Source organism: Bradyrhizobium sp. RP6, assembly GCF_003837805.1.
Taxonomy (GTDB): Bacteria; Pseudomonadota; Alphaproteobacteria; order Rhizobiales; family Xanthobacteraceae; genus Bradyrhizobium.
This window is the reverse complement of record NZ_RQIT01000001.1, coordinates 836211-891871: the sequence shown is the minus strand read 5'-3', so window position 1 is coordinate 891871 and position 55661 is coordinate 836211. Positions and strand designations below refer to the sequence as shown.

Sequence of the window (55661 nt, the reverse complement as noted above, 5' to 3'; positions counted from 1 at the left end):
CCGCATGTGGCCGCGCTCGCAAAGAAGATCGCCGACCAATCGCCTTACGTTCCCTTCGTGACGCTGGATGCGGCGGGCACGCTGCCGCACAACGCCCTGCCCTTCTCCTCGCGCGGCGGCAATCCCGAGCGCCTGATCGCGCGGCTCCGTGCGGCGCTACGCGTGCGCACACTGCATGCAACGGTTCTGCGCCGGCTGCCGGAAGCGAAGGTCGCGCTGCCGGACGGCGATCCCGCACGCGATGCCACCGTGCTCCTGATCGGTCGTGGCGCAGCCTATCCCGCGCTCTCCGTCGCGCTCGGCGAGCGCGTCGGCGTGGTCGGCGTGCTCTCGATCGAAGCCGCCGCCAAACATCTCAACACCCGCGACCTCGACGGCGTCGTGCTCGCCGACGGTTTTACCCCGCGCGTGACCGATGCCTTCCTCACGGTGCTCGCGGAGGACACCCGCTTCCGCAGCCTGCCGGTGGTCCTCACCGCGCATCAGCTGACGCAGACCTATGATCTGCCCAATCTCGAGCTGATTGCGGGCGAGCCGGCGAAGGTCGCCGCCAATGCGCTGCCCTTGATCCGCCAGCACGCGATGGAATCACAGCTGAGCCGAACGCTGCGCTCCATCGATGCCGGCGGCTGGCTCGATCCGCGCAGCGGCCTGCTCACGGTCGAGGCCTTTGCCCGCGATTTCGCCAAGGCGGTCGAACAGGCGCTCGCCCGCGGCGGCGGCCTCTCGGTCGCCCGCTTCGCTTTCGATCCCGGCAATTCCCGGGCCCAGCTCGATGCCGCGCGCATCCTCAGCCGCCTGATGCGGCAGATGGATTTTGGCGCGGCGCAGAAGGACGGTTCGGTGATTGTCGTATTCGCGGAGACCGACTTCCGCACGGCGCACATGATCGCCCGCCGTCTGTCGGCGGTGATGCGGCACACCTCGAACGGCAAGCACGAGATGCGCAGCGATCCCGTGGTCAGCGTGGATTCGCTGTCCCCGTCGGATACAGCGCGGTCGCTGCTGGCGCGGCTGTCCGCCGACGCGTCGCGGGCGGCATCCTAGCCGTTTGAAGCATCTCCTGACTTGACGGGGTCGTTGATGCCTGCCGCTACGTCTGCGCCAGACTAAACGCCACCATTCGCCGTCGATTTCGCGTGGACCGGCTGGGCGGGAGTGACCAGGAGAAAGCTAACGGAGTCGCTCAGGAGTTCGTGGGCGCGATCGACAATGTCCTCCAGAGAGATCGTCTTCGCGAACATGCGCTGCGCTTCGGCCAGCAGCTGGTCGCGAGTCGGCACGCTGGGCAAACGCAAGTCGGCTCGCTGCTGCAACAGAAGGAGCGCGTCCCGCAGCGACAATTCGGTTTCATGAATCGATGTCTTGATCGCCGACGCGATGTGTTCGGGATTGAAGCGGCCGGCAAGCTGCTCGGCCGCTTGCCTTATCGCGCGCGATCCCAGCCGATGCTCGTTGCGCAGAACCTGCACGGGTGGCGTCTTCAGATCCCAGACAATTCCGAGCCAGGACATCACCACCAGAACATAATAGGTCAGATCGATTTCATACCAGTAGAAGCCCTGCCGGGCGCTGGCCTGATAGGCGTGGTGGTTGTTGTGCCACCCCTCGCCCATCGTCAGTAATGCGAGCAGCCAGTTGTTTCGAGAGTCATCGCCCGTCACATACCGCTTGTGTCCATGAACATGTGCGAGCGAGTTGATGCAGAACGTAGCGTGATACAGAACCACGGTGCTCCAGAGGAATCCGACCACGAGTCCCGACCACCCGCCGATGAGGAAGCAGAGCCCCGCGAGCACGACCGCCGGCAAAAGCTCCAGTCTGTGCAGCCACATCAACTCGGGATACGACGCCAGATCCGACACTTTCACCAGGTCGGTCCCGTCGTGCTGCCGATAGAATATCCAACCGACATGGCTGTACAAGAAGCCCTTGTGCCGGGGTGAATGCACATCCTGCGCCGTATCCGAGTGCAGGTGGTGATGGCGATGCTTGGCAGCCCACCACAGAACGCTTTTCTGAGCGCTGCTCTGGGCAAGGAAGGCAAGGACGAATTGAAACACCCGGCTCGTCGCGTAGGCCCGATGCGAAAAGTACCGGTGATATCCGGCCGTGATCGCAAACATGCGCAGCCAATACAGAACGATGCAGATTGCGACGGCTTGCCACGAAATGCCGGACCAGACCGCCGCGGCGCATCCTGCGTGGATCAACAGAAATGGCAGCACCTGCGGATACATGACGTCATCATGTTCGCGGCTTTGCTCGATATTCACGGACACGCTCGAACCTCAGCTGTTTCGATGGGCAGACCACCGCGCATGCGGTGCAAAAAACCCGCGGCCGGTAAACCAGTCGCGGGTCGCAAGAACCTGAAGCTCTGCCAATACATCCATGGTCAAAGCGACAAGCGCCGGCTGCGGCAGCTTATGCGGCGCGCAGATTGTCCGCAGCAGACTTGCCGGTCCGGCGGTCTGCAACGACGTCGAAGGAAACCTTCTGACCCTCGTCGAGGGAGCTCATGCCCGCACGTTCAACCGCGCTGATATGAACGAAAACGTCCTGGCCTCCCTGGTCCGGCTGAATGAAACCGAAGCCCTTCTGGCTGTTGAACCACTTCACAGTTCCCGTCGTCATGGGGAGTGTCCTTTAGATAGATAAGTCTTTAGAGCCGCACAGGAGTGCGGTCAGTGAATTCGAGATCTGGAGGGAGGGTCATCAGTCAGGCGCGCAAACAGCGGCGAGGCCAAGTCGTTCGGCCGAAACTCGAAGATCCGAACATGGCTATCTATTAGTCATTCCGCAAGTGACGATATGTCGCCCCCTTCGGGTCCAAGTGCGGTGCGCTGTTCGCGCTGTTCGCACTTGGCTGGACTAGCCGCTTACGCCGCCTTCTTGCTCTCCGCGAGCTGCGCCAGCTGCCGCATGATCTCCGTGGTGCCGGCGAGACGCTCTTCCGGGGTCTCCCAGTCCTGCAGGAACACAACCTTCATGTCGGGCCGCACCTTGGCGGCCTGGCCGTGGCTGCGGATGAAGGTCACGAGGCGGTCGGGATTGGCGAAGGAATTGTCGCGGAAGGCGATGACGGCGCCCTTTGGACCGGCATCGATCTTCTCGACATTGGCTCTGCGGCAGAACGCCTTGATCGCGGCGACCTTGAAGAGATAACGCACCTCGTCCGGCAGCACGCCGAACCGGTCGCGCATCTCCGCGCCGAAATTCTCGATCTCCTCCTCGGTATCGAGATCGGCAAGGCGCCGGTACAGCGACAGCCGCACCGAGAGATCGCTGACATAGTCCTCGGGAATCAGCACGGGCATGCCGATGGTGATCTGCGGCGACCAGCGGTCGGCTGCAGGCTCGGAGACGCCGGCCTTGAGGTTGACGATCGCCTCCTCCAGCATCGATTGATAGAGCTCGAAGCCGACTTCCTTGATATGGCCGGACTGCTCCTCGCCCAGGAGATTGCCTGCGCCGCGAATGTCGAGATCGTGGGAAGCGAGCTGGAAGCCTGCGCCCAGCGTCTCCAGCGATTGCAGCACCGTGAGCCGGCGTTCGGCCTGCGCCGTGATCTTCTGCTGCGCCGGCAGCGTGAACAGCGCATAGGCCCGCAGCTTGGAGCGGCCGACGCGGCCGCGCAGCTGATAGAGCTGGGCCAGGCCGAACATGTCGGCGCGGTGCACGATCAGCGTGTTGGCGTTGGGGATGTCGAGGCCGGACTCGACGATCGTGGTCGACAGCAGAATGTCGAACTTGCCGTCGTAGAACGCGGTCATGATGTCCTCGATCACGGCGGGCGGCATCTGGCCGTGCGCGACCGCGACCTTCATCTCCGGCACGTTCTTGTCGAGGAAGTCCTTGACCTCGGCGAGATCGTCGATGCGCGGCACCACGTAGAACGCCTGACCGCCGCGATAGCGCTCGCGCAAGAGCGCTTCGCGGATCATCAGGGGATCATGCGGGGCGACGAAGGTACGCACTGCCAAGCGATCCACCGGAGGCGAGGCGATGATCGAGAGCTCGCGCACGCCGGTGAGCGCCAGCTGCAGCGTCCGCGGGATCGGCGTCGCCGACAGCGTCAGCACGTGCACCTCGGCACGGAGCGCCTTCAGCCGCTCCTTGTGGCTGACGCCGAAATGCTGCTCCTCGTCGACGATGAGCAGGCCAAGGTCGCGGAACTTGATCGTCTTGCCGAGCAGCGCATGGGTGCCGACGACGATGTCGACGGAGCCGTCGGCGAGGCCCTTCTTGACCTGGTTCAGCTCCTTGGTCGGGATCAGCCGCGAGGCCTGCGCCACGTTGACCGGAAAGCCCTTGAAGCGCTCGGTGAAGGTCCTGTGGTGCTGCCGGGCGAGCAGCGTGGTCGGCACCACCACCGCGACCTGCTTGCCGTCGAGCGCGACCGCAAAGGCGGCGCGCAGCGCGACTTCCGTCTTGCCGAAGCCGACGTCGCCGCAGATCAGCCGGTCCATGGGCCGGCCCTTTTCGAGGTCCTTCAGCGTGGACTCGATGGCGCCGAGCTGGTCCTCGGTCTCGTCATAGGGGAAGCGCGCGCAGAACTCGTCATAGAGGCCCTGCTGCACGGGCAATTTGGGCGCCTCGTGCAGCATGCGCTCGGCGGCGATCTTGATCAGCTCGCCCGCGATCTCGCGGATGCGATTTTTCAGCTTCGCCTTGCGGGTCTGCCATCCCGAGCCACCGAGGCGGTCGAGCTCGACCGTGGTCTGGTCGGAGCCGTAACGGGACAGCAGCTCGATGTTCTCGACCGGGAGAAACAGCTTGGTCTCGGCGGCATAGTGCAGCTCGAGGCAGTCATGCGGCGCGCCGGCGACATCCAGGGTTTGCAGGCCGATGAAGCGGCCGATGCCGTGCTCGACGTGGACGACGATGTCGCCGGCAGCAAGGCTCGTTACCTCCGAGATGAAATTGTCGAGCTTGCGGCTGGCCTTGCGCGGCCGCACCAGGCGGTCGCCGAGAATGTCCTGCTCGCTGATGAGGGCGATCTCGTCGGTCTCGAAACCGCTTTCGAGGCCGAGCACGGCGAGCATGGTCTCGTTGCGCGGCGTCGCCTGCACCGTCCGCCAGCTGTTGACGCTGACGGTGTGGGCGAGCTTGTGATCGCGCAACATCGACGTCATGCGGTCACGCGAGCCTTCGGTCCAGAGCGCGATCACGACCTTCTTGCGCTGGGCTTGCAAGGCCATCACGTGCGCGACGACGGATTCGAACACGTTGATGGCGGTGTCGTTGCGCTCCGGGGCGAAGTCGCGGCCCTTGCGCGCGCCGGCATCGACGACACTCGTTCCGTCAGTCGGCACGGAGAACGGCGTCAGCCGCGCCAACGGGATATCGCCGAGGCGCTTGCCCCATTCCTCGTCGGTCAGGTAGAGCCGATCGGGCGGCAGCGGCTTGTAGATCGCGCCGCCGCCGGGATGCTCCATCGCCTCGCGCCGGGCCTGGTAGTAGTCGAGGATCTGCTTGAAGCGCTCGCGGACGGCATCCTCGGCCTGCGGCTCGATCGCAACAGTCGCGCCCTGCAGATAGTCGAACAGCGTGTCCATCCGGTCCTGGAACAGCGGCAGCCAGTGCTCCATGCCGGGATGGCGGCGGCCTTCGCTGACCGCTTCATACAGCGCATCGTCGCGCTCGGGCGCGCCGAACTCGGCGACATAGCCCATGCGGAAACGGCGGATGGTATCGGTGACGAGCTGGAATTCCGAGACCGGCACGAGGTCGAGCGAGCGCATGTCGAGCAGCGTGCGCTGGGTCTCGGCGTCGAAGCTGCGGATCGATTCCAGGCTGTCGCCGAAGAAGTCGAAACGGACCGGCTGTTCGAGGCCGGCCGGAAACAGATCGAGGATGCCGCCGCGCACGGCGTATTCGCCGGGCTCGCGCACGGTCGAGGAACGGTTGTAGCCGTTGTGCTCGAGCCAGGCGACGACGGTGTCCATCGGCACCACATTGCCCGGCGCGACCGACAGCGCCTGCGCCGCGACGAGTTCGCGCGCGGGCACGCGCTGCACCACCGCGTTCACCGTGGTCAGCACGATCAGCGGCTTGTCGCTGCCGGTGAGCGAGGCGAGTCGCGCCAGCGTGGTCAGGCGCTGCGCCAGGATGCCGCCATGCGGCGAGACGCGGTCATAGGGCTGGCAGTCCCAGGCCGGAAAGGTCAGCGCCGGCAGATCCGGCGCGAAGAATCTCAGCGCGCGTTCGAGCTGCTGCATGCGCCCGCCGTCGCGGCACACGACCGCAAGGCTGACGGCCGGCTTCTTCGGCCGCGCCGCGATGGCGCGGGCGAGATCGGAGACGACGAGACCTTCGGCGCCCTCGGCGACATTGGCAAGCGTCAGCGCGCGGCCGGGCGTGAGCAGCTCAGCCGGCGACTTCATCCCCTGCTTCATAGATTGCCGTCCGTGATCGGAAACGCCTTGATGCGGGCGAACAGCGCACCGGTGACATCGGCCGGCAGCACCTTGTCGCCGGTGATGGCGGCATAGAGATCGGGATCGTTGACCTCGAGCAAGGTCTCGAGCTGGCTCAGCTCGTCATCGGACAAGTTGCCGATCTCGGCATCCGCGAAACGGCCGAGGATCAGGTCCATCTCACGCGTGCCGCGGTGCCAGCAGCGGAACAGAAGCCGCTTGCGGCGGTCGTCCAGCCCGTCGCTCGATCGTGTCGTTCCCGTCATGTCTCAAATCCAGCCAAACGCAGAAAGCCCGGACGTGCCGGGCCGGGGTGATATAGCCACTCGAGGCGGCCGTGTCAGCCCTTTGTTGTTGCAATTGTTTACGGTCGTCATTGCCGGGCTTGCCGTCTTCGCAAAGCTTCGCCGGCCTGCTATCGGGAGCCCGGCGAAGCCCCTTGCGGAGCCGGGACCCGGCAATCCATCCTCGTGAATAGATGGATGCGCGGGTCGAGCCCGCGCATGACGATTGTTGCACGAATGCGCCCCAGCCTGCTCAATCCGCTGTTTGCTCCCGTGACCAGCCTGCCCGGCGTCGGTCCGAAGCAGGACAAGCTGTTGCAGTACCTGCTCAGCCGCAGCGAGACGCCCCGGCTGGTCGACCTGCTGCTGCATCTGCCGAGCCAGGTCATCGACCGCCGGGCCCGGCCGAAGATCCGCGACGCGGTGGTTGGAACCACGGTGACGCTGGAAGTTACCGTCGATCGCCACCGCCCGCCCCCGCCGCGCAACGCGCGCGCGCCGTATCTCGTCTACGCCAGCGACGATACAGGCGATGTCGTGCTCACGTTCTTCCGCGCCAATCCGGGCTATGTCGAAAAACTGCTGCCGGTCGGCGAGAAGCGCTACGTCTCCGGCACGCTGCAGATGTACGACGGCATCCCGCAGATCGTCCATCCGGACCGCGTGCTCGACGAGGAGGCGATCTCGAAACTGTCGGGCATCGATCCGGTCTATCCTCTGACCGAGGGTCTCGCGCTCGGCTCGCTCCGCCGCGCGATCGCGCAGGCGTTGCAGAAGCTTCCTGCCTTGCCGGAATGGATCAGCCCTGAGGTGCTGCGCCGCTGCCACTTCCCGCCGATCGCGGAAGCACTCAACCGCGTGCACCAGCCGGTCGAGCTGACCGACATATTGCCGGACCAGCCGTTCTGGTCGCGCCTCGCCTTCGACGAGCTCCTGGCCGGCCAGCTCGCGCTGGCCCTGATCCGCGCACAGCTGCGCCGCCCCGCCGGCGTCCGCAATGCCGGCGACGGGCACCTGCGCAACAAGATCATCGACGCCCTTCCTTACGCGCTCACCCCATCCCAGCGCAGCGCTGCGGCCGCCATCGCCGAGGATCTGAAGCAGCCCGTCCGCATGCTGCGGCTGCTCCAGGGCGACGTCGGGTCCGGCAAGACCGTGGTGGCGCTGCTCGCAGCCGCCGCCGTCGCCGAAGTCGGCAAGCAGGCCGCGCTGATGGCGCCGACCGAAATTCTGGCGCGTCAGCACATCAAGACCATTGCCCCGCTCGCCGAGCGCGCCGGCATGCGCGTCGCCATCCTCACCGGCCGCGAGAAAGGCAAGGAACGGCGTGAGATCATCGCCCGGCTCGCCGCAGGCGAGATCGATCTCCTCGTCGGCACCCATGCGCTGATCCAGGACGATGTGATCTTCCATGATCTCGCGCTCGCCGTCGTCGACGAGCAGCATCGGTTCGGCGTGCGCGAACGGCTCGCGCTGACGTCCAAGGGCGAGGCGGTCGACGTGCTGGTGCTGAGCGCGACGCCGATTCCGCGTACGCTGGTGCTGACCTATTTCGGCGACATGGACATCTCCGAGCTGCGCGAGAAGCCCGCCGGCCGCCAGCCGATCGACACCCGCGCGGTGCCGATGAGCCGGATCAGCGAGGTCATGGAGGGGGTCGGCCGCGCGCTCGAAGCCGGCAAGCTGGTCTACTGGATCTGCCCGCTGGTGGATGAATCCGAGGCCGAAGGCACCGAGCATCTCACCAATGCGACCAAGCGGTTCGAGAGCCTGCAAAAACGTTTCGGCGGGCGTGTCGGCCTCGTTCACGGCCAGATGAAGGGCACCGAGAAGGATCGCGTCATGGGCCAGTTCGCCGCCCATGAGATCGGGCTCCTTGTCGCGACCACCGTTGTCGAGGTCGGCGTCGACGTGCCCGCCGCGACCATCATGGTGATCGAGAACGCCGAGCGTTTCGGCCTTGCCCAGCTGCACCAGCTCCGCGGCCGCATCGGACGCGGCTCCGAAGCCTCGACCTGCATTCTGCTCTATGGCGAGCCACTCGGCGAGATGTCGAAGGCGCGGCTGAAAGTGATCCGCGAGACCACCGACGGCTTCCGCATCGCCGAGGAGGACCTGAAGCTACGCGGCGAAGGCGACGTGCTGGGCGTGCGCCAGAGCGGCCTGCCCGGCTATCGCATCGCGCGCCCGGAGGTGCACGGCCAGCTGATCGCCCAGGCGAGAGACGAGGCGCTGCGGATCCTTAAAGAGGATCCGAAGCTGAAAGGCGAGCGCGGCGAGGCGCTGCGCTGCCTGCTGTATCTGTACGAGCGGGACGAGGCGATCCCGCTGATCGGGGCGGGTTAGCCGGCCGCTCTTCGTCGCCCAACCTCGTAGGCCGCCACATGCGCGCGGGCGAGATCCAGCAGCGGCGTGTCGATGCCGAGCGCACGGGCGCGATTGGCCATATCGCCCAGGATGTGCTCTGCCTCGGTGATCGAGCCGCGCTCGATGTCGCGCAGCATCGAGGCCTTGAGCGGCGAGTCCAGGGTCGTAAACAGCTTTCGGTCGAACTCGATGAACGGATCGCGCGGCGCAAAACCGGAGGCCGTCGCAATGGCGCAGCATTCGGCGAACAGGCGGAAGATGGACTGCTCCCCGTTGGGGACGGCCAGGATGTCTCCGATGCTCGCGCGCATCAGGCAGGTGATGCCGGCGAGCGTCGAGAGCTGAACGAACTTCTCCCACATGTCCTGCATGATCGCTTCGCTGGCGCGCACGTCGATCCCGGGGATCTGGAGCAGCTTTTCCAGGGCGAGCGCACGTTCGCTCAGTGCGCCCGCGATCTCGCCGAAGACGATGGTCTGATTGGCCATGAAGTGAACGACCCGGCCCTCCGCATCGAGCCCGGCGCTGACATTCGCGAGCCCGCCGAGGACACGAGCCGCGCCGAACCTGGCGGTGAGAGTGTCGAGATGTTTCAACCCGTTCAGGATCGGCAGGATCATCGTGTCAGGACCGACGGCGGGCGCAAACTGGCTCATCGCGTCATCCAGCGAATAGGCCTTCACGCCGACGAGCATGACGTCGAACGGCTCCTTGAGTTCACCGGCCGCAAGAAGCTTCGGTTGCACCGCGAAGTCGCCGTGCGGGCTCACGACCTGCAATCCATTCCGCCGCAATTGCTCGGCCCGCTTCTCGCGCACCAGGAAGGTCACGTCGCGGCCTGCCCGGACGAGGCAAGCGCCGTAATACCCGCCAAGCGCGCCCGCGCCGATCACCAGCACTCTCATTCGAACTCCGATGCGCCTGCTTCCGCAGAATAGTAACAGATGGGGCTCGCGCCGTCTCCTCCCCGTCATTGCGAGCGAAGCGAGCAATCCAGAGTCTCTCCGCGGAAAGATTCTGGATTGCTTCGCTTCGCTCGCAATGGCGATGTGGGTGGAGTTCGGCACACGTTGTACGTTTGAAACGCGACCGGGACGTCCAAGGCTTTCTGGAGTCGTTTTCGGCAGTCCCTGACGACTAGGTCTTCTTCTGCGCGATGCTCGCAGCGAATGCCTTCATCAGCTCCGCATCAACCGCCTCACCTGTCGCATCCGCCGCGAGATGCTCGAACCAGCGCGCAAAGCCCTCGTAGATCTGGCTGGCCGGGTGATCGAGCCCGAGGAAGCCGGAAATCTCCCGCATCTCCGCGACCCAGCGATAGGCTTTCGGGATCATGTCGGGCAGCGCCACTTCGAGCCGCGCCAGGATCGCCGGCTGGCTGAGCGCAAGCTCGTCGCGCAGCGCATCAGCCGCACCCGCTTTCGTGGCCGCGATCACCATGGCCGAGCCGATGCCGGCGAGGCCCTTGACGATGCCGGCATAGGACATTTTCAGAACGGATGCCGCGCCCACCGGGCCTTCGACGATTCGCACCTCGAGGCCGAAGTCCTTCAGCACGGCGACCTCGCTGGCGAACTCGCCGGACATGTAGAAGGCCGGGCCCTTGCCACCCGGCTGCGGAGGGAAGCCGATAATGCCGGCATCGACGAACGGCGCCTGGGCCGAGCCGATGATCTCCTCGATCCTTTGCACGGTATCGACATTGACGGCGTTGCAATCGACCAGGATCGGCTTCTTCTCGCGCCTGACGATCAGCGCGGCCAGCCGCTCAGCCAGCGCGACGGCTTCGCCCGGCGGCACGATCGAGAGGATGATGTCGGCCTCGGCGATCGCCTCGTCCTCGGCGCCGACCATGCCGGCGTCTGCCGCGCGCTTCAGCGTCGCCTCGCTGCGTCCCTTCAAGCAGGTCAGCACGCGCGCGCCATGTTCGTTGAGTCGACGGGCAACGGCGCTGCCCATGGCACCGGGCGCGAGGATCGCAATGGTCTTGGACATCGTGCACTCCAAATCGTTCCGAGCGAGGCGCCCGGTCAATCGGAGAGTAGCAGATGACGAAAACGCCTGCGTGAACGCGGCCATCCCGCGGGGGAATGGCCCTACTCCGCCTTCGCAGGCTCGGGCTGGAGCTTGGAGGCATTGGCGATGCGCGCGGCATTGGCGACGCCGGCAAGCGCCGCCGCCTTCTTCGGATCGGGGGCCGAGCCCGGCTGCACCACGCCGGCCGACATGATCAGCGTCGCGGCATCCTCGGCGGTGAGATCGACCTCGATGATCTTGCTCTTCGGGACATAGAAGAAGAAGCCGGTCGTCGGGTTCGGCGAGCACGGCAGGAACACCGAGACGTGCTCCTCCTGGCCCGGCAGGTTGCGCGCGATGTCCTCGTTCGGCGATTGCGAGATCAGCACGATCGACCACATGCCCGGCGAGGGAAACTCGACCAAGCCCACTTTCCGGAAGCTCGAGCCCTTGCCCGAGAACAGCGTCTCGAACACCTGCTTCAGGCCGCGATAGATGGCACGCACGGCCGGGATCCGGCCGAGGAAGGTCTCGCCGACGTCGACCAGCGTCCGGCCGATCAGATTGGCCGCCAGGAAGCCGACCAGCGTCAGCGTGAAGAATGCGACGACCAGTCCCCAGCCGGGAATGACGTAGGGCAGATAGGTTTCGGGTCGGTAGGCCAGCGGCACAAATGGCCGCACCACGCCGTCGACCCAGGTGACGAACCACCAGACCAGATAGAGGGTGATCGCGATCGGTCCCGTCACTACGAGGCCGGTCAGGAAATAATTGCGGAAACGGCCGATCAGGCCGGTATGCGGTTCCGGAACAGGCTCAAGAGGCGCAGGCGCGTCGTCGCGGGGGGTCATTCGGGTTCCAGGTCGGTCGCTGCAAACAAGCTAGGGTCTTCTAGCAGGTTTTGGAAGACCACGACCGACCGATATCCCGTCCGGCTATTCCACGGTCACCGACTTGGCGAGGTTGCGAGGCTGGTCGACGTCGGTGCCCATGACGACAGCCGTGTGATAGGCGAGCAGTTGCACGGGGACGGCATAGACCATCGGTGTGAAGGCCGCCGCCATGTCGGGCATGACGATGGTGACGAGGGACTCGACGGTCGCCTCCGCGGCGCCCTTGGCATCCGTCATCAGGATGATGTTGCCGCCGCGCGCGGCGACCTCCTGCATATTGGAGACAGTCTTTTCGAACACCCGGTCATGGGGCGCGATGACGACGACCGGCATGGTCTCGTCGATCAGCGCGATCGGCCCGTGCTTCAGTTCGCCGGCGGCATAGCCTTCGGCGTGGATGTAGGAGATCTCCTTCAGCTTCAGCGCGCCTTCGAGCGCCAGCGGGAAGCTGGTGCCGCGGCCGAGATAGAGCACGTCGCGCGACTTGGCGATCCTGTGCGCGAGCTTTTCGATCTGGGGCTCGCTGGTGAGCGCATCCGCCATCAGGCGCGGGACCTCGACGAGGCCATGGACCAGCCTGGTCTCGTCCTCGTCGGACAATTCGCCTCTCGCCTTGCCGGCCGCGATCGCAAGGTTTGCCAGAACCATGAGCTGGCAGGTGAAAGCCTTGGTCGAAGCGACGCCGATCTCCGGTCCCGCGAGCGTTTGCAGCACGGTCTCGCTCTCGCGCGCGATCGTGGAGGTCGGCACGTTGACGACGGCGACCGTGTGCACGCCTTGCGCCTTGGCGTAGCGCAGCGCGGCGAGGGTGTCGGCGGTCTCGCCGGACTGCGAGATGAAGATGGCGAGATCGCCCTTGCGCAAGGGAGCCTCGCGGTAGCGGAATTCGGAGGCGACATCGACCTCGACCGGCACGCGCGCAAAGCGCTCGAACCAGTACTTCGCGACGAAGCCGGCATAGCTCGCGGTACCGCACGCCGTGATGTTGATGCGCTGGATGGTCTTGAAGTCGAACGGGAGCTTGACCGGCAGCGCAACGCGCTCGGTCGCCATGTCGACGTAGCGCGCCAGCGTGTGGCCAACCACTTCCGGCTGCTCGTGGATCTCTTTTGCCATGAAGTGGCGGTAATTGGCCTTGTCGACCATCGAGGTCGAGGCGGCGTGCCTGATCCTGTCGCGCTGGACGGTGTAGCCGTCCTTGTCGAAGATCGTCGCGCTCTTGCGGGTCAGCACGACCCAGTCGCCGTCTTCGAGATAGCTGATCGTGTCGGTGAACGGGCCGAGCGCGATGGCGTCGGAGCCGAGATACATCTCACCGTCGCCGTAGCCGATCGCCAGCGGCGGTCCGTTGCGAGCCCCGATCATGAGGTCGTTGTCGCCGGAGAAGATGAAACCGAGCGCGAAGGCGCCGCGCAGCCGCGCCAGCGTCAGCTTGACGGCTTCGACCGGCTTGTTGCCGCGCGCGAGCAAATCGTCGACGAGATGCAGCACGATCTCGGTGTCGGTCTCGGTGTGGAACACCGTGCCGTTCTTCTCGAGCTCCTCGCGCAGCTCGCGGAAATTCTCGATGATGCCGTTGTGAACGACAGCGACGCGCTCGGTCGCGTGCGGATGAGCATTGTTGACCGTCGGCTTGCCGTGAGTGGCCCAGCGCGTGTGGCCGATCCCGGTCGTGCCCTTCAGAGGCTCGGCCTCGAGCCGCTTCTCCAGATTCTTCAGCTTGCCCTCGGCGCGGCGGCGCTCGAGGTGCGCACCTTCGAGCGTGGCGACGCCCGCGGAATCATAGCCGCGATATTCAAGACGTTTGAGCGAATCCACCAATTGCTCTGCAACCGGCTCGCGCCCGAGAATGCCGACAATCCCGCACATGCGGATCACTATCCCCCAAATCGTCGAAAAATCGCTTAAACGACGCGTTCAGTTTTTAGCGAAATTCCCCGGGAACCACATACTCAATAATTATTGCCGATTGAGACAGCACCGGGCGATCTGCGCTTTGCCTGCGTCGAATTGGCCGGCCTTAAACCGCGCATCTTAACTTGTTGTCAACAGATTTGACCAACGATTGACCCCGGAGACACAAGGTCATGAAGGGCTCGTCCGACCGCGAAGGCCTGCCATCGATGTCCGTCCGCGCCAGCGAGACCACGGGCACGCACCTTGCGCATTGGCCGCCTCCCCAGCGCGGCAAGGAAAGCAAGCCTGTCTTCGTCAAGCATTCACGAGGCGAGCCGGTGAAGCGCGCCAAACCGCGTGGCTGGCGCCTGACCCGCGCCATCTTCTCCGAATTCGCCGACGACGAATAGCCAACGCAAGATCCTCATGGTGAGGAGCGCGGAACGCGCGTCTCGAAGCATGAAGGCCCGAGCATCGTGCGGGGCCATCCTTCGAGACGCCCGCCTCCAGCGGGCTCCTCGTGATGAGGGCGGAGTGCGCCTACGATACGGTGGACTAAGCGCCGCTTACTTCTCCGGCTTCTTGCCGCCCCTCTTCATCTCGCGATATCGCGCCGCGCCGCCTTCCCTGATGACCTGGTGGGTGCGCTCCAGCGCCATCGCATCGTCGGGTACATCCTTCGTGATCACCGAGCCGGAGCCGATATAGGCGCCCTTTCCGATTGTCACCGGGGCGACCAGCGAAGAGTTGGTGCCGACAAACGCGCCCTGCCCGATTACCGTTCTGTGCTTCTTGAAGCCGTCGTAGTTGCAGCTGATGGTGCCGGCGCCGATGTTGGAGTTGGCGCCGACCGTGGCATCGCCGATATAGGAGAGATGATTGACCTTGACGCCGGCCTCGAGCGTCGCCGCCTTGGTCTCGACGAAATTGCCGATGCGCGCGCCGTCGCCGAGCGAGGTGCCGGGACGAAGCCGCGCATAGGGACCGATCGAGACGTTCTTGCCGAGCGTGGTCTCGACGATGTGCGAGAATGAATGGATCACGGTGTCGTCCGCGATCGACACACCGGGGCCGATCACCACGAACGGCTCGATGGTCACGTCCTTGCCGAACACGGTGTCCGCGGAGAGATAAACTGTCTCCGGCGCGATCAGAGTGACGCCGGCCTCCATCGCCGCCTTGCGCAAGCGCGCCTGTATCACGCCTTCCGCTTCGGCGAGCTGCGCCTTGGTGTTGATGCCGCGCACCTCGTCCTCGCTGGTCTCGATCACCACGGACTCCCATCCTTTTTCGCGGACGATCTCGACTGCGTCCGTCAGATAATATTCGCCCTTGGAGTTCGCATTGCCGATTTGCTCAAGGATTTCGAGTGCGCGGCGGCCGTCGATCGCCATCACGCCGGCGTTGCACAGATCGATCTTGCGCTCGTCCGCACTGGCGTCGGCTTGTTCGCGGATCGCGACCAGGCGGTCGCCCTCGACGATGAAGCGGCCGTAGCCGGTCGGATCGGCGGCGCGAAAGCCGAGCGCGGCAATCGCTGCGCCGCTGGCGAGCGGCGCGCGCAGCCGCGCAAAGGTCTCGGCCGAGATCAGCGGCGTGTCGCCGAATGCGATGAGGAGATCATCCGCACCGCGCGCGATCGCCTCGCGCGCCGCCAAGACTGCGTGCGCGGTGCCGAGGCGTTCGCTCTGCACGAAGGTGAGCGTGTCGGGGCGGATGCGCTTCGCCTCATCCGCGACCACCTGGTGATCGGGGCCGATCACCACCGCCAGCGAGGTGCCGGCTCCCTTGGGTGCGGCGGCGAGCACATGCGCGAGCAGCGTCTGGGACGCCACTTGATGCAGCACTTTCGGCAGGCTCGATCGCATGCGCGTACCTTCGCCGGCGGCGAGCACGATCGTGAGGCTGGAACGGGCGGTCATCGAAATCCTGACGGACTTAGCCGAATCAATTGGCGTGACGGGCAGCGAGCCCCCTCGGAAGCTATCGCCTTGCTACCCCCGCAAACGCCCGGAATTCAAGTGCGAGGCGCTTTTCCTGTTAATGTTCCCTGATTGATTCGGGGAAGCCCGGACCGGGGCTGGGCACTTAACGTACATGGCAAAGGATTCCGACCGACTGGCGGATGCCTTCGGCACCAAGGAGACCGGCGGGCTGTTCTCCGGACTTTTGGCGGAGGAAAGCGCGTTCGACCGGCGCATGATGTGGCGGCTGGGCTCGTGGGGCGTAGCTGCCGTGGGCGCAGTGGTCGTCGCGGTGATGGCCAACCAGACCCAGCTCGGCTGGCGGCGCGACCAGGCTGCCGCCGCCGATCTCGCGCGCCAGGCCGACCGGCTCCAGATGCTGACCAAGGAGAGCCAGAACGAGGCCCGCCGGCTCGCCGCCGCCATCGAGACGCTGAACTCGGACCGCGACCGGCTCTATTCGCGCGTCACCGTGCTGGAGCAAGGGCTCGATTCCGTCACCGGTGCCATTGCAAAGCAAACCGCCACGCCGCAGCAGGGCGCGAAGCCGCAGGACCCGGCACCCGCAGCTCCCAGCGTCGCGCCGGTCGCCTCTAGTCCAACTCCGCCAAGCGAGAAGCCGCGCACCGAGGCCGCCAGGGATTCTCAGAAGGATATTCCGAAGGAATCGCTGAAGGAGGCCCCGAGCCCACCGCCGCAGACCGCAGCCGCCGCCTCGCTCGTGCAGCAGACTCCGGCAATGAATTCGGCGCTGCCGGCCATTCCGCTGGTGCCGTCGAAGTCGCTCATGGCGCCGCCGGATTCATCCGCACCGAAACTGGCTCAACCGGAGGCCGCTGAGAAGGCTGCCCAGCAGAAGGCCGAGCCGGCGCCCGCCGCCGCCGAGGTCGTCGCGGCAGCAACCAAGCCCCCCGAAGCAGCCGAGAACGAATCCCCAGCGATCGCGGTTCAGCAGACTCGTTTTGCGATCGATCTCGGCGGCGCCAACTCGATCGACGGCCTGCGCGCGCTCTGGCGCGGCCTGACCAAGTCCCATCCGGAGATCGCGGCGCTGCGGCCGATCATCATGATCAAGGAAGGCACCACCGGCCTCGGCATGCAGCTTCGCTTAGGAGCCGGCCCACTGGTGAACGCCGCCGTCGCCGCAAAATTCTGCGCGAGCCTCGCCGAGAACGACCGTCACTGCGAGACCACCGTATTCGATGGTCAGCGCCTATCGATGCGTGGCGGCCAGGAGAAGGGGCAGGAGAAGGGCCAAGAAAAGAGCCAGGAAAAAGCGCAAGAGAAAACTCAAGACAGGGTTCAAGAGAAGAGCTCGGAGAAGAATCAGGACGCGGCGCCGCAAGCCGAAACTGCGCCGAGCGCAAAGCCCGAGAAGCCGCAGCGCCGCCGCAACTACTCATCGAAACGATCGAAGCGCGAGGAGCCTGCGCCCGCTCCCGCGGCGCAGCCCGCGCCGGCGCCGGCGAAACCGGAGGCAGCATCTACGTCTGCGGGATCGACGCTGTCGTCGTTCTTCAGACGCTAGCGAGCACGATCCGGAAAAGTGCGCAGCGGCTTTCCCTCGCGACAAGCGCGGAACGCGTTTGCGCGGAGATCATGCTGAAACATCAACCTAAAGGGCGATGACGAGTCGTCCTGATCGCATCTCGCCTTAGGGAATGGACTCCGCTTCACCTGAACGCGCGGTGAATGACGGCATCTCATCGCGCACGCAGCCGGACTCATTTTTCAGCCCGTCTTCGAAACCAGCCGCCCGCTGCCAAGTTATCCCGGTCACGAACCGGAGCGGCCGACAGGCAGAAGCACTCGTGCCCGCCTCCATGACCAAGGGAGACACAGGTGAAGACACTCGTCATCGCAACGGCCGCTGTTCTCGCGGCATCCTCGGCGCTTGCGCAAACGACAAAATCGCCGGGCGCTTCGAGCAACGCACCGGGCCAACAGATGCAGAACACGACGAAGAAATCGACAGGTCCCGGCGCCTCCGAATACGCGCCGGGCCATCAGACCAACACCACCGCTGGGCCGGGCCACTCGGAAAGTGCACCCGGGCAGAAGATGCAGAGCACCACGGGTTCGAGCACCAAGAGGAAGTGACGACGTAAGGCAAGTCGTCAACTCCGCCAGACGGCGCCGACCTTCCCGGCCGGCGCCGTCGCGCTGTCAGAGCTCGCCGCACCGCACGATCCCGATGATCGCTCGACCGTGCATGCGACCAACGGACGCTTGGACCTGAGCCGCTCTTTCGCAGCAAGCTTGCAGTCGTTTCCGGCGCAATCCAAATGTCGCTCTTTTTCCGAACTCGTGGGTTTTTATGAACGAGCTGGATGATGTCCTCAGGCTTCTCGTCGCGGCCGGAACGGGGCTGCTGATCGGCGTCGATCGCGACATGAACGACAAACCGGTGGGAATGCGAACCCTGGCGCTGGTGGCTCTCGGCTCCGCGCTGGTTTCGATCTCCGTGATCGAGTTCCAGAACCTGCGCGACCACCCGGATGCGATCTCCCGGGTCATTCAGGGCGTCGTTGCCGGCGTGTTGACCGGCGTCGGCTTCATCGGGGCCGGCGTCATCCTGCACGACGCCAAGGCGAAGACGGTTCACGGCCTCACCACGGCCGCAACGGTCTGGATCGCGGCCGGCCTCGGCATCGCCTGCGCATTGGGAGCCTGGCTGCTCGTCGGAGCAGCCATCGCGGTGACGTTGCTCGTGCTGTTCGTGCTGGGCTGGGTCGAGCGCCGGCTGGGGTTGAAATGACCTTGGCGTCGGGCACCAGGGAGCAGGGTCAGCTCTGATGGCTTCTCGCGCGAACCTACTCCATGCGCGCCTTTTCCTTCAGATCCCGTATGCGCATCTCCGCTTCGTCCTTTGACTGGACGATTTCCGACCAATCGTCGACGCGCGCCTCCTTGCTCAGCCTCTTGAGTTCGCTCAGCTGCTTCTGCGTTGGCTTGTCCATGCTCACTCCTCGACCGCAACATGCGTTGGGTGTCACATTGTTCAGAACCAGCTCAATCCTTGCATGTTCCTGGACGCCGCCCGGGCGAGCCGGATCAGCGGAAACATCGCCTGCCCTGTTGCCTGTCCGCCCCATCCCGACCATATTGCGCCCATGACAAAAAAGCCCTTCCGCCTCACGCCCTACCAGGTGCAGTTCCTGATCGTCGTCGGCTTCCTCTCCGTCGGCTATGCCAGTTACCTGCGCTATCTCGGCATCGAGCTCTCGACAGTCGCACTTGCCTGCGACGCCGGCCTGCAGACTGCGATCTGCAAGGCGCGTTCGGTGGCGACCGTCCTGTTCAAGAATTCGGTGTTCGGCATCGTCGCGCTGGTGGTGGCAACGCTGAACCTGATGCGGCCGTCGATCGTGCTGCTCACCGTCGGCATCGTCGCCGCCGGCCTCGGCATCGTGCTCTACAATGTCGTGCTGTCGGGCCTTGCGATCGGCCTGTTCATTCTCGGATTTGCTCGGCCCGCGCCCGCCACAGCGTGAGGGCGAACAGGAGATAGATCGCGCAGGTCCACAGCGACTGCCAGTTGTCGCGGCCTTCGTTGACCAGCACATAGGCGGCCGACAGCGCCAGCACGCCCGCGAACACCGCTTCCGCGATCGGACGCTGGCCGATCTGCGGCCGGTTCAGCATCAGCAGCGCGAACGGCACCACCGCCATCGTCAGCGCGGCGTAGGGAAAATCCTTGTAGCGCGGGTCGAACACGAAGCCGAGCGCAGTCGCGGCCGCGATCACCGCGGTCACCGCGAGGGTCAGGCCGAGCACGGCGGTCAGCTTCGACCATTTCCGGCCCTCGCGCGGGCCGAGCAGATCGAGGAAGGTCGGCAGGCTGCGGCCGATCACCATCGCCTGCGCGCAGAAGATCGGCGACAGGATGCCGGCGAGCAGCAGCGCGCCCCACAGCAGCCAGCCACCGATGCCGTAGCTCTCATAGTACATCTTGTCGATGCCGATTCCGAGCAGGATACCCGCCGTCGTCGCCGAGATGCCGACGCCGAGCCAGGCCGGGAAACGCGGCGTCCAGGGCCGCCGGCGCAGCGTGATCAGCGCGACCGCGAACACCAGCACGCTGAGGCCCATGCCCGCGCCCATGTACCATTTCCAGTACGGGAAATTGCTGATCGGCTCGCCCGGCGGATATTTCAGGCTCCGGCGCACCGAGTCATACAGGCCCCAATAGCCGCCGACGGTGCCTTCCAGCCTGCGCTTCCAGGGCTGGTCGTAGGACTCGATCAGATTGACGCGGAACTTGTGCGTCTTCGCAAGGCTCAGGATTTCCGAGACGACCCGCGCCTGGTTGGTGCGCGACGGCAGCGCGCCGTCGCGCATGCGGCCCTCGCTCGGCCAGCCGGTTTCGCCGATCAGGATCTCCTTGCCGGGAAACGCCACCGCCATGCGCTCGCGGATCTGTTCGACATGGGCGGAGGCGAATTTCGCCCTCACGGGGAAATCCTCCCAATACGGCAGGATGTGGATCGTGACGAAGTCGACGGCGTCATAGACCTCGCGGTTCTTCAGCCAGTACTCCCAGACATCGGCATAGGTGACGGGCACGCTGACCTGCGCCTTCACCGAGCGGATGATCGAGATGAGGTCCGCCGTTGTCATCTCGCCGCGCAGCAGCACCTCGTTGCCGACGATCACCGTGGAGATGACGTCGGGGAATTCCTTGGTGAGGCGAACGGCGAGCGCGGCCTGCTCGAAGTTCTTGGCGCGGTTGCTGGAGAGCCAGATGCCCTGCAGCACTTTCAGCCCGCCGACCTTGGCGGCGATCGCCGGCACCTGGTCGAGCCCGTTCTCCATCGAATAGGTGCGGACGCAGTCGGTGATTTGCTTGAGCTGGCGCAGGTCCTGCTCGATCTGGTCGGCCTCGATATGGGTCCATGCGTCCAGCGGCGACTGCTCGCCGCGGAACGGTGCGTAGGAGACGCACTGGACCTTGTCGGCGGGATCGATCGGGGCGCGCGCGAGCGTGATCGGTGTGGCAAGCCACCACCACACGGCAGCGATCGCACCCAGTGAAACGAGCAGAAGCGCCAGTGGCGTACGAAGAGAAATCGGTTCCGTCCTCCGCGAAGGGTCCGTCGATTACCTGCTCACACGCCTTCTGCCAAGGGGTAACAGGCGACCGACCCGCTCCCCACCCTGCCGAATTTCGCTGCGGCCGTTCGGCCGTGGTCTAGGATCGTGACTTTGCTGGACAAAATTCGAAATACAGGTCATGGGATTCGACGGGAATTTTCCGCCGCATTGGAGACCCATTTGGACGCCATCAGCTAGCGCGTCCGCGAGGTCTCGGCGCGGACGGTCAGCGGATATATTGGGGAATTCATGCGGCAACGGGTGTTCGAGTTACGAAATGCGGTCCTGCGGCAGTTCGCCGCCACCTTGGCCGTCTCCTCCTTGCTCGTTCTGATCGGTGTCGGCGGAGCCACCGCCCAGAGCGGCACACCGGCCCCTGACCAGGGCAAGGCCGCCACCCAGCCGGCCGACGCTGCCGCCAAGGATGCCGCCCAGAACCAGCGCCGTACCGACGAATTCGCGGAAGCTGCCCAGGTCATCAACGGCCCGGCCGGCAACCCCGAATGCGTCTGGCTCGGCCGGCGCGTGGTGCGGCTGATGTGGCGCGACGACCTCGACACTGCGTTCCGCCATCTCGACCTCTACGACCGCTTCGGCTGTCCCGGCGGCCACATCCAGGCCGCCTTCCGCTGCCTGACCCGGTTCGGCGCCCAGATCGATCCCAAGGTGGCCGAGACCCTGGACAGCCGTGTGCACGCATGCTGGATCAACCCGGCCGCCCAGCCGCAGCAGGCGGCTGCCGCGGCCCCTCAGCCGGCTGCGCCGGCGGCGGCCAATTCGCCGGCGCCGCAGCCGGCCGCGAGCCCCTCGCCTGCGGCAAGCCCGTCCCCGGCGCCCCCGAAATAGCCGCGATCGTTTCAGCTGTCGTTCAGGAACGATCGGCCATAGACGCGGTTGGCACCGCCGCGCGTCGTTCGAAAAAGGCCATGCCCTCATAAGGACATGAGGCCATGACAGTTGTGAAACCGCGCGGCGGAGATATGCTCCCTTTGCCGCGGACTCGGTCGGATCTCGGGGTCGGATCCGCTTCCCTGCCACCTCAGCCCCTTTTGGTTTAGCCGCGATGCGCGTTGTCGCCGCCGTTCTGTTGCTCGTGTCTGCACTCCACGCAGGGCTATGGGGGGTCTTGCGCGACAAGGAACCCGCGCCTGATTTCAAGGGCCTCCTGCCCAGCGTCTCCTACGCGCCGTTCGAAGGCTCGGCCCACCCCGACATCGACAACATCCCGACGGTCGAGAAAATCCGCGCGGACCTGAAGACGCTGTCGACCATGACGCGCGCGATCCGTCTCTATTCGTCCACGGGCGGCGTGGAACTGGTGCCGCCGATCGCCGCCGAGTTCGGCCTCAAGGTCACCGTCGGCGCCTGGATCGACAAGGACAAGGATCGCAACGAGCGCGAGATCAAGGCCGCCATCGACCTCGCCCGCAAGAACAGCAATGTCGTCGGCGTCGTCGTCGGCAACGAGGTGATCTACCGCGGCGAGCAGAAGGTCGAAGACCTCATCGACATGATCAAGAAAGTGAAGGGCGCGGTCCGCGTGCCCGTCACCACCGGCGAGATCTGGAACATCTGGCGCGACAATCCCGACCTTGCCTCCAGCGTCGATTTCATCGCCGCCCACGTGCTGCCCTACTGGGAAAACTTCCGCTCCGACCAGGCGGTCGACCAGGCCGTCGACCGCTACAACCTGCTGCGCAACCTGTTCCCCGGCAAGCGCATCGTGATCGCCGAGTTCGGCTGGCCGAGCCAGGGCTACAACCTGCGCAATGCCGATCCCGGCCCGTTCCAGCAGGCGCTGATCCTGCGCGACTTCGTCACCCGCGCTGAAGCACTCGGCATGGACTACAACATCGTCGAAGCGATCGATCAGCCCTGGAAATTCTTCGAAGGCGGCGTCGGTCCCTACTGGGGCATCCTCAACGCCAGCCGCGAGCCGAAATTCGCCTGGACCGGCCCGGTGGAGAACCCCGACTATTGGAAGCTGATGGGCATCGCGCTGCTGGTCGGCGTCCTGCTGTCGCTGCCGATTCTGCGGATCCAGAAAGCCACCGCGAAGCAGGCCTTCCTGCTGTCAGCGACCGCCAACGGCGTCGGCGCCTGGGCCGCGACCGTGTTCGCGTTCTGGAACAGCCACTACTTCATCTTCGGCTCGGCCTTCGCGCTGACGCTCGGCATGATCCTTCTTGTTCCCCTCGTTCTCATTGCGATGGCGCGCATCGACGAGATCGCCGCGGTCGCGTTTGGCCGGCCGCCGCAGCGGCTGCTCAGCAAGGGCAAGCCGGTCGCGAACGTGCCCGAGAACTACTATCCGAAGGTCTCGATCCACATCCCCGCTTATTTCGAGCCGGTCGACATGCTCAAGCAGACGCTGGATGCGCTGTCGATGCTGAACTATCCGAACTACGAATGCGTGGTCATCATCAACAACACGCCGGATCCCGCCTTCTGGCAGCCGATCCAGGACCATTGCCGCGCCCTCGGTGAACGCTTCAAATTCATCAACGCCGAGAAAGTGCAGGGCTTCAAGGCCGGCGCGCTGCGCATTGCCATGGACCGCACCGCCGCCGATGCCAAGATCATCGGCATCCTCGATGCCGACTATGTCGTCGAGCCCGACTGGCTGAAGGACCTCGTGCCTGCTTTCGCCGACCCGCGCGTCGGCCTCGTGCAGGCGCCGCAGGAGCATCGCGACGGCGATCTGTCGATCATGCACTACATCATGAACGGCGAATATGCCGGCTTCTTCGACATCGGCATGGTCCAGCGCAACGAGGCCAACGCCATCATCGTGCACGGCACGATGTGCCTGATCCGCCGCGCCGCGATGGACATGGCCGGCGGCTGGTCGAGCGACACGATCTGCGAGGACTCGGATCTCGGCCTTGCGATCCAGGAGCTCGGCTGGGTCACGCATTACACCAACACCCGATACGGCGCGGGCCTGTTGCCCGACACCTACGAGGCCTTCAAGAAGCAGCGGCACCGCTGGGCCTATGGCGGCCTCCAGATCGTCAAGAAGCACTGGCGCCGCTTCCTGCCGGGTGCGAGCCGGCTGACGCCCGACCAGAAGCGCGAATACGGCCTCGGCTGGCTGAACTGGCTCGGCGCCGAAAGCCTCGGCGTGGTCGTGGCGCTGCTCAACCTCGTCTGGGTGCCGATCGTCGCCTTCGCCGACATTGCCATTCCCGACAAGATCCTGACGCTGCCGATCATCGGCGCCTTCGTCGTCTCGCTGGCGCACTTCCTGTCGATGTACCGCGCCCGCGTCGCGATCAAGCCGGGCCAGATGCTGGGCGCGATGATCGCGGCGATGAGCGTGCAGTGGACGGTGTCGCGCGCGGTCGCGCAGGGCCTGATCACCGAGCACATCGCCTTCGCCCGCACCTCCAAGGGCGGTCTCAGCCGGATGTCGATCGAGTTCCAGGCGTTCTGGGAAGCCGTGATCGGCTCCCTGCTCTTGATCGGCGCCGGCGTGCTGGTCGCCTCCAACAGCTTCCGGCAGATCACCGAGATCTACATCTTCGCCGGCGTGCTGGTGCTGCAGAGCCTGCCGTTCCTGGCCGCGGTCGCCATCGCCATCCTCGAGCTCAGCCGCATCAACTCGTTCCAGTTCTGGCGCGACAGCGCGATCCGCACCGCCGAGCTGATCGGCCTCCGCCCGGTCGCCCTGCCCCCCGTCGGCGCGCCGCAAACTGTGCCGAGCGAGGTGCGGCGGGAGACGAACTGACGGGCAGGAGGCCATCCTCGCTGTTGGGCGTGGATGGCGGCCGGCCAATCAGGTTGAGATTCCCGGCCTAACCAGCGGAAGCAGCTAGCGAATCCCCGCTCCTGCCATGAACTTCGGCAACCACCCGCACTATTGACCTCCGCAGCCACTCCCCCTACACAGCGCGGGCCGAGAGTATGATCCGGAAACGGCCGGTTTTTCCCCGCGACGCAAGCATAAGAAGCGCAGCGGCAAGACATGCTTCTCGAATGTCCGACCACGATGGCGATCTCATTCGAAGCCATCAGCGGCCATGGGAGCGCGTAGCTCAGCCGGTAGAGCACGTGACTTTTAATCACGGGGTCCTGGGTTCGAGCCCCAGCGCGCTCACCAAATAAGCTAACAAATTCAAATAGATACCGAATCACTCCGCTCTGCTACTCGATTGCTACACAACTCTTGTAGCACCTGTGTAGCAGTGGCCGTCACCCGATCACCCGATAGCTCTTGGCCCGCTTCCGCCTCGCCCCCCGGCGCGGCCTTGCCCCGGTTCAGCGCCCGCATGATCCCGATGCGTGCGAACAAGATCGGCCAGTTCGGGCCGAGGTTCTTAAACTATCTTTGCGCTGGCGCAAAAAGTCAGCTGATACGATCAGGCAAGGTGCCCCAGGGCAAAATCCTTCTTTGGAAGGCCTCGATGCCGGGCTACCGACTTTATATTCTGGATGAGAGCGGGCACATCGTGGACCGTCTCGATCTGAGCTGTCCAAACGACGAGGCGGCGAAGTTTCGCGCCGGGCAGCTGGCGAAATGTCAAAGCGCTGAGCTTTGGCTGCTTGGTAGACGGGTGGCAAGCTTCAAGGTTCGCTGCCAACCGTATCAGGGCGACGGCGTAGGGCCGTGAGGAAACGGCTGGCATTGCTGCTGGCGTGTGTCCGCTGTGGGACACCGTAGTTCTCCTAAGTCAGAACAGGCCTCGAACAAAACGAGTATCTACCGCCTCGGACAACCCTCCCTCGGCTCTCCAACCCTCCCGACGATGGGGCGATCAATGAAGGACATGCGGACCCAAGCGGAGAAGCTACGCACCGATGCGGCCGAATGCGCTCTGATCCGCGATCTCGCGACGGACACAAAGAAGCGCGACCTGTTCACGCGGTTGGCCGACCATCTCAACGCATTGGCAGCGGAGGTTGAACGGGCAATAGAACAGTCGGAAGGTAGAGACCCTGCCACGCAATGATCCAGCGCCGGGTTAAGGATCGGCGCCGGATCAGAGCTTGCCAGTAAGGGTTATCCGGGTGTGCGAGGCCGGACATTACATCTTTAGTTAAGGCCTCTTAAGCAAGCGTTACCCAATCTCCGCACGCCCGCGAGCCGCACTGGGAAATTTCCCAATAGGAAGGGGACGGCGCCGTCGGCTTTGATCCGTCACTTCTTTTGTTAAGCTCTTGGAAAACGACATGCTCCGCCTTCGCGCGCTCGACCCTGACGATTACATCGTGTTTGAAGACGGCCAGATGATCGGCCGCATCCGGCTTGCTCGCGAGCGGTCACCAGAGCTCTGGCTGTGGACCGTGGTCGTTTCCGTGCCGGGTGCACCGTCTGGCAATGCCGAGAATATGGAGCAAGCCAAGTCGAAGTTTGAGACCGCCTGGGAAGCGCTCAAGAGCGAGCACGGATCGGAGCAGATCGCAAGGGCGTTCGAGCAGATGAATGTGGTCAACCGGATGGGACGGTTTGAGCGGTGATCAGCGCGGCGCGGAGGTGCGGCCGGATTTTTCGAACACGCCAAGGTCATCCGACATGATCGAAACTTCGACCCGCGTTGCATTGGGATGCTTAATCGTCGTGACCTTGTATGGACCTCAAGCCTAGCTCTTATCCGTCCCGCTCACCGCCGCTCATCTCTTTCGTTGGGCAACTCCGGAACGTCATCAAACATTGCTACGGTGCGCTCCATTTCCGCAATGCAGGTTGCGAGCGCAACGCGATAAGGCTCAAGGCTCCTGCTATCCTTGACCCAATCGGCTGCCTGCAATTGCTTCAGAGTTCTGATCGGATCGATCAAGGTTTCACGGACGGCTTCGCCATAGGTGGCGGCATCGGCCCAACGCCTTGAGATTGGCCATGCAAGTGCTGGCGGGAATGCTGGCGGCGATGGCAGCGTTGATGCTCTATCTCAATTGGAAGACGCCCAGCAGAGAAGTGCGTCGCCCTCTTGTATTCGGGTTTGGATTTTCTTTCTGCTAGTGGCTTCTTTCATGTATGGCGTGGACGAAGCCCGATCTGTAATTGCCGGACCAATCGTCAATGTCTACAAGCTTCAGCTGAAGAGCGGTGAAACAAGACAGGCTGCGATCTTTCGGACTTTCGAAAAGGCGTCTTGATTTGGAGGAGCGATATCAAAACTGCTGAGCTACTCCGCTGGGAGCAGATAGATTCAATGAGCCGCGTTGTGGCTTTTGATCGCGTGCCACTGATTTGTCGGCACCTCCAGCTATTCTGCGAGCAGCGCACCGACCCCTAACAAGCGGCTTTGCTTCCCTCTTACTCTTCATCAAGGTGCATTGCTGCCCACGGCAGACCGCCGTCACCGCGAACAAACAGCCATGGTTTTGAATCCGGAAAGCGTTCGGCCGTGGTGAACGTCCCGACGCCCAGAAGTCCATCAGCTCGTCGCGGTGGGCTTCCCAGTCCTCCAATGGGAAAAGCCGCAGCGTGGTTCCAGCCCCCACTGCGGCCATTCCCGACAAAAATAGAATCTGGTACTTAAATCGCGCCGGTGTTCTCTTCATAGAACACCCCGTTCCGAAAATGGATTCCGTATAACTACCGGAGTGCGATGTTCTACGCATTGCCGCCCGGATACGAATATGGCACGGCTCAGCTTCCAGCCCCCAAATGCTCCCGGCTGCCGATTCAATTGCGGATCAGAGCGCCGGGAGTGCCGGGACGGGCGAGATGAAGTGGCGGCCTGAAGTCCCGTCTCGCAAAAAAGAGAAATCTGCCGACGCTGCAAGTCAACGGGTCGGTTGTCGCCGCTCAAGTCGCGTGCGTGCCAGGCTGCGCGCGCCTACTTTCGCGCAACGCCAGCGATGCACAAGGCGCCATCAGCTGAAGCCGCGCTGACAATCCGGCAGAAGCGCGGCTCGCGTGTCGTCGGAATTCGATTCTGCCCCTCAGCGCTTCGGCTGGCTTACCGCCATCGCCTCGCATCTGCGGCTGTTCCAACCGCCCTCCCCCAAAAGCCAGGAGACAACCCGCCGGAAACGTGTAGCATTCAGGAAAACCGGAGGGACAGCATGTTTGAAATCAACGGTTTCGACACGGCGGGCGTCGTCAGTCTCAAGCGGCTGTCACTCGCCGCCGCCCTCAAGAAGGCCAAGGAGCTTGTTCAGGACGGCTGCCGGGACGTTCGGGTCGTTGATCCCAGCGGCCGCGTCTATACTTCGTTTGACGAGAAGGCTGCCTAAAGCGCGATGCGATCAGGATGAATCGTCATCGCGCTTTAGGTTGTCGTTTAAGCACGATCTCCGCGCAAACGGGTTCCGCGTTTGTCGCGAAGGAAAACCGCTGCGCACTTTTCCGGATCATGCTTTAGTTCCGGGCGATCGCCGGCGCCTGTCGCCGCTATCCGCCTCGGCCGACGTTCGACGAGGCATTGTCGAGCCAGCGCCGTGTTGCTTCGTCACTCCAGCCCGGGACCGCGAAGCGGGCCGGCGGTGTCGTGTTCGTGCGCGGCCGGTCCACCGCAAGTGGGCGTGCGCGCGGGCGATGCACTGTTGCTGCGTCTGCGGCGGTGCACAGCACGAGCGACAGACCCATGAGACACAAGGCAAAGAGAGAGCGCATCGCGTCAGCTCCGATCGTGCAATCGTTCCGTCATGTGTTGCACCTGTCGGTTCACCACAATCGACCGCGCCTTCACAAGCAGGCGAGACGAGCGCGGGCTCTTGCGGCGGCGCCGGCAATCGTCAACGCGCGCACGCGATGCCATTGCCAGTCTGTTCGTTTGGGCGCAGGCTCTCTCCAGGCGCTTCAGACGCCGTACGGGAGAGACACATGAAGGAACCGGGCCTGGATGGTCGCCACCGCGACAAGGACGGTCAGATCAGCAAGAAGCACGGCAACGCGCTGGTCGGCACATTGCGCAAGATCTACGGAAAGGGTTTTGCGGCCGGCTATCCCGACGCGGCGCAGCTCAGCGAGGTCCTGGCCCACCTGAACGAGACATCGCTGAGCCAGCTGCGTCGCGATCACGACACCGGGCATCTGGGGCACAAGATCGATCACGCCTTGAAGTGAGGCCTCGCGGTCAGAGCAGCCATCGAAGGCGCGCATCCAGCACCAGTTACTGGCGTTCCTCGTACTTGTTGCAGCGGCCATCGCCCTGTTGGACCCGGCTGAGCTCCTGAAACGGCGGATCACAACGCAGGAGCGTGTACACCCTGTAAGAGGGCGGTGGGACGCGCCAGCAGAGATTCTGGCCCGCTGGGATCTTGTACGTGTCTCCGTTCGCCAGCGTATAGCTGCACGAGGCGTCCGGGCCGCTCACCTTCCCCTCCGCTTGGGCCTGGGTCAGCGAAGCCAACGCGAGGAACATCACCAACACTCTGCGCATCTTGTCCTCCGCACTTCTGATCGCACACCAATGGAACTGGGATGCGGACATCGCTTGAGCAAGACACAGATTCCTGAAAAGCACGTCGGGGCAGTCAAGCCTCACCCAGCACGCTTTAAATCAGGAAACAAGGCCGGGCGCGGAGATGAACGATCTTCCGATCTTCAGCTTTCCGGCGCTGAAACCGTCGCCGGCACACTCAGCGGCGCCCCTCCCACCGAAACCGGCCCCAGGGGCTTCGACGGCCGCACCAGCCGTTTGCGCATCGCTGCAGATAGTCCGTAACGGGCATTCGCGCGCCGGATCGAGGAGGTGACGTCCGACATCATCACATTTTGCAGCGAGTCGACCTTCGCGATCAGCGTGGACAGCTGCGAAGATATCTTCTTCACATCGACCCGTTCGTCCGTGATGCTCTGCCGCAGCGACAGCAGCACCAGTGAGTCCTGCTGCAGCAGGGCTGCATTTTGCTGCAAGGCGTGGTTGTTCGCCTGCAGCGAATCCGTGTGTTGCTGCTGGGCGGATTGAATGTCCTTCAAGGCAGCGACGACCGGATCCGGTTCTGGCGCAGGCGCTTCCCGGCGCGGGAGCAGCTCAGCCAGGCTGCCGACATTCAGCGACGGCAAACCGGACGACGACGTATAGACGGCCGCCGCGCCATTGATGGCGAGGGCACACACCGCCAGCAGCAGGAGCGGTTTCCGGCCGGATCGCTTGATCGGCACGGGAGCTTCCGGGGCTGCGGGGTCGTGCGCGGCTGCGGCTGCAAGCGCGACCGCGTCGAGTTCTTCGGCGAAGCTTGGCGTTTCCAAGGACGTGGTCATCTGCATTGACCCCAATGAGCGAGCAACAGGACGCCGTCGCCGGAACGTCCTCGTGACGGCTCCTGTACGCAGCACCCATCTCCAACTGTCTAAAATTGTGGGCTTTTTGGATTAATTCCACGTTAGCGGCCTGGCCGGCTGACGGGCCCCGACATCCCCGACAGACTACGGGGTCTGCGCTAAGCAGTCACTCCGGACCGCCGAACGGGCGGCTCCGCAGCAGCAGCTTCCCTCTCGCGGATTTTCCGAAGTTGGCATCATGCCACTGTTTTGCCCGACAGGTCAAACGGGCTTTTTGCGCCTGATTGCAGAAGACATTGCGGCAGAAGCACTTAGCTACTGTGCATGGGGTTGTTTTCGCGTTTCTTGCAGCTCACCCCTCATCCAGCACCTCGAACAGCTCCTCCACCCGCTCGAACGGCGCGTCGCGCATCGGACTGTGATGGACCACCCGATCGCCGTCGCGTTGCAGCGACTTGCCTCTCGATTTCCGCAAGCGGCCCGGCAGGAATGTCGCTGCCACCGCCTCGGGACCGACGTCGAGGCGGATGATGCCTCTGCGCTTGCACTCGATCCTGAGCTTCGCTGCGGCGAAGAAATCGCGCGCCACCTTCGGCAGGGGTCCGAAGCGGCGGGATGTCTCCTCCTCGAGGTCGTCGAGATCGTCCTCGCTGCTGCACCGTGCGGCGCGCGCATAGAGCTCGAGCCGCACCGGCTCGGATTGCACATAGGTCTCGGGGAGCATGTCTCCGACCGGGAGGTTGAGGTCGGGCACCCACACCGCGGCGCGCTCGTCGGCCTTCTCCGAGGCCATCTTCAGGAGATGGCTGTAGAGCACCGGCCCGAACACCTGGACGTGGCCGGACTGCTGCTCCGAGAACAAATCGCCCGCGCCCCTGAGATCGAGATCGCGCTCGCTGATGGCAAAGCCTGCGCCGGGCCGGCTGAACTCCTCGAGCGCCGCCAGCCGCTTGGCGGACTGCCCGGATTCCGTCTCGGTCAACAGATGGGCGAAGGCGCGGATGCCGCTGCGGCCGACGCGTCCGCGCAGCTGATGCAGTTGGGCAAGGCCGAACTTTTCCGGCCAGCACACCACGATGGTGTTGGCGCGGGGAATGTCGAGGCCGCTCTCGACGATGTTGGTCGCGAGCAGGACGTCGGCCCCGCCCTCGACGAAGCTCATCATGCGGTCGTCGATCTCGTCGGCAGGCAGTTTGCCGTGCAGACAGACGATGCGCAGATCCGGCGCCACCGCCTGCACCCGCGCCAGCATCGGATCGAGATCATGGATGCGCGGACAGATCAAAAAACTCTGCCCGTGGCGACGCTGCTCGCGCAGCAGCGCGGAGGCGATGGCGGCATCCGACAGCGGCGCGATCCTGGTCGCGACCGGAAGCCGGTGCACCGGCGGCGAGGCGATCACGCTGAGGTCGCGGAAGCCGGCAAGCCCGGCGGCCAGCGTCCGCGGGATCGGTGTCGCGCTCATCATCAGCACGTGGACGTTCTTGGCGAGGCCGGCGAGCTTGGCCTTCTCGGCCGCGCCAAAATGCTGCTCCTCGTCGATGATGACGAGGCCGAGATCGTCGAACTTGACGTCCTTGCCCGTGAGCGCCTGGGTGCCGACCACGACCTTGATCCGGCCGCTACGCAGGCCCTCCCTGGTCTCTCGCAGCTCCGCGCCGGCCGTGGCCCGCGACAGGTTTCCCACCTCGATGTCGAACGGCGCAAAGCGCTTCTGGAACGTTGCCACGTGCTGCCGGGCCAGCACCGTCGTCGGCACCGCGATCGCCACCTGCTTGCCTGACAGCACCACTGCCGCGGCTGCCCGCAGCGCAACCTCGGTCTTGCCGAAGCCGACATCGCCGCAAATCACCCGGTCCATCGGATGACCGGATGCAAGATCATCCAGCACGTCGCTGATCGCCTGGGCCTGGCCGATCGTCGTGAAGTAGGGGAAACGCGCGACGAACTTCTCGTAGGCCGATCCCGGCGGCACCAGCTTTTCGGCGCGCCGCCGCCGGCGCTGGCTGATGTGCTTGGCGAGCACCTTGCCGGCAAGCTGGATCTCGCGCTCGGCCTCGCCGCGGCGGGCCCACCATGTGCTGCCGTCCGCCTTGTCGAGCGCGAGCTTGCCGAGCTCGGCTGCATAGGGCCACATCAAGGCGAGATCGGGCGGCGGCACCAGAACCGCATTGTCGCCCGCGAACTTGAGGCGGATCATCTCGCGCATGGCGCCGCCGCCGGTGTTGACGGTCTGCAGGCCGTCGAGCACGGCAAGGCCGCGCTGGAGGTGGACGACCACCGTGCCCTGCTCGGGGACATCGGCATGCTCGAAGGCCGCGCTCCAGGCGCGCGCCATCGGCTGCGGATGATGCGCGCGGCTGCCGAGCACGTCGGACGCCGTCACCACGACCAGGGGCTTCTTCCCCGGCACGACGAAGCCGGCATCGAGATCGGCCAGCAGCGCCGCCTCGCCGCCCCGCCCGCGCACCGCCTCCTCCCAGTCGTCGCAGCGCTCCGTCTTGACGCCGCTCATCCGCTCCATCACGCGCAGATCGTCCTCGTGCGCGGCGACGAGGATCAGTCGCGATCCGCCGCGGCGTGTCTCCTCGACAAAGCCACGCAGCGCCTTCCTGGAGGACGTCAGCTTCGAAAACTCCGGGATGTGCTGGAAGGGCGCCGTCCGCGGGAGCACCTTCATGCCCTTGGAGAGCTGCTTCCAGTCGCGCCGTGCGAGATATTCACGCTCCCGCTCCGCCCGGCCAGCGGCCTCCTCGATCGTGTCCAGCCAGGCGTCGGCATGCAACGGGACGCCGGCATCCGCGATCCATTTGGCGCCCCCGCAATAGTCGAACAGGCTCGCGCGCTTGCCGCGTTTGCCGGCAAGGCCGAGCCGCTCCGACATGGGATCGACGAGCAGCTCGTTGGTCTCGAAGATGATCCTGTGCTCGTTGGGATCGAACGCCACGATCCGTTTGATCGCATGGTCCGAATGCTCGATCCGGAACGGCCCCAGCGCGCCTGCGGGAAATATCTCGAAGGTCTGCCCGTGGAATAGCGCCCCGCCCGGAAAGTCCGGCTCGTCGTCGAGATCGTATCCCAGGGCTTGAAGGCGGGTCTCGAGGTCTTGCTCGGAGAACGTGCCGCCCACCTTCAAGCTCAGGCTCAGGCGCGACAGGGTCGCCGGCGGCGGCAGGCGCTCCATCACCGCTTCCGCGGTCGAGACGAGAAACGGCGGCTTCTTGGATTTTGCAAGGCGCCTCAGCACGGAGGCTCTGCGCCCTGCGAGCTCGTGCGACGGCTCGAGCTGATCGAACGGCAAGGTGTTCAATCGCGGAAACACCAGCACCTCGCAGGACGGGTCGAACGCGTGAATGACGCTGCCCAGCCGCTCCGCCCTGTTCTCGCTCTCGGCGAGAAAGACGATCCCACTGCGCCCGGACTGCTTCCATTGTGCAAGCAGATGAAGAGCCATCATGCCGACAGGCGACGAAGACGAGATCGTGGCGCGCTGCGATCCTTTGCTCTTCTTCGACGCCTTCTTGGCGACCCTCGCCTTCTTGGAAAGCCTCACTTGAACCCGCTTCTGGTCTTAGACTGTAGCCAACTGAATGCGAGCCGCCCTCATGTCGAATCGGCAACTCGCCGCCATGCATATGGGATTTGCCCTGCGAACGCACCCCTCATGGCAACGTTCAAGGCGGCGCCGCGATCCCGATAATCTTGCTGTTGGTCGGCCTGCAGCGCGGAACTCATGCGGCCCGCGATCAGCATCGCTCGATGCAAGCGTTGCGGCTATTGAAGACGTCGTGCGCGCATGGAGCCACGAAAAAGCCCCAGCGCTTGGAGCCACACTGGGGCGTTTCGTTCGACATGAATAGGTTAAGCAATGACGCCTTCATAGCAGCGGTTTCGCCGCGCGCTTGTGAACTGGTTCACACACTAGCAAACGACCTCAGCGCGAGAGGCCCTGAGGTCGCCAACCTTTGTGGGTAAGGTTTTCTCGCGGCCCGGGGGCTTTGGGGCTTGGGGATGGGCCGTGAGCCAGGATTCGACGCGCGCCGTGCAGAGTCGTTCCAAAGCCGGCCGATCGGAGGACCAACGTACGGCGGCGCTCCAACCAGGCCGGAACGGGGTACCTCATCGCCCGGTTTGAGCGCGCACGCGCCGCGCGTTAGGATGCCCGCTTTGACGGAGGCTCATTTGAAGTCATTCATTTTCATCGGCGCCATCGCACTGCTTGCGACGGCCGCCCACGCACAGACGCTGGTCGATCCCAACAAGGTTGCTCCCGAATACCGCGAGGCAGCCGAGAAGCGCCGCGCCGAGCAGTTGCGCCAGCGTGAATGCGCGCTGAAGGCCGATCTCGAGAAGGTGCTGCCCAGGGATCGCACCGCTTTTCTCAACCATTGCTTGGAGACGATGGCGGCCAAGCAGTAACGGCAGCCGGCGTCTTGGCGCGATGCGCGCAAGGTCCGCGGTCATTTGCCGGGCATGCGATCAGCGGGATGAGAAGACTGGCTCAGCTGCGCCGCCGCTTCCTTGGAAACAGGCGGTCGCGGATGTAGCGCGAGGTCGGCGTCAGGCGGATGCCGCGGGGCTTCTGCCAGGCAGCGCGGTCGATCTCCTTCTTGTCGCCGATCGCCAGCCTGCCCTTAGCGGACTTGGCAATGAAGATCGCATCGCTCATCTTGCGGCCGGAGCGCTTGTTCCTGGCCTTCACTTCCTTCCAGAGGCTGATCCTGCCGAGCTTGAGCTTGGGCAGCTCCTCCTTGATCTCCCGCCGCAGGCAGTCCTTCTCCGACTCGCGCGCACGTTTGCGGCCGCCCGGGAACATCCAGAGGCCATCTGACCGGCGTCTGACCAACAATACCTTGCCGCGCCTAGCGGCAACCAGCTTGGAAGACTTCGCCATTGCTGCCGTAATCGAAAAACAGAATCGGGCCGATCGTAACTTGTCTAGTCGAACAGACAAGTTCGCCGCGCGTTTTGATCACAGGCCGCGAGCCATCGAGTCCTGCCGCGGCACGGCCGGCAGAGATCAGCCCTTGCCCGCCTCCGCGCGGTCCTCGGTCTTGATCCAGGCCACCATCATTTCCCAGGCTACCGACAGGATGATCGGCCCGATGAATAGACCGACGATGCCGTGGGCCAGCGTGCCGCCGATCACGCCGACGAAGATCACGATGGTCGGGGTGGTCAGGCCCCGCCCCATGACGAGCGGCTTCAACATGGTGTCGATGAAGCCGACGAGGACGAAAAACACGGTGAGCAGCAACGCCGTGGTGACGTCCTTGGCGGTCCATATCCAGATGATCACCGGCAGCAGCACGAGGAAGGCACCGATCTGCACGATCGAGAGCAGCAGCACGATGAAGGCGAGAAGGCCCGCGCTCGGCACCGAAGCGAGCTTGAAGCCGATGCCGGCGAGCAGCGCCTGCACGATCGCGACGCCGATCACCCCCTGCGCCACGGCGCGGATGGTCGCGCCCGCAAGCCCCAGGAAATGCTCGCTCTGCTCCGGCACGATGCGAAACAGGAAGCCGCGGCCGGCCGCAACCAGCCTCGGCCCATGCGGAAACAGGAAGCCGGCCACGAACACGGAGACGAGAAATTGGAGCGTGCCGACACCGGCATCTCCGGCAAGCGAGAGCAGCGGGCCCGCCAGCGGCTGGAGATACGGAGCCACCTCGCGCACCACCGCCCGGACGTTGTTGTAGGCCTGGTCCCATAGCTCGAAGAGCCAGGGGCCGACGAGCGGCCACGATTTGAGCTGCTCCGGCGCCGACTGGAGCACGAGGTCGCCGGTGCCGAGCTGGTGCGCCAGTTCGCGCACGCCATCCACCGCGCTGATGCCGAGCCAGGTCGCCGGGCCGATGACGATACCCAGCGTGATCAGGGTCAGGATTACTGCTGCGGTTTTGGGCCGGCCGCCCAGAATCTTGGCGACCCAGCTGAACGCCGGATAGAACGCGACCGCCAGCACGCCGCTCCAGGCCAGGATCGGCACGAACGGACGAATGATCAGGAAAGTCCAGATGATCAGCAGGCCAAGCAGGCCGAGCCGGATCACGAGCTGGATGATGTCCTCTCCCGTCAGCAACTGACGGAGGCTTTTCACGGGCACAGCTTTCCTTGCGGCATGAACGCAACTTCCGGCGCTTGCACGGCCCGGCCGTTATTGCCAGCAACGCATCCGGCGTCAAGACGACTGGAACTGACCACGCCCGCGCTCAGGAACATTCGGGCCACTCCTCGTTCCGAGACGATGACGCCCCGTCCTGGCCTGCGCCCCAGCCCGGCTTTGCTAACGCCCGTTAACCGGATTTTCCAGCGCCGGTTTACGCAGCTGCAAACGGTGGTGACTACCGTGGCTCGAGGTCACCGAAACACCTTCTGTGCAATGGCCAACAGCATCTGGACGATCGAAGAGTTCACCTGTGCGGGTTGCGGCATGAACTACACCGCGACCAGAGAGGAGCACAGCGAGGCACACACCGGCAGTTTCAAATGCGGCATCTGCAGCGGTGTCGTGCACGCCTGGTCCGGCAAGCATCATTTCTTCGGCTGGCAAGCCGTGAAGACGAGGCCGCCGGTGTTCGGGAAGCGCTGGTCGGGCGTCGAGTGGTAGGCCGCCCGCGGCATCGCAGGATCGGCCGAATTGCACCGGCGCCGTTTGCACTCCGTTCACCGGTCGCCGCTAGATCAGGTTGGATTCTCCGCGCCGAACCCCAATTATGGCCGACCTCAACGCTGTCCTGACCAGGCTCAACGACCGTCTGCTCCGCCTCGAGGGCGAGCTGTTCGTGCTGCGCTCGCTGGCTCGCGCGACGCTGACGGCCGGCGACGACCATGCGGCCCGCATGCGCAAGCTGGTCGAGGCTGCGAAGGTCGCGCTCGACGACGAGGCCAAGCGCCCTCTCGACAAGCCGACGCGCAAATATGTCGATGCGGCAACCGCACTGGTGGAGGAGCTGCTGGTCGAGCCGACCCCTGCGCGGCCGCTGTTCACGGTCATCGACGGCGGCCGTCGCGACTGAGCGACAGGCGCGCTCCCCCGGCGAACGGTCAGCGCCCATACATGCCGCGAGCATGCGCGACGCAGACCTCTAGATCGCCCTGGAATTCTCGGCCTTGAGCCGGCTGAGCCCCGCCTCGATGATCGCGATCTCCTCGTTGATCTGACCGATCGGCAGGCTGAAATCATAGCCGGCCCTGCTCTTCAGATCGACCGCGAGCCGCTGCCTGTGCATCATCAGCTCGTCGAGTCCGCGGCGGTTTTTCAGACGCACATAGGCGTCGACAATCTGCTCGATTGCGCTCGGCATGAAATCTGTCCCGTCGAAAAGGCCCGGCTGCGCGCCCACGCCGGCAGGCGTTTTCAGTGTCGCGGTACGCAATACAAATCCGCGACGGATTCGTCGATACGCCAGGCTGGTTGAGATCGTGTTACCGCCGGACGATTTCGTGATGCGTGGCCTGAAAAGGCCGCCGGCGATCACGCCGACGGCCTAGGCCGGGTTCGAAAATGGATGCGGGTTGAAATGTAGCCAGCCCCGGTCGGGGCACATTATCAGCCGACCGAGGATATCTTTGTTAAAATCGAAACACAGGAACCGCTTGTCGGCCACTTATCGTCCGACCGTGGCGGCGCGGCAACGCTAGTCCGTGACGCAAAAATGGGTGCGCCGACGGCTCGCGCCCGGCGCATTGTTGATAACCCACGCAAACGCGGCGCGGGTGGTGACAGGGCGTGCGGACGTGTTATCGGGGGATAACGCAGTTGCGAAACGGATCGGACACCCATGCGCATTACCCTCGTCGGCTCCCGCCATTTCGGCGTGACCACCCTGAACATGCTCCGGGAGCACAGCGTCTCGGTCGTCCGGGTGGTGGTCGCCGATGCCGAGGATCGCCTCGCCGCGACCGCCAGGGCCGCCGGCATCGAGGTCGTGGTCCAGGCCAATCCGAAGCTGGTGGTGGCGTCCGAGATTGCCCCCGACACCGATCTGATCATCACCGCGCACAGCCACGCCCGGATCGGCAGGGACGCGCTCGCCGCCGCCAAGCTCGGCGGGATCGGTTATCACCCCTCGTTGCTGCCGCGCCATCGGGGCAAGGCCGCCGTGGAATGGACCATCAAGGAAGGCGATCCGATCGCCGGCGGCACGATCTATCATCTTGCCGATCGCATGGACGCTGGCGCCATCGCCGCCCAGGATTGGTGCTTCGTGAAGAAGGGCGAAACCGCACGGGAGCTTTGGGAGCGCGCGCTGGCGCCGCTCGGGCTCAAGCTGTTGGCCGATGTGATCGACTACGCCAAGGTTCACAAGGCGCTGCCCGCCAAAGCGCAGGACGAGCAGTTCGCGACCTCCGCGCCGAGTCTCTCCTGACGTTTACCCTTAACGTGAACCCGCGTTGACTCTGCTTCGAAAACCGGAGTCGGGATCCCAAATAAACCATTGTGCCAACAGGAACAATTTTCGATTTGGCAACGCAACAAATTTCCGTCACATTTCGCCCGAATAAGCGTCAGCATATCAGACAAATTCAAGGACGGAATTTATGCGTTTCGGTCGCATCGCGGTGTTCTGTGCCGCTTCAGTTTTCGCCGGTACCCTCGCCGCCCCTGCCTTTGCCCAGAGCCCCTATGACGGCAATTGGCAGGTCACCATCGTGACCAAGAGCGGCTCGTGCGAGCCGACCGCGAGTTCCATGCTGACGGTTGCCGACGGCAAGATCACTGCGCCCGGCGCTAACGTTTCCGGCACCATCGGCCGCGAGGGACTTGTGAAAGTTTCGATCAATGGTGCATATGCCAACGGTCAACTCAACGGCAACGCCGGATCGGGGAAGTGGAATGGAGCATCAGCAGGCATACCGTGCAGCGGGCGCTGGGAAGCATCGCGCCTTTAAACCAACGCAGGTTCGTGCCCGGAACCGGCGGCTGCTGATCGCAGCCGCCGTATTGTTTGCGGCCGCAGTCGCCAATTCCGAAAGCAATGCGCAGTCCGGGCCGTTTGCTCCGATGGCGGGAAGCTGGAGCGGCGGCGGCACCGTCAGCCTCGAGGACGGATCGACAGAACGCATCCGCTGCCGGGCCAAATACGCTCCGGTCGGCCCCACAATGGAAATGACGCTGACCTGCGCCAGCGATGCCTACAAGTTCATCCTCTCCGCCAACGTTCAGTCGGCGGGTGGTGCCATTTCGGGAAGCTGGAGCGAGGCCAGCCGCAACATCTCTGGCTCGCTCCAGGGCCGCGGTGGCGGCGGAAACTTCGAGGTGGTCGCCTCTGCCGCCGGCTTCAACGCCAACATCGCGCTGAGGACGCACGGCAACAAGCAGACCGTCACGATGCGCGCGGACAGCCAGTTCCGCGGCGCCAACATCTCGATGTCGCGCTAAGGCGGACCACAATTATCACAATCGGCCCGGCGGACTCGCCGGGTCTTTTTTTATGCGCTCGGCACGAACGCCGTGACCTCGATCTCGACCTTGGCCCGGTCGTCCACGAGGCCGCCGATATACAGCAACGTCGAGGGCGGGAAATTGCGTCCGAGCGTTTCCTTCCAGGCCGCACCGATGCCGGCACCGGCCGCTTCATATTCGCTGCGGCTGGTCGGGTACCAGGTCAGGCGGACGATGTGCTCGGGGCCGGCGCCGGCCTCGCCCAGGAGCTTGACGATCCGCTTCAGCGCCGTCGCGACCTGCGTTGCCATGTCGGGCGCGTAATTGCCGGCCTCGTCGCCGCCGGTCTGGCCGGCCAGAACCACCCAGCGTCCGGGACCGTCGACCACGACGCCATGGGAAAAGCCGCGCGGTTTTTTCCACTCGGCCGGCTGCAAGATATGCATGAGCGACACTCTCCCTATCTTCTCGTTGCTTGAGATGCCTAGCACGATCCCCTGCATCGCTGCATCCGCAGATTTGGCCGTTGCAAACGCCGGCGATGTCGCCGATACCGACCGTCCTTCCGGTTTCCATCCTCAGCATCCTGCCCCGATGAGCACGACACCGTCCAAAACGATGGCTGCACTGTGGATGGCCGGCTGGCTGTCGCTGATGCTGGTCATGGCGGTTGCCGGGCGCGAGACCACGCGCGAGCTGAACGTCTTTCAAATCATGGAAGTGAGATCGCTGGTCGGCTTCTTATTGCTGTCGCCGATCATCTACCGCGCCGGCGGCTTGAAGGTGTTCAAGACATCGCGCCTGCCGCAGCATGTCGGCCGCAACCTGGTGCACTATGTCGCCCAGCTCGGCTGGTTCTTCGCGCTGACGCTGATTCCGATCGGCCAGGTGGTGGCAATCGAGTTCACAATGCCGATCTGGACGGCAATCCTCGCGGCCAGCTTCCTGTCCGAGCGGATGACGCCATGGAAGATCGCCGCCATCGCGCTCGGACTCGTCGGGGTGATCGTCATCGTCCGACCGGCGACGGGCGAGATCAATCCGGGCCAGCTCATCGCGCTCGGGGCCGCCATGGGATTTGGCGTCTCGATGGCACTGGTCAAATCGCTGACCCGCACTGAAAGCGCGCTCTCGATCCTGTTCTGGATGTTGGTGGTGCAATCCGCGGCAGGCTTCATTCCGACGCTGTTCGTCTGGACCTGGCCATCGGTCTATGTCTGGGCCTGGGTCGGCGTGATTGCAGTCTGCGGCACATTTTCACATTATTGCCTCGCCAGCGCGATGCGCTACGCCGACGCGACGATCGTGGTCCCGATGGACTTCCTGCGGGTTCCACTGACCGCGGCCGCCGGCTGGCTACTGTATTCCGAGCGGCTCGACGCCTGGACCGTGTTCGGCGCGGCGCTGATCCTGGTCGGCAATCTCCTGAATCTGAAGCCCGCCTCGCCCGTTGCCGCTCGCGCGCAGTGAACCTCTCGCCGCCTCGCGCGACAAAACGAAGTAGCCGTGTGATCTGGATCACGTTGGAGGGGCTCTCCATCGTGCACATTCGGCCACACAGCAGCGGGTTGAACGCAACGGACTGCCCTTTTGGTGGCACGAAGTCGGGCACTTCGTGTAGGTTCTTTGCCAATTTGTTGCTGCCTGCAATTCGATTCTGGGGATTTCAGAATGCGCTATCTCACCCTCCTCGCTTCGCTGATGTGCATGGCGCTGTCGGTCAGTGCCGCCAAGGCTGACCGCCGCGTCGCCTTCGTCGTCGGCAACGGCTCCTACAAGAACGTCGCGCAATTGCCGAACCCGCCGATCGACGCCAAGGCGATGGCAGCCACGCTGCGCAATGTCGGCTTCGAGGTCATCGAGGGCTCCAATCTCAGCCGCGACCAGATGACCGAGAAGCTGCTCGATTTCGGCCGCAAGGCGCAGGGCTCCGACATCGCGCTGTTCTATTATGCGGGCCACGGCATCGCCGTCGGCGGTACCAACTACCTGCTGCCCGTCGATGCCGACATCAAGACGGAGATGGACGTCAAGCTGGGCGCGGCCATCAACATCGACCTGACGCTCGAACAGACCATGGGTGATGCCAAGGTCAAGCTCGTCTTCCTCGATGCCTGCCGCGACAATCCGTTCGCCGCCAAGATCAAGTCGAACTCGGCGACCCGCAGCGTCAACGTGCAGAGCGGCCTTGCAGAGATGAAGTCCGGTGAAGGCACGCTGATCGCCTTCGCCACCGGTCCCGGCCAGACCGCGCTCGACGGCCAGGAGGGCAACAACAGCCCATTCACCCGTGCGCTGATCGACAACATCACGAGGCCCGGCGTCGAGATCCAACAGGCGATGACGTCTGTGCGCGCCCAGGTGAATGAAGAGACCCACAAGGGCCAGCTGCCCTGGGGCCATACCAACCTGATCGGCGCCGTTTATCTCAACCAGGCTCCGACGACCCAGGTCGCCAATGCGGCGCCGACCGCGGCCGGCATCGTGCCGGCGGCGGCCGGGGATGGTGTCGAGCTCGAATACTGGCGCTCGGTCAAGGAGTCCAACAAGCCCGAGGAGCTCAACGCCTACCTCACCGCCTACCCGAACGGCCAGTTCAAAGCGCTGGCGCTGGCGCGCCTCGCGGCGATCAAGAGCGGCGCCTCGACCGCGACCCGCACGCTCAACGCGGGCGTCGATCCCGCAACCTTCACGGATGAGGCCAGCCAAGTCACCGAGGACCAGATCGGCCTCGACAAGACCAAGCGCCGCGACGTGCAGCGTCGACTGACGGCGCTAGGGTTCGACACCAAGCAGACCGGCGTATTCAACGACGAGACGCGGTCCGTGCTCAAGCGCTGGCAGACCGCGCGGGGCTATCCCTCGTCGGGTTATCTCAACAAGAACCAGCACAAGGCCCTGCTCGCGGAGATGGTCGCTGCCCCGGCGACCGCGACCGACGCCAGCCAGAAGCCGGCCCGCCGCGCCAGCGCTCCGCCTCCCAGCAGCGCGCCGGCGCCGCAACAACGCAGCAGCCCCGGCGACGCCGCCGGCGCGGCCTTCGTCGGCGGTGTCGTCGGCGGAATGATGGGCGGCATGTTCCGCCGCTGAGGCAAAGCCATCGGCAACGCAAAAGCCCGGCTCACGCCGGGCTTTTCTATTTGCGACGGCGCTGCCGCGCACTCGTCATTGCGCTCGCCATGACGGAGCTGCCTACTTCCCCGCAGCTTTCCGTAGCGCCTCGTTGATGCGGTCCTGCCAGCCGGGACCGCCCTCCTGGAAGAACTCCAGCACGTCCTGATCGATGCGCAGGGTGACCTGCTCCTTGATGCCGGGAACGGCGTTCGGTTTGGGCGGCACCGGGGCGACCTTCGCCGTCACCTTCTTGAACGCCGCCTCGGCTTCCGTCCTGGCATCGCCCAGCGTACGCGGCCGTCTCGGTTGATCCGCCATGGCCTAGATTCCCTCGAACAACGCCGTGGAAAGATACCGCTCGGAGAACGACGGTACGATCGCCAGGATGGTTTTGCCGGCAGCTTCCGGCCGCCTGCCGATCTCGAGCGCGGCCGCAATCGCCGCGCCCGAGGAGATGCCGCCCGGAATGCCTTCATGCCGGGCCAGCGCGCGCGAGGTCTCAATCGCCGTCGTCGAGCTGACCTTCACGATCTCGTCGATCACGGCACGGTCGAGGATGTCAGGGATGAAGCCGGCACCGATGCCCTGGATCTTGTGCGGGGTATGCTGCCCCCCCGACAGCACCGGGCTCTCTTCCGGTTCGACCGCAACCACACGCAGCGAGGCCTTGCGTGGCTTGAGCACTTGGCCGACGCCGGTGATGGTGCCGCCGGTGCCGACGCCGGCCACGAAGAAATCAATGTTGCCGCCAGTGTCGTTCCAGATCTCCTCTGCGGTGGTACGGCGGTGCACCTCGGGATTGGCGAGGTTCTTGAACTGCTGTGGCATCACCGCGTTCGGGGTCGTCTTCACCAGTTCCTCGGCGGCGGCGATCGCGCCCTTCATGCCTTGCGCCGCTGGCGTCAGCACCAGTTCGGCGCCGAGAAAAGCCAGCATCTTGCGTCGTTCGATCGACATCGACTCCGGCATCACCAGCTTGAGCCGGTAGCCGCGGGAAGCCGCGACGAAGGCGAGCGCAATACCGGTATTGCCGGAGGTCGGCTCGATCAGCACGGTGTCGGGCTTGACGATGCCCGCCTTCTCCATCGCGATGATCATGGCCGCGCCGATGCGGTCCTTCACGCTCGCTGCAGGATTGAAATATTCCAGTTTTGCCAAAATGGTCGCATTTGCGCCGTGCATGCCGGGCAGCCGGCGCAAGCGCACGATGGGCGTGTTGCCGAAGGCGTCGACGATCGAGTCATAGATCCGGCCCCGGCCGGCTTGGTGCGCTGCACCCGTGGTGGACGATGCGTCCATGATGAACTCCCTGCGGCGACGATCTGCAGTTCTGTCGCGATCATTGCGCAGTTACAGACAGCTTGCGGCGACACGCAAGCGACAATGCGACACATGTTAAATACGCTGCATCGCAAAATCGCGTGAGCGGAAAAAAACAGAAAACCTACGCATTTGTGTTGCGACCTCGTCAACCGCTTCTGCTTATGTTAGGCTTAAGTCTCAAGCAGAGAGGTCACCACGATGTCAGCAATTGCTGAAGTGTTGTCGACCGTCGCGCCGAACCGCGATCCTCGTTGCAGCGAGCTGCCGACCTGTCCTGTCTGCGCCGACTCCATGGTCGCCGCCGAAGCATCCGCCTACATCTCGGATCACGTGATCAGCTATCTCTGGACCTGCGACAATTGCGGCTATGGCTTCGTAACCAAGCACGCCCTGAAGCAACGCTTCACCTGCAACTGATCTAGATTTGCAACTGATCTAGCGCGGGGCGATGTCGCCCCTCGCCCAGTCCTCGCGCGTGCGCTGATAGAACTCATCGAATTTTCCCTGCGCGATCGCACCTCTGATGCCCTGCATCAGGAACTGGTAGTAAGCGATATTGATCTCGGACAGCAGCATCGCGCCGAGCGTCTCGCCCGCCTTGACGAGATGGTGCAGATAGGCGCGCGCGTAGTTGCGCGCCGCAGGCCATGAGCTCCCTTCGTCGAGCGGACGCGGATCGTCGGCATGGCGCGCATTGCGCAAATTCACCTGGCCGAAGCGCGTGAAAGCCACGCCGTGCCGGCCATTGCGCGTCGGCATCACGCAATCAAACATGTCGATGCCGCGCTTCACGGCTTCGAGAATGTCGTCAGGCGTGCCGACGCCCATCAGGTAGCGCGGGCGCTCTCGCGGCAGCAATGGTGCGGTCTCGTCGATCATCGCCAGCATCACCGCCTGCGGTTCGCCAACCGCAAGACCGCCGATCGCATAGCCATGGAAGCCGATCGCAACGAGACCTTCGGCGCTCGCATGACGCAGTTGGGGAATGTCGCCGCCCTGCACGATACCGAACAGCATGTAGCCGTCGGGGGCGCTCTCGAAGGCGCGCTTGCTTCTCTCGGCCCAGCGCAGCGACAATTGCATCGCGCGCTCGATGTCGGCGCGCTCGGCCGGTAGCCGCACGCATTCGTCCATCTGCATGGCAATGTCCGAGCCGAGCAAACGCTGCACCTCGATCGAGCGCTCCGGCGACAGCTCAACCTTGGCACCATCGATATGCGAGCGGAAGGTGACGGCGTTCTCGCTGACCTTGCGTAAATCCGCCAGCGACATCACCTGGAAGCCGCCGGAATCCGTCAGCATCGGTCCGTTCCAGCCGGTGAACCGCTGCAAGCCGCCGAGCGCGGCGATCCGCTCGGCGCTCGGACGCAGCATCAGATGATAGGTGTTGCCGAGCACGATGTCGGCACCGGCATCGCGCACCTCGCGCCAGTGCATCCCCTTCATGGCACCGGCGGTGCCGACCGGCATGAAGGCCGGCGTCCGCACCACGCCATGCGGCGTATTCAGCCGCCCGGTTCGCGCGGCGCCATCGGCGGCGAGCACTTCAAAGTGATTGGGAAGATCATTGTCGGGATTCATGGCCGTGCTTATTGCGTGTCGGAGCAGGCCGATCAACCCGCCAGACCGGGCTCCGGCCGACTTCTGCTCCAGACTGCGACACCAACCAGTCCGAGGATAGGTGGCGTCCATCCTTGCTAAATAAAACGATACAGTGTAGTTTTATCCTTAGGGCTGGACGAGACGCCGCGGCGAATTTGCCGGCGGCAGTAAATGCATGATCGCCAGCCACCGACAATGCCCACCCCTTCATATTCGACCGACGCATCCGTCTCCTCGTGTGACCGGATCGGGCAGACAATCGTCCGCCTGATCGGATCGCTGGTCCTGATGTGCAGCCTGGCGCTCGGCGCCTGCACCTCCCTGCCGCGTACGCCCTATACGGCCTCCGAAGCCGGCACATCGCGCGTGCTCGATATCGAGGGCCTCCGGCGCTACGCGGACGATCCCGTCACGAAATTCAGCTTCGAGAAGGACAGCAGCATCGCGACCAAGACCTATCTGGCGCTATCCGGCGGCGGTGCTGACGGCGCCTACGGCGTCGGCGTGCTCAACGGCTGGACCGCGGCCAGAAACCGCCCCACCTTCTCGGTCGTCTCGGGTGTGAGCACCGGCGGCCTGATCGCGCCCTTCGCCTTCCTCGGCTCGCAATATGACGGCACGCTGAAGGAGGTCTACACCAGTGGCATCGCCGAGAGCCTCTTGAACGATCCCAGCATCGTGCGCGTGCTGTTCGGATCCGGCCTGTTCGGCAACACCCGCCTGCGCGAGCTGGTCGCGCGCTATGTCGGACCCGAGATCATGGCCCAGGTCGCGCGCGAACATGCCAAGGGCCGGACCTTGCTGGTTGTGACGACCGACCTCGATACCCAGCGCACCGTGATCTGGGACATGGGCAAGATCGCCGCGGTCGGAACGCCCGAAGCCCTGAAGCTGTTTCGCGACGTGATGGCGGCCTCGGCCAGCATTCCCCTGGTGTTTCCGCCGATCATGATCGACGCTGAAGGCCAGGGCCGCAAATTTCAGGAGATGCATGTCGACGGCGGCGTGACGGCCCCGGTGCTGACATTGCCGGAGGCCCTGCTGTTCCAGAGCGGACGCCTGCCCGGCAGTGCGAAGATGGACATCTACATCCTCGTCAACAAGAAGATCGAACGCAACTTCGAGCTCGTCTCCAATGGCACCATCGACGTTGCCTCACGCAGCCTGTCGGCAATCACCCAGTCGCAGACGCGCTCGATCATCCTCTCGACTTACGATTTCGCCAAGCGCAACCGACTGGGCTTCCATCTCTCCTACATCGCGCGCGATTACCCCGCCCCGCCCTCGGAAGGGTTCGATACCACCTATATGCGGGCGCTGTATCAGTACGGATACGAGAAGGCCGCATCCGGCCAGGCCTGGACCTCGACACTTCCGTGAACCGGCGCGAAGGAACGAGGCCGGATCGAGACCGTTGACGATGCGGCCATTTCGGCCAGATTCGCGATGACGCCCCGGCTGCTGCGCGTTATAGAGCTAAAGACGACTGTCAGAAACGCGCAGGAATCATTGGGCATGGGATTGACTGCGACCAGGACAAGATCGGCAGCGCCACGGCGCGAGATGCCTAAATCCCGCGGCGGCCGGCCGACGAAAACTGCTGCGATCGAGCGCGACCAGCGGCTGATCGAGGTCGCCACCCGGCTTTTCCTGGATCGGGGTTTCGAGGCGACTTCGCTCGACGCGGTCGCGGAAGCGGCCCGGGTGAGCAAGCCCACGGTCTATTCGCGCTATGGCGACAAGCGCGGGCTGTTCGCGGCCGTGCTGAGGCGGGAAATCGCGCGCTGGCTCGCGCCGCTGTCGGCCGCGGCAGAGACCCAGCTGAGCAGCGCCGCGGACATCCCGGTCGAGCAGCAACTGGTCGAGATCGGACGCGAGATGCTGACCTTCACCTGCGGCCCCGATGCCGTCGCCTTCAGCCGCATGATGACGGCACAGGCCATCAACTTCCCCGACGTCGCCAAGCTCGGCAAGGAGGAAGGCTGGCTCAAGGCCGTCGCCACCACGGCGCGCTTCTTCGATCTTCTGGTGGCGCAAGGTGCGCTCGATGTCGAAGACACCACCATCGCAGCCGAGGTGTTCCTCGACGTCGTCGTCGGTCACACCCACCGCATGGCGACGTTCGGAACGGCGCTGGAGCTGAAGGCCGCGGAAAAGCGCATGCGCGCGGCGATCAAGCTGTTCCTGGCGGGCGCTCTGGGGCCTGCCGACCGCGTCCAGAACGCTGCCAAAGTCGCGCCGCGGCGCCGCTCCTCGCGCTGACAATTCCGTGAGGTTGCGGTCTTTCCCCACGAGGGACGGCGCAGAGTCATCGACCAAAATAAAACGATACGGTATGGTTTAATTGTAGTTGGTACGGCCGCTTTTTCACCAGCCCCAAAGAGGTCCGGACCGCTTCGATCGTCACGGCAGGTGCAGCCCGCCGCGGCGCTCCGCGGCCGGCCTTTGCCCAAGGCCGGCCGCGAATTCTTTACGATCATCCGGCACACTCGCAGGCCGAAGGTTTCGAGCATGACGGCAGCCAGACGATGGACCTTACAACTGCTTGCGATCGCCTTGCCTGCGCTGCTCCTCGCCGCACCGGCGCAGGCGGTCGTGAGCGCGGACACGCCGACCGCGCTCCACAACGACACAGATGGTGATGCCGAAGCAGACCGCCAGGCAGTCGGCCGCGAAATCGAACGCTTCCGCAGCTCATCGATCACGATCAGTCAGGCCATGGCGATCGCCGAAGCCCGCCATGCCGGCGCCACCACCGCCGATGTGAGTTTCGACGGCGCTTCGGACGTGCCGGTCTACCGAGTGAAGACCCTGCACAACGACCGGATCTGGCGCCACACCATCAATGCCGCGACCGGCGAGCTCGTCGGTGGCGAGGCCGCCCTGCCCCTCAGCGAGCTCGACCACGAGGACCGCAGCAACCTCGCAGCGCTCGGTGCGATCAGGCACCGCCTTGCCGATGCCGTGCGCGTCGCCGAGCGCGCAGCCTCGGGCAAGGCCATCAGCGGTGGCCTCGTGCGCGAACGTGGCCGGCTCAGTTTTGCGATCGTCGTGATCAGCGGCGACGACCTCAAGGAGGTCATCCTGGAGCCGCCGGGCGCTCGGGCCAGATAGTGGCAGGTTCTCCCCCGGTGCCGACCGGGGCGAAAAGCCATTGACGGCCGCAAGACTCTCCCCCATAAGTCGCCGCCATGTTCTCGACCACCAAACGCACGACCAAAACCACCACGGCCTCAGGGGCCCGGGGAGGCGTGCGCGCGTAGTCGTCGACGAAAACGCATCAGCTCTACCGAAGCCCCGCCCTCGATGGTCCGGGGCTTTTTTGTTGTCTGGATTTCAAAAGCAATGGAGGACAAAGTGAGTAACGATCCCGTCGTCGCGATTGTCGGCGTCACCGGTGCGGTGGGCGCCGAATTCATCGCCACCATGGACAAGCGCGGCTTTCGCATCAGTAAGCTCAAGGCGCTCGCCAGCGCGCGCTCGGCCGGCAAGACGGTGTCATTCCGCGGCCAGAACGTCGTCATCGAGGAACTGACCGAGCGCGCCTTCGAGGGCGTCGACATTGCCCTGTTCTCCGCCGGCGGCAGCATCTCCAGGAAGTTCGCGCCGATCGCGGTCAAGGCCGGAGCGGTCGTGGTCGACAACTCCTCCGCCTTCCGCATGGACCCGAACGTGCCGCTGGTGATTCCCGAGATCAACGCCAGCCGCATCCGCGACCACAAGGGCATCATCGCCAATCCCAACTGCGCGGCGATCACCGCGCTGGTGCCGCTGTGGCCGATCCACCAGAAGAACCGCATCAAGCGCGTCATCATCTCGACCTATCAAGCCGCGTCCGGCGCCGGCGCAGCGGCGATGGAGGAGCTGGTCGAATCCACCCGCGCCAATCTCAACGGGCAGGTCTATACGCCCAGGGTGATGCCGCATCCCTACGCCTTCAACCTCTTCAACCACAACACGGCGATCGACCCTGACACCGGCTACAACGACGAGGAGACCAAGGTCATCAAGGAAACCCGCAAGATCTTCGAGGACGACAGCATCGCGGTCGGCGTCACCTGCGTCCGCGTGCCGGTGCTCCGCGCCCATTGCGAGGCCATCACCTTCGAGTGCGAGAGGCCGATTACCGAGGACCAAGTCCGCGCCATCATGGCGCAGGCACGGGGCGTGAAGGTCGTGGACGATCGCGCCAGGAACTACTTCCCGATGCCGATCGACGCCTCGGGCCAGGACGACGTGCTGGTCGGCCGCATCCGCAAGGACCTCAGCGATCCCTCGGGTCATTCAATCTCGATGTTCGTCGCGGCCGATCAACTGCTCAAGGGCGCGGCGCTGAACGCGGTGCAGATCGCGGAGCTCCTGCCGCAGCGGGTGATGGCATAACGCGCAAAATCTCGACCCGTCATCCCCGCGCAATGGCGAAGCCATTGTCGCTGGAGGTGCGAGCCGTGCAGCGCAAGGCGCTGCACGGGAGCCTTCGAAGGATGCACGGCCGAGATGTCGCAGCGGGGCGTCGCTCTTCGAGGCTCGCCGAAGAGGCGAGCACCTCAGGGTGACCGTGATAGATTTGCTCTACGCCCGAAACAGCAGGCATGCATCGCCGTACGAATAGAACCGGTATCCGCTCGCGATCGCATGCGCGTAGGCCTGCTTCATCGTCTCGAGCCCCGCGAAGGCCGAGACCAGCATGAACAGCGTCGACTTCGGTAGATGAAAATTGGTCATCAGGACATCGACCGCGCGGAAGCGATAGCCGGGCGTGATGAAGATCGAGGTCTCCGCTGCGAAGGGCCGGATCGTGCCGTCCTCGCTCGCTGCGCTCTCCAGCAGCCGCAATGACGTCGTGCCGACCGCAACGATGCGGCCGCCGTTCTTTCGCGCCGCGTTGAGCCGCTCCGCCGTTTCGGACGAGATCGTGCCCCACTCAGCGTGCATCTTGTGGCCTTCGGTGTCGTCGACCTTGACCGGCAGGAACGTCCCTGCCCCCACATGCAGCGTGATGCGGTTGAGGCCGACTTCGCGCGCGCGCAGCGCCTGCTCCAGCGCGGGCGTGAAATGCAGGCCTGCGGTCGGGGCCGCGACCGCACCTTCGGTCGCCGCGAACATGGTCTGGTAGTCCGCAAAATCCTGATCGTCGGGCTTGCGCTTCGCGGCGATGTAGGGCGGCAGCGGCGGGCTGCCGAGGTCGGCGATCGCCTGGTCGAGCGCCGGGCCGTGGAACGAGAACGACAGCGTCACCTCGCCCTCGCTGCCTTTGGCCTCGACCTCGGCATCGAGATGGCCGAGCAGGCAGACCTTGCCCTCATTGCCAAAGCGGATGCGGTCACCGGCCGTGAGCTTCTTCGCCGGCTTCACCAGCGCCTGCCAGCGCGAGCCGTCGAGCCGCTTGATCAGCGTCGCCTCGATCTTCGGCTCGGTCTCGCGGCCGATGCGGCGCCCCTTCAGTTGCGCCGCGATCACCTTGGTATCGTTGACGACGAGCTGGTCGCCGGGCTTCAGCCATTGCGGCAGGTCGGAAATGACCTGATCGCGCAGCGCGCCGTTCTCGACGACCAGCATCTTCGCGGAGTCGCGCGGGCTCGCCGGACGCAACGCGATGCGCTCGGGCGGCAGGTCGAAATCGAAGAGATCGGTGCGCATGTTTCACTAGCACCGTCATTCCGGACGCCGCGCCTCAAGCGCGGCGATCCGGAATCCCGAGATTGTGGCACGAGATTCCGGGTTCGCGCCCAGGCGCGCCCCGGAATGACAGGTGACTATTCCTTGTCGGCCGCCATGCGCGCCTTGACGATCTTGTCCGGATTCATCACGGGCTCGCCGCGCTTGATCTTGTCGACGTTCTCCATGCCCTCGGTAACTTTGCCCCAGACCGTATACTGGTTGTCGAGGAAGCGGGCGTCGTCGAAGCAGATGAAGAACTGGCTGTCGCCGGAATCGGGGTTGGCGGCGCGGGCCATCGAGGCGGTGCCGCGCACATGCGGCTCCTTGTTGAACTCGGCCTTCAGCTTCTTGCCGGAGCCGCCGGTGCCGGTGCCGTGCGGGCAGCCGGTCTGCGCCATGAAGCCCTCGATCACGCGGTGGAACACGATGCCGTCATAGAAGCCCTCGCGCACGAGCTCCTTGATGCGCGCGACGTGGCCGGGCGCGAGATCTGGCCGCATCTCGATGGTGACGGGGCCCTGCGTGGTCTCGAGGATCAGGGTGTTTTCGGTGACGCTCATGCTCGTCTCTCTTGTGTTGGGGGTGAAGTCTTCCGGTTGCGGAACTGGATCGCAAATGGACGTCCCGCGGCGGCGCCGGCCATTGCATCGGTAAATGGCATCGGCGTGCAGCGTTGCAACGCCTCCATCACCGCGATCCGGTATTGCAGCCGGTCATTGTCGGAAGCCTCCGAGGATTCATAGGTAATCCTCGGATGGCCCAGGATGTTTCCAGCCCGGTTAAAGCTCACCACGACGGTGATGTCGAGGGGGCGAGCCTTGGCCGGCGACGGCGGTCTCCAGCAGGTGCTCAGGTGCCGGAAGATGTCCTGGATGGTGTTGACCGGCGCGTCCTGCGCGGCCGTGCTGGAGACGCCGAGCAGCAGCATCGCAGCAACCAGCAGGAGCTTGCCACCGCGGCGCGCCATGGCCGCTGCTATTTGATGTCGGAGGCGACCTGAACCTTCACCATCTTGTCGGGATCGGTGACGCTGCCGCCGGGCGAGCCCGCGGGCGCCTTCTTCAGCTTGTCGACGACGTCCATGCCCTGCACGACCTCGCCGATCACCGTGTACTGGCCGTCCAGGCTGCCGCCATCGGCGAACATGATGAAGAACTGCGAGTTGGCGCTGTCGACACTGTCGCCGCGGCGGGCCATGCCGACGATGCCGCGGGCGAAATGCACCTTGGAGAATTCCTGCTTCAGGTTCGGGTATTTCGAGCCGCCGGTGCCGTTGAAGTTCTGGCCATCGCCCGTCTGCGCCATAAAGCCGTCCATCACGCGGTGAAACGGCACGTTGTTGTAGAAGCCCTCGCGCGCGAGCTGCTTGATGCGCTCGGCATGTTGCGGCGCGATGTCAGTTCTGAGCTTGATGACGATGCGGCCCTTGGTGCTGTCGATGACGATGGCGTTGGCCTTGTCGAGATTTGCCGGCAATTGCTGCGCCACCGCCGGCACCGCGAACAGAAGCGCGGCAAGAACTGCGAGAATTCGGATCATGACAACTCCGGTCAGGATGAGAAAGGAAGCGGGCCGTTATCCGGCGAATTTGGCCTTGAGCTGTGCCGCGACCTGCGGCGGGACAAAGGCCGAGACATCCCCGCCCATGCCCGCGATCTGGCGCACCAAAGTGGCGGTGATCGGGCGGACCATGGGAGAGGCGGGCAGGAAGACGGTATGCACCTCCGGCGCCATCGCCTCGTTCATGCCGGCGAGCTGCATCTCGTAATCGAGGTCGGTGCCGTCGCGCAGGCCCCGGATCATGATCGTCGCGCCGTGCTTGCGCGCCGAGGTGACCGACAGATCGTCGAAGGTCACGGCCTCGAGCACACAGCCGGCCTGGGCTGCCACGGGCCCGCAAACGTCATGGAGCATCTTCAGCCGCTCCTCGGTGGAGAACAGCGGCTTCTTGCCCGGGTGCACCCCGATCGCGACCACGAGCCTGTCGCACAGCGAAGCGCCGTGCCGGACCACGTCCAGGTGGCCGTTGGTGATGGGATCGAAGGAACCGGGATAGAAGGCAATACGCGGCATGGCTTCCTCCTACCGCGCCCGGCCCGGCCCGGCAAGCCGGACGGGTTCCTTGCCCGCTTCCTGGTACGTCACCCGGAAATGTCTCGCCGGACGTGTCGGTCATGGCTGGTTTGTTTCGTCCCCGGGCAGCCACGAAACAAAACGGAGCGAGAACGAAACCATTTCCCGCATCGGCGAAGACGTCCGGAAACTGGCCATGGTTACTCATCCGGTCAACGAATGACGGGCCGCACACCGCGCGTGAGCGGCCGCATCACAGGGGACCGTCAATGATCAAGACCCTTTCAGCGATCGCACTCTCTGCATGTGTTGCCGCAGCCCTCACTCTCCTGCCCGGCTTTGCCCCCACCGTAGAAGCCAGCGTGCCGCAGCCGTTGGCCAAGAGCGACCGGCTCGACATCCGCAACATCGGAAAGGACTGCTCGCAGCAGGCTTGGCCGAACTTCGAGGCCTCCTGCCTGCGCACCGCCGGCACGAAGACCAATGTCCGTGAGGCGCGCCTGGTCACCGCCGACCGCACCCCGTAGCCGCGGCCTGACGATTTCGTGCCAGCTAGGCGGTTCGTAGCCCGGATCGAGCGCAGCGCATTCGGCGCTACGTGCCTGAACGTTACTCCCCGTTCGTCCCGTTGCCGCTCTCGGCCTCTTCCGTGATGTGCTCGACCGACACCACGTGCTCGTCCTCGGCGGTGTCGAACACGATCACGCCTTGCGTCGAGCGGCCGGCAATGCGGATGCCCTCGACGGGGCAGCGGATCAGCTGGCCCTTGTCGGTCACCAGCATGATCTGGTCGGCGTCCTCTACCGGGAACGACGCCACGAGGTTGCCGTTGCGGTTATTGACGCTCATGGCGACGATGCCTTTGCCGCCGCGGCCCGTCGTCCGGTACTCGTAGGACGAGGTCCGCTTGCCGTAACCGTTGACGGAGACGGTCAGCACGACCTGCTCCTGCGCCGACATCTCGGCATAGCGCTCCTGCGACAGCTGGAAGCTCCCGGAGGTCTCCTCGGCCTCGGCATCGGCCGGAGCCTCTTCCGCCGCGGCTTCGCCGGCCACCGCTCGGCGCATCTTCAGGTACGCCGAGCGCTCGTCGGACGCGGTCTCGACATGGCGCAGGATCGCCAGCGAGATCACCTTGTCGCCCTCGGCAAGCGCGATGCCACGCACGCCCATCGAGGTGCGTCCGGTGAACACGCGCACGTCGGTGACGGGGAAGCGGATGCACTGGCCGCCGGCAGCCGTCAGCAGCACGTCGTCGCGCTCGGTGCAGATCTGCACGTCGACGATTGCTTCGGTGTCGTCGAGCTTCATCGCGATGATGCCGGAGCGGCGGACATCGACGAAGTCGGACAGCTTGTTGCGCCGGACGTTGCCGCCGGTGGTGGCGAACATCACGTCGAGCTCGCCCCAGGTCGATTCGTCCTCCGGCAGCGGCATGATGGTGGTGATGCGCTCGCCCTGCTCGAGAGGGAGGATGTTGATCAGCGCCTTGCCGCGCGCGTTCGGCGCGGCCATCGGCAGCCGCCAGACCTTCTCCTTGTAGACCTGGCCGCGCGAGGAGAAGAACAGCACCGGAGTATGGGTCGAGGCGACAAAGAGCCGGCTGACGAAATCCTCGTCGCGGGTCTGCATGCCGGAGCGGCCCTTGCCGCCGCGGCGCTGCGCCCGGTAGGCCGACAGCGGCACGCGCTTGACGTAACCGGCGTGCGAAACGGTGACGACCATGTCCTCGCGCTGGATCAGGTCCTCGTCCTCGACCTCGCCTTCCTGCTCCATGATCACGGTGCGGCGCGGTGTGGCGAACTCCGCCTTCACCTCGGCAAGCTCGGTCTTGATGATATCAAGCACGCGCTCGCGCGAGCGCAGGATGTCGAGATAATCGGCGATCTCACCGGCGAGCTTGTCGAGTTCGTCGCGGATTTCGTCACGGCCGAGTGCGGTCAGGCGCTGAAGACGCAGATCGAGAATAGCCCTCGCTTGTTCCATCGACAGCCGGATCGTGCCACCCTCACTCATGCGGTGACGCGGATCGTCGATCAGCGTCAGCATGTCCTCGACGTCTCGAGCCGGCCAGTCGCGCGACATCAGAGTGTCACGGGCGGTGGTCGGGTCGGGCGAGCTCCGGATGACGCGGATCATCTCGTCGATATTGGCGACCGCGATCGCGAGACCGACCAGGATATGCGCCCGATCGCGCGCCTTGGCGAGCAGGTACTTGGTGCGCCGCGTGACGACTCGCTCACGGAAGTCGACGAAGATCGTCAGCAGCTCCTTCAGATGCATGATCCGCGGACGGCCGCTGTCGAGCGCCACCATGTTGACGCCGAAGCTCGTCTGCAGCGGCGTGAATCTGTACAGCTGGTTCAGCACCACATCCGGCACGGCG

At 64.6% G+C, this 55661-nt stretch carries 56 protein-coding genes and 1 tRNA gene (2 of these 57 cut by a window edge); 30 read left to right on the top strand and 27 right to left on the bottom strand.

The window, feature by feature from the left end; genetic code table 11:
• Window positions 1–1047, top strand: the 3' portion of a protein-coding gene (locus EHH60_RS04650; protein ID WP_124158266.1) for a GGDEF domain-containing protein. It extends 177 nt beyond the left edge of the window; 1047 of the gene's 1224 nt are visible here — the last part of the coding sequence; the start codon falls outside the window, past its left edge; the stop codon is at window positions 1045–1047.
• Window positions 1048–1109: 62 nt separating this feature from the next.
• Here EHH60_RS04650 and EHH60_RS04645 read toward each other — a convergent pair whose 3' ends face one another.
• From EHH60_RS04645 to EHH60_RS04630, 4 genes are all read right to left on the bottom strand, one after another.
• On the bottom strand, window positions 1110–2240 hold the full coding sequence (locus EHH60_RS04645; RefSeq protein WP_199751302.1) for an acyl-CoA desaturase: 1131 nt from the start codon (window positions 2238–2240) through the stop codon (window positions 1110–1112).
• A gap of 187 nt (window positions 2241–2427) precedes the next feature.
• Window positions 2428–2637 carry a cold-shock protein gene (locus EHH60_RS04640; RefSeq protein ID WP_124158264.1) on the bottom strand — a complete coding sequence of 70 codons (210 nt, stop codon included), beginning with the start codon at window positions 2635–2637 and terminating at the stop codon, window positions 2428–2430.
• Between the two features lie 245 nt (window positions 2638–2882).
• Window positions 2883–6401 carry a transcription-repair coupling factor gene (gene mfd, locus EHH60_RS04635; RefSeq protein ID WP_124158263.1) on the bottom strand — a complete coding sequence of 1173 codons (3519 nt, stop codon included), beginning with the start codon at window positions 6399–6401 and terminating at the stop codon, window positions 2883–2885.
• Window positions 6398–6688: an FAD assembly factor SdhE gene (locus EHH60_RS04630; RefSeq protein WP_124158262.1), complete on the bottom strand. Its 291-nt coding sequence runs from the start codon at window positions 6686–6688 to the stop codon at window positions 6398–6400. The genes mfd and EHH60_RS04630 overlap by 4 nt, the downstream gene beginning before the upstream one ends.
• Window positions 6689–6943: 255 nt before the next feature.
• Here EHH60_RS04630 and recG point away from each other — a divergent pair, with 255 nt between their 5' ends.
• A complete protein-coding gene (gene recG, locus EHH60_RS04625) occupies window positions 6944–9052 on the top strand; it encodes an ATP-dependent DNA helicase RecG (RefSeq protein WP_124158351.1) in 2109 nt (702 codons plus the stop codon).
• Here the strand turns inward: recG and panE are convergent.
• From panE to glmS, 4 genes are all read right to left on the bottom strand, one after another.
• Window positions 9049–9978: a 2-dehydropantoate 2-reductase gene (gene panE / locus EHH60_RS04620; protein WP_124158261.1), complete on the bottom strand. Its 930-nt coding sequence runs from the start codon at window positions 9976–9978 to the stop codon at window positions 9049–9051. The genes recG and panE overlap by 4 nt on opposite strands.
• A gap of 232 nt (window positions 9979–10210) precedes the next feature.
• On the bottom strand, window positions 10211–11068 hold the full coding sequence (locus EHH60_RS04615; RefSeq protein WP_124158260.1) for an NAD(P)-dependent oxidoreductase: 858 nt from the start codon (window positions 11066–11068) through the stop codon (window positions 10211–10213).
• Window positions 11069–11169: 101 nt separating this feature from the next.
• Window positions 11170–11940, bottom strand: coding sequence for a DUF502 domain-containing protein (locus EHH60_RS04610; RefSeq protein ID WP_124158259.1), 771 nt, complete (start codon window positions 11938–11940; stop codon window positions 11170–11172).
• A gap of 84 nt (window positions 11941–12024) precedes the next feature.
• Entirely contained in the window at window positions 12025–13851 is a 1827-nt protein-coding gene (gene glmS, locus EHH60_RS04605) for a glutamine--fructose-6-phosphate transaminase (isomerizing) (protein WP_124158258.1), read from the bottom strand.
• 218 nt (window positions 13852–14069) lie between these two features.
• Here glmS and EHH60_RS04600 point away from each other — a divergent pair, with 218 nt between their 5' ends.
• The gene (locus EHH60_RS04600) at window positions 14070–14288 is read left to right on the top strand and encodes a hypothetical protein (protein ID WP_124158257.1); all 219 of its coding nucleotides are present in this window, start codon (window positions 14070–14072) and stop codon (window positions 14286–14288) included.
• A gap of 156 nt (window positions 14289–14444) precedes the next feature.
• Here the strand turns inward: EHH60_RS04600 and glmU are convergent, their stop codons facing one another.
• On the bottom strand, window positions 14445–15800 hold the full coding sequence (gene glmU / locus EHH60_RS04595) for a bifunctional UDP-N-acetylglucosamine diphosphorylase/glucosamine-1-phosphate N-acetyltransferase GlmU (protein ID WP_124158256.1): 1356 nt from the start codon (window positions 15798–15800) through the stop codon (window positions 14445–14447).
• Between the two features lie 175 nt (window positions 15801–15975).
• On the opposite strand from glmU, the gene EHH60_RS04590 reads away from it, so the two are divergent.
• The 3 genes from EHH60_RS04590 (at window position 15976) to EHH60_RS04580 (ending at window position 18600) form a co-directional block, all read left to right on the top strand.
• Window positions 15976–17370, top strand: coding sequence for a hypothetical protein (locus EHH60_RS04590; protein WP_124158255.1), 1395 nt, complete (start codon window positions 15976–15978; stop codon window positions 17368–17370).
• Window positions 17371–17684: 314 nt separating this feature from the next.
• Window positions 17685–17942 carry a hypothetical protein gene (locus tag EHH60_RS04585; RefSeq protein WP_124158254.1) on the top strand — a complete coding sequence of 86 codons (258 nt, stop codon included), beginning with the start codon at window positions 17685–17687 and terminating at the stop codon, window positions 17940–17942.
• Between the two features lie 217 nt (window positions 17943–18159).
• The gene (locus EHH60_RS04580; RefSeq protein ID WP_124158253.1) at window positions 18160–18600 is read left to right on the top strand and encodes an MgtC/SapB family protein; all 441 of its coding nucleotides are present in this window, start codon (window positions 18160–18162) and stop codon (window positions 18598–18600) included.
• A gap of 55 nt (window positions 18601–18655) precedes the next feature.
• On the opposite strand, the gene EHH60_RS37060 is transcribed toward EHH60_RS04580, so the two are convergent.
• Complete coding sequence (locus EHH60_RS37060) at window positions 18656–18802, bottom strand: hypothetical protein (RefSeq protein ID WP_158626713.1); 147 nt, start codon at window positions 18800–18802, stop codon at window positions 18656–18658.
• A gap of 153 nt (window positions 18803–18955) precedes the next feature.
• Here EHH60_RS37060 and EHH60_RS04575 point away from each other — a divergent pair, with 153 nt between their 5' ends.
• Window positions 18956–19336, top strand: a complete 381-nt coding sequence (locus tag EHH60_RS04575) for a hypothetical protein (protein ID WP_124158252.1) — start codon at window positions 18956–18958, stop codon at window positions 19334–19336.
• Here the strand turns inward: EHH60_RS04575 and EHH60_RS04570 are convergent.
• Window positions 19296–20855: a glycoside hydrolase family 17 protein gene (locus EHH60_RS04570; RefSeq protein WP_245454385.1), complete on the bottom strand. Its 1560-nt coding sequence runs from the start codon at window positions 20853–20855 to the stop codon at window positions 19296–19298. The genes EHH60_RS04575 and EHH60_RS04570 overlap by 41 nt on opposite strands.
• 330 nt (window positions 20856–21185) lie before the next feature.
• Here EHH60_RS04570 and EHH60_RS04565 point away from each other — a divergent pair, with 330 nt between their 5' ends.
• From EHH60_RS04565 to EHH60_RS04540, 6 genes are all read left to right on the top strand, one after another.
• Window positions 21186–21782 (top strand): beta-1-3, beta-1-6-glucan biosynthesis protein, encoded by a 597-nt coding sequence (locus EHH60_RS04565; RefSeq protein WP_124158250.1) that lies wholly within the window; start codon window positions 21186–21188, stop codon window positions 21780–21782.
• Between the two features lie 217 nt (window positions 21783–21999).
• A complete protein-coding gene (locus EHH60_RS04560) occupies window positions 22000–24666 on the top strand; it encodes a glycosyltransferase (protein WP_124158249.1) in 2667 nt (888 codons plus the stop codon).
• A 296-nt stretch (window positions 24667–24962) separates the two neighbouring features.
• Window positions 24963–25038, top strand: a tRNA-Lys gene (locus EHH60_RS04555).
• 169 nt (window positions 25039–25207) lie between these two features.
• On the top strand, window positions 25208–25549 hold the full coding sequence (locus tag EHH60_RS04550) for a hypothetical protein (protein WP_124158248.1): 342 nt from the start codon (window positions 25208–25210) through the stop codon (window positions 25547–25549).
• 147 nt (window positions 25550–25696) lie between these two features.
• On the top strand, window positions 25697–25888 hold the full coding sequence (locus tag EHH60_RS04545) for a hypothetical protein (RefSeq protein WP_124158247.1): 192 nt from the start codon (window positions 25697–25699) through the stop codon (window positions 25886–25888).
• 208 nt (window positions 25889–26096) lie between these two features.
• The gene (locus tag EHH60_RS04540; RefSeq protein ID WP_245454384.1) at window positions 26097–26396 is read left to right on the top strand and encodes a hypothetical protein; all 300 of its coding nucleotides are present in this window, start codon (window positions 26097–26099) and stop codon (window positions 26394–26396) included.
• Between the two features lie 143 nt (window positions 26397–26539).
• On the opposite strand, the gene EHH60_RS37055 is transcribed toward EHH60_RS04540, so the two are convergent.
• Complete coding sequence (locus EHH60_RS37055; protein ID WP_158626712.1) at window positions 26540–26716, bottom strand: hypothetical protein; 177 nt, start codon at window positions 26714–26716, stop codon at window positions 26540–26542.
• A gap of 1234 nt (window positions 26717–27950) precedes the next feature.
• Between EHH60_RS37055 and EHH60_RS37400 the strand changes: the two genes are divergently transcribed.
• Together EHH60_RS37400 and EHH60_RS04530 are read left to right on the top strand one after the other, a co-directional pair.
• Window positions 27951–28121 (top strand): hypothetical protein, encoded by a 171-nt coding sequence (locus EHH60_RS37400; RefSeq protein ID WP_199751286.1) that lies wholly within the window; start codon window positions 27951–27953, stop codon window positions 28119–28121.
• A gap of 589 nt (window positions 28122–28710) precedes the next feature.
• Window positions 28711–28953, top strand: coding sequence for a hypothetical protein (locus tag EHH60_RS04530; RefSeq protein ID WP_124158245.1), 243 nt, complete (start codon window positions 28711–28713; stop codon window positions 28951–28953).
• A 480-nt stretch (window positions 28954–29433) separates the two neighbouring features.
• Here EHH60_RS04530 and EHH60_RS04525 read toward each other — a convergent pair whose 3' ends face one another.
• Both EHH60_RS04525 and EHH60_RS04520 read right to left on the bottom strand, forming a co-directional pair.
• On the bottom strand, window positions 29434–30099 hold the full coding sequence (locus EHH60_RS04525; RefSeq protein ID WP_199751285.1) for a hypothetical protein: 666 nt from the start codon (window positions 30097–30099) through the stop codon (window positions 29434–29436).
• 367 nt (window positions 30100–30466) lie between these two features.
• A complete protein-coding gene (locus EHH60_RS04520; RefSeq protein WP_124158349.1) occupies window positions 30467–33571 on the bottom strand; it encodes a DEAD/DEAH box helicase in 3105 nt (1034 codons plus the stop codon).
• Window positions 33572–34296: 725 nt separating this feature from the next.
• On the opposite strand from EHH60_RS04520, the gene EHH60_RS04515 reads away from it, so the two are divergent.
• Window positions 34297–34533 (top strand): hypothetical protein, encoded by a 237-nt coding sequence (locus EHH60_RS04515; RefSeq protein WP_124158243.1) that lies wholly within the window; start codon window positions 34297–34299, stop codon window positions 34531–34533.
• 82 nt (window positions 34534–34615) lie between these two features.
• Here EHH60_RS04515 and EHH60_RS04510 read toward each other — a convergent pair whose 3' ends face one another.
• Entirely contained in the window at window positions 34616–35008 is a 393-nt protein-coding gene (locus tag EHH60_RS04510) for an NUDIX hydrolase (protein ID WP_124158242.1), read from the bottom strand.
• Window positions 35009–35134: 126 nt separating this feature from the next.
• Window positions 35135–36214 (bottom strand): AI-2E family transporter, encoded by a 1080-nt coding sequence (locus tag EHH60_RS04505; protein WP_502697393.1) that lies wholly within the window; start codon window positions 36212–36214, stop codon window positions 35135–35137.
• 282 nt (window positions 36215–36496) lie between these two features.
• Here EHH60_RS04505 and EHH60_RS04500 point away from each other — a divergent pair, with 282 nt between their 5' ends.
• Together EHH60_RS04500 and EHH60_RS04495 are read left to right on the top strand one after the other, a co-directional pair.
• Entirely contained in the window at window positions 36497–36724 is a 228-nt protein-coding gene (locus EHH60_RS04500) for a hypothetical protein (RefSeq protein WP_124158240.1), read from the top strand.
• 106 nt (window positions 36725–36830) lie between these two features.
• The gene (locus tag EHH60_RS04495) at window positions 36831–37133 is read left to right on the top strand and encodes a hypothetical protein (RefSeq protein WP_027575377.1); all 303 of its coding nucleotides are present in this window, start codon (window positions 36831–36833) and stop codon (window positions 37131–37133) included.
• 69 nt (window positions 37134–37202) lie between these two features.
• Here the strand turns inward: EHH60_RS04495 and EHH60_RS04490 are convergent, their stop codons facing one another.
• Window positions 37203–37421 (bottom strand): hypothetical protein, encoded by a 219-nt coding sequence (locus EHH60_RS04490; RefSeq protein ID WP_124158348.1) that lies wholly within the window; start codon window positions 37419–37421, stop codon window positions 37203–37205.
• Between the two features lie 477 nt (window positions 37422–37898).
• Between EHH60_RS04490 and EHH60_RS04485 the strand changes: the two genes are divergently transcribed.
• From EHH60_RS04485 to EHH60_RS04475, 3 genes are all read left to right on the top strand, one after another.
• Complete coding sequence (locus EHH60_RS04485; protein ID WP_124158239.1) at window positions 37899–38486, top strand: formyltransferase family protein; 588 nt, start codon at window positions 37899–37901, stop codon at window positions 38484–38486.
• 172 nt (window positions 38487–38658) lie between these two features.
• Complete coding sequence (locus EHH60_RS04480; protein ID WP_124158238.1) at window positions 38659–39009, top strand: hypothetical protein; 351 nt, start codon at window positions 38659–38661, stop codon at window positions 39007–39009.
• Window positions 38954–39499 (top strand): hypothetical protein, encoded by a 546-nt coding sequence (locus EHH60_RS04475; protein ID WP_199751284.1) that lies wholly within the window; start codon window positions 38954–38956, stop codon window positions 39497–39499. The genes EHH60_RS04480 and EHH60_RS04475 overlap by 56 nt, the downstream gene beginning before the upstream one ends.
• Window positions 39500–39549: 50 nt before the next feature.
• Here the strand turns inward: EHH60_RS04475 and EHH60_RS04470 are convergent, their stop codons facing one another.
• Window positions 39550–39948: a RidA family protein gene (locus EHH60_RS04470; RefSeq protein WP_124158236.1), complete on the bottom strand. Its 399-nt coding sequence runs from the start codon at window positions 39946–39948 to the stop codon at window positions 39550–39552.
• 148 nt (window positions 39949–40096) lie between these two features.
• On the opposite strand from EHH60_RS04470, the gene EHH60_RS04465 reads away from it, so the two are divergent.
• Together EHH60_RS04465 and EHH60_RS04460 are read left to right on the top strand one after the other, a co-directional pair.
• Window positions 40097–40972, top strand: coding sequence for a DMT family transporter (locus tag EHH60_RS04465; RefSeq protein ID WP_124158235.1), 876 nt, complete (start codon window positions 40097–40099; stop codon window positions 40970–40972).
• 201 nt (window positions 40973–41173) lie between these two features.
• Entirely contained in the window at window positions 41174–42592 is a 1419-nt protein-coding gene (locus EHH60_RS04460; RefSeq protein ID WP_124158234.1) for a caspase family protein, read from the top strand.
• A 102-nt stretch (window positions 42593–42694) separates the two neighbouring features.
• Here EHH60_RS04460 and EHH60_RS04455 read toward each other — a convergent pair whose 3' ends face one another.
• Entirely contained in the window at window positions 42695–42934 is a 240-nt protein-coding gene (locus EHH60_RS04455; RefSeq protein ID WP_124158233.1) for a BrnA antitoxin family protein, read from the bottom strand.
• 3 nt (window positions 42935–42937) lie between these two features.
• Window positions 42938–43915: a cysteine synthase A gene (cysK, locus tag EHH60_RS04450; protein WP_124158232.1), complete on the bottom strand. Its 978-nt coding sequence runs from the start codon at window positions 43913–43915 to the stop codon at window positions 42938–42940.
• A gap of 222 nt (window positions 43916–44137) precedes the next feature.
• On the opposite strand from cysK, the gene EHH60_RS04445 reads away from it, so the two are divergent.
• Entirely contained in the window at window positions 44138–44356 is a 219-nt protein-coding gene (locus tag EHH60_RS04445) for a hypothetical protein (RefSeq protein ID WP_124158231.1), read from the top strand.
• Between the two features lie 18 nt (window positions 44357–44374).
• On the opposite strand, the gene tgt is transcribed toward EHH60_RS04445, so the two are convergent.
• A complete protein-coding gene (tgt, locus tag EHH60_RS04440; protein WP_124158230.1) occupies window positions 44375–45520 on the bottom strand; it encodes a tRNA guanosine(34) transglycosylase Tgt in 1146 nt (381 codons plus the stop codon).
• A 216-nt stretch (window positions 45521–45736) separates the two neighbouring features.
• On the opposite strand from tgt, the gene EHH60_RS04435 reads away from it, so the two are divergent.
• The 4 genes from EHH60_RS04435 (at window position 45737) to EHH60_RS04420 (ending at window position 49924) form a co-directional block, all read left to right on the top strand.
• Complete coding sequence (locus tag EHH60_RS04435) at window positions 45737–46921, top strand: patatin-like phospholipase family protein (protein WP_245454383.1); 1185 nt, start codon at window positions 45737–45739, stop codon at window positions 46919–46921.
• A 135-nt stretch (window positions 46922–47056) separates the two neighbouring features.
• The gene (locus tag EHH60_RS04430) at window positions 47057–47803 is read left to right on the top strand and encodes a TetR/AcrR family transcriptional regulator (protein WP_124158228.1); all 747 of its coding nucleotides are present in this window, start codon (window positions 47057–47059) and stop codon (window positions 47801–47803) included.
• A gap of 249 nt (window positions 47804–48052) precedes the next feature.
• Window positions 48053–48655, top strand: a complete 603-nt coding sequence (locus tag EHH60_RS04425; RefSeq protein ID WP_199751301.1) for a PepSY domain-containing protein — start codon at window positions 48053–48055, stop codon at window positions 48653–48655.
• A 231-nt stretch (window positions 48656–48886) separates the two neighbouring features.
• Window positions 48887–49924: an aspartate-semialdehyde dehydrogenase gene (locus tag EHH60_RS04420; RefSeq protein ID WP_124158226.1), complete on the top strand. Its 1038-nt coding sequence runs from the start codon at window positions 48887–48889 to the stop codon at window positions 49922–49924.
• Between the two features lie 189 nt (window positions 49925–50113).
• Here the strand turns inward: EHH60_RS04420 and queA are convergent, their stop codons facing one another.
• The 5 genes from queA to coaD all read right to left on the bottom strand — a co-directional run bounded on the left by queA (window position 50114) and on the right by coaD (window position 53275).
• Window positions 50114–51181, bottom strand: a complete 1068-nt coding sequence (queA, locus tag EHH60_RS04415) for a tRNA preQ1(34) S-adenosylmethionine ribosyltransferase-isomerase QueA (protein WP_124158225.1) — start codon at window positions 51179–51181, stop codon at window positions 50114–50116.
• 116 nt (window positions 51182–51297) lie between these two features.
• Window positions 51298–51762: a peptidylprolyl isomerase gene (locus tag EHH60_RS04410; RefSeq protein WP_028180549.1), complete on the bottom strand. Its 465-nt coding sequence runs from the start codon at window positions 51760–51762 to the stop codon at window positions 51298–51300.
• On the bottom strand, window positions 51759–52169 hold the full coding sequence (locus EHH60_RS04405; protein WP_124158224.1) for a UCP034077 family protein: 411 nt from the start codon (window positions 52167–52169) through the stop codon (window positions 51759–51761). Before EHH60_RS04405 ends, EHH60_RS04410 begins: the two co-directional genes overlap by 4 nt.
• Window positions 52170–52177: 8 nt before the next feature.
• Window positions 52178–52741 carry a peptidylprolyl isomerase gene (locus EHH60_RS04400; RefSeq protein ID WP_124158223.1) on the bottom strand — a complete coding sequence of 188 codons (564 nt, stop codon included), beginning with the start codon at window positions 52739–52741 and terminating at the stop codon, window positions 52178–52180.
• Between the two features lie 36 nt (window positions 52742–52777).
• On the bottom strand, window positions 52778–53275 hold the full coding sequence (coaD, locus tag EHH60_RS04395; RefSeq protein ID WP_124158222.1) for a pantetheine-phosphate adenylyltransferase: 498 nt from the start codon (window positions 53273–53275) through the stop codon (window positions 52778–52780).
• Here coaD and EHH60_RS04390 point away from each other — a divergent pair.
• Together EHH60_RS04390 and EHH60_RS04385 are read left to right on the top strand one after the other, a co-directional pair.
• Window positions 53274–53498 carry a hypothetical protein gene (locus EHH60_RS04390; protein WP_124158221.1) on the top strand — a complete coding sequence of 75 codons (225 nt, stop codon included), beginning with the start codon at window positions 53274–53276 and terminating at the stop codon, window positions 53496–53498. The genes coaD and EHH60_RS04390 overlap by 2 nt on opposite strands.
• Window positions 53499–53544: 46 nt before the next feature.
• Window positions 53545–53802: a hypothetical protein gene (locus tag EHH60_RS04385; RefSeq protein WP_124158220.1), complete on the top strand. Its 258-nt coding sequence runs from the start codon at window positions 53545–53547 to the stop codon at window positions 53800–53802.
• 82 nt (window positions 53803–53884) lie between these two features.
• Here EHH60_RS04385 and gyrA read toward each other — a convergent pair whose 3' ends face one another.
• Window positions 53885–55661, bottom strand: partial view of a DNA gyrase subunit A gene (gene gyrA, locus EHH60_RS04380; protein WP_124158219.1) — the 3' portion only. The gene runs 956 nt beyond the window's last position; only the last 1777 of its 2733 coding nucleotides appear in the window; its start codon lies beyond the right edge, outside the window; the stop codon is at window positions 53885–53887.

Bases quoted from the DNA above. Each gene is read 5' to 3' on its own strand.
- EHH60_RS04645 (WP_199751302.1), bottom strand. From the start codon at position 2,240: ATGTATCCGCAGGTGCTGCCATTTCTGTTGATCCACGCAGGATGCGCC.
- EHH60_RS04640 (WP_124158264.1), bottom strand. From the start codon at position 2,637: ATGACGACGGGAACTGTGAAGTGGTTCAACAGCCAGAAGGGCTTCGGT.
- mfd (WP_124158263.1), bottom strand. From the start codon at position 6,401: ATGAAGCAGGGGATGAAGTCGCCGGCTGAGCTGCTCACGCCCGGCCGC.
- EHH60_RS04630 (WP_124158262.1), bottom strand. From the start codon at position 6,688: ATGACGGGAACGACACGATCGAGCGACGGGCTGGACGACCGCCGCAAG.
- recG (WP_124158351.1), top strand. From the start codon at position 6,944: ATGCGCCCCAGCCTGCTCAATCCGCTGTTTGCTCCCGTGACCAGCCTG.
- panE (WP_124158261.1), bottom strand. From the start codon at position 9,978: ATGAGAGTGCTGGTGATCGGCGCGGGCGCGCTTGGCGGGTATTACGGC.
- EHH60_RS04615 (WP_124158260.1), bottom strand. From the start codon at position 11,068: ATGTCCAAGACCATTGCGATCCTCGCGCCCGGTGCCATGGGCAGCGCC.
- EHH60_RS04610 (WP_124158259.1), bottom strand. From the start codon at position 11,940: ATGACCCCCCGCGACGACGCGCCTGCGCCTCTTGAGCCTGTTCCGGAA.
- glmS (WP_124158258.1), bottom strand. From the start codon at position 13,851: ATGTGCGGGATTGTCGGCATTCTCGGGCGCGAGCCGGTTGCAGAGCAA.
- EHH60_RS04600 (WP_124158257.1), top strand. From the start codon at position 14,070: ATGAAGGGCTCGTCCGACCGCGAAGGCCTGCCATCGATGTCCGTCCGC.
- glmU (WP_124158256.1), bottom strand. From the start codon at position 15,800: ATGACCGCCCGTTCCAGCCTCACGATCGTGCTCGCCGCCGGCGAAGGT.
- EHH60_RS04590 (WP_124158255.1), top strand. From the start codon at position 15,976: ATGGCAAAGGATTCCGACCGACTGGCGGATGCCTTCGGCACCAAGGAG.
- EHH60_RS04580 (WP_124158253.1), top strand. From the start codon at position 18,160: ATGAACGAGCTGGATGATGTCCTCAGGCTTCTCGTCGCGGCCGGAACG.
- EHH60_RS37060 (WP_158626713.1), bottom strand. From the start codon at position 18,802: ATGGACAAGCCAACGCAGAAGCAGCTGAGCGAACTCAAGAGGCTGAGC.
- EHH60_RS04575 (WP_124158252.1), top strand. From the start codon at position 18,956: ATGACAAAAAAGCCCTTCCGCCTCACGCCCTACCAGGTGCAGTTCCTG.
- EHH60_RS04565 (WP_124158250.1), top strand. From the start codon at position 21,186: ATGCGGCAACGGGTGTTCGAGTTACGAAATGCGGTCCTGCGGCAGTTC.
- EHH60_RS04560 (WP_124158249.1), top strand. From the start codon at position 22,000: ATGCGCGTTGTCGCCGCCGTTCTGTTGCTCGTGTCTGCACTCCACGCA.
- EHH60_RS04550 (WP_124158248.1), top strand. From the start codon at position 25,208: ATGATCCCGATGCGTGCGAACAAGATCGGCCAGTTCGGGCCGAGGTTC.
- EHH60_RS04545 (WP_124158247.1), top strand. From the start codon at position 25,697: ATGAAGGACATGCGGACCCAAGCGGAGAAGCTACGCACCGATGCGGCC.
- EHH60_RS37400 (WP_199751286.1), top strand. From the start codon at position 27,951: ATGTTTGAAATCAACGGTTTCGACACGGCGGGCGTCGTCAGTCTCAAG.
- EHH60_RS04530 (WP_124158245.1), top strand. From the start codon at position 28,711: ATGAAGGAACCGGGCCTGGATGGTCGCCACCGCGACAAGGACGGTCAG.
- EHH60_RS04525 (WP_199751285.1), bottom strand. From the start codon at position 30,099: ATGCAGATGACCACGTCCTTGGAAACGCCAAGCTTCGCCGAAGAACTC.
- EHH60_RS04520 (WP_124158349.1), bottom strand. From the start codon at position 33,571: ATGATGGCTCTTCATCTGCTTGCACAATGGAAGCAGTCCGGGCGCAGT.
- EHH60_RS04510 (WP_124158242.1), bottom strand. From the start codon at position 35,008: ATGGCGAAGTCTTCCAAGCTGGTTGCCGCTAGGCGCGGCAAGGTATTG.
- EHH60_RS04500 (WP_124158240.1), top strand. From the start codon at position 36,497: ATGGCCAACAGCATCTGGACGATCGAAGAGTTCACCTGTGCGGGTTGC.
- EHH60_RS04495 (WP_027575377.1), top strand. From the start codon at position 36,831: ATGGCCGACCTCAACGCTGTCCTGACCAGGCTCAACGACCGTCTGCTC.
- EHH60_RS04490 (WP_124158348.1), bottom strand. From the start codon at position 37,421: ATGCCGAGCGCAATCGAGCAGATTGTCGACGCCTATGTGCGTCTGAAA.
- EHH60_RS04485 (WP_124158239.1), top strand. From the start codon at position 37,899: ATGCGCATTACCCTCGTCGGCTCCCGCCATTTCGGCGTGACCACCCTG.
- EHH60_RS04480 (WP_124158238.1), top strand. From the start codon at position 38,659: ATGCGTTTCGGTCGCATCGCGGTGTTCTGTGCCGCTTCAGTTTTCGCC.
- EHH60_RS04475 (WP_199751284.1), top strand. From the start codon at position 38,954: ATGGAGCATCAGCAGGCATACCGTGCAGCGGGCGCTGGGAAGCATCGC.
- EHH60_RS04470 (WP_124158236.1), bottom strand. From the start codon at position 39,948: ATGCATATCTTGCAGCCGGCCGAGTGGAAAAAACCGCGCGGCTTTTCC.
- EHH60_RS04465 (WP_124158235.1), top strand. From the start codon at position 40,097: ATGAGCACGACACCGTCCAAAACGATGGCTGCACTGTGGATGGCCGGC.
- EHH60_RS04460 (WP_124158234.1), top strand. From the start codon at position 41,174: ATGCGCTATCTCACCCTCCTCGCTTCGCTGATGTGCATGGCGCTGTCG.
- EHH60_RS04455 (WP_124158233.1), bottom strand. From the start codon at position 42,934: ATGGCGGATCAACCGAGACGGCCGCGTACGCTGGGCGATGCCAGGACG.
- cysK (WP_124158232.1), bottom strand. From the start codon at position 43,915: ATGGACGCATCGTCCACCACGGGTGCAGCGCACCAAGCCGGCCGGGGC.
- EHH60_RS04445 (WP_124158231.1), top strand. From the start codon at position 44,138: ATGTCAGCAATTGCTGAAGTGTTGTCGACCGTCGCGCCGAACCGCGAT.
- tgt (WP_124158230.1), bottom strand. From the start codon at position 45,520: ATGAATCCCGACAATGATCTTCCCAATCACTTTGAAGTGCTCGCCGCC.
- EHH60_RS04435 (WP_245454383.1), top strand. From the start codon at position 45,737: ATGCCCACCCCTTCATATTCGACCGACGCATCCGTCTCCTCGTGTGAC.
- EHH60_RS04430 (WP_124158228.1), top strand. From the start codon at position 47,057: ATGGGATTGACTGCGACCAGGACAAGATCGGCAGCGCCACGGCGCGAG.
- EHH60_RS04425 (WP_199751301.1), top strand. From the start codon at position 48,053: ATGACGGCAGCCAGACGATGGACCTTACAACTGCTTGCGATCGCCTTG.
- EHH60_RS04420 (WP_124158226.1), top strand. From the start codon at position 48,887: ATGGAGGACAAAGTGAGTAACGATCCCGTCGTCGCGATTGTCGGCGTC.
- queA (WP_124158225.1), bottom strand. From the start codon at position 51,181: ATGCGCACCGATCTCTTCGATTTCGACCTGCCGCCCGAGCGCATCGCG.
- EHH60_RS04410 (WP_028180549.1), bottom strand. From the start codon at position 51,762: ATGAGCGTCACCGAAAACACCCTGATCCTCGAGACCACGCAGGGCCCC.
- EHH60_RS04405 (WP_124158224.1), bottom strand. From the start codon at position 52,169: ATGGCGCGCCGCGGTGGCAAGCTCCTGCTGGTTGCTGCGATGCTGCTG.
- EHH60_RS04400 (WP_124158223.1), bottom strand. From the start codon at position 52,741: ATGATCCGAATTCTCGCAGTTCTTGCCGCGCTTCTGTTCGCGGTGCCG.
- EHH60_RS04390 (WP_124158221.1), top strand. From the start codon at position 53,274: ATGGCTTCCTCCTACCGCGCCCGGCCCGGCCCGGCAAGCCGGACGGGT.
- coaD (WP_124158222.1), bottom strand. From the start codon at position 53,275: ATGCCGCGTATTGCCTTCTATCCCGGTTCCTTCGATCCCATCACCAAC.
- EHH60_RS04385 (WP_124158220.1), top strand. From the start codon at position 53,545: ATGATCAAGACCCTTTCAGCGATCGCACTCTCTGCATGTGTTGCCGCA.